Source organism: Bradyrhizobium sp. JYMT SZCCT0428 (assembly GCF_018131075.1).
In the GTDB taxonomy this organism is placed as follows: Bacteria; Pseudomonadota; Alphaproteobacteria; order Rhizobiales; family Xanthobacteraceae; genus Bradyrhizobium.
This window is the reverse complement of the sequence record NZ_JAFCLS010000026.1, coordinates 1-56,314: the sequence shown is the minus strand read 5'-3', so window position 1 is coordinate 56,314 and position 56,314 is coordinate 1. Positions and strand designations below refer to the sequence as shown.

The following is a 56,314-nucleotide window of genomic DNA, read 5'->3' as shown; positions in this document are numbered from 1 at the left end:
AGCCGCAGCGAGCCCGGCAGCAAGAAGAACGCGGCGATACCGACTGCGATCGCGAAGAAGGTGCGTGGCCGCCCATAGACCACACGGAGCAGAACCGGCTTTTTCCTGAACCGGTCGACGAACTCGTCGAGCTCCTTCTTCTGCGATGGCACGTCAGCTCTTGCGATCGGCGACGAAGCGCGACGCGGCCTTCAGCACGTCACCCTTGGCGCCGAAGATCGACAGCGCGGAATCCGCGCGCGCCAGCAAGTCGCGCACGCGCTGCTTGGCACCGTCGATACCGAGCTGGGTGACGAAGGTGGTCTTGCCGAGCGCGGCATCGGCGCCGGCGGGTTTGCCGAGGGCTGCGGCGTCGCCTTCGACGTCGAGCAGATCGTCGGCGATCTGGAACGCCTCGCCGAGCGCGCGGCCGTAATCGTCGAGCGCCTGATATTCCTGTTGCGTGGACTGGCCGAGGATCGCGCCTGCGATGCAGCCATAGCGGAGCAGCGCGCCGGTCTTCATCTGCTGCAGCCGCGCCACGTCGACCGGTTCGCGGTCGCCGAACCGGCCTTCGCCGGCGAGGTCGAGTATTTGTCCACCGACCATGCCGCCGATCCCCGAGGCGCGGGCGAGCGCGCGCGTCAGCAGCAGGCGCACGGTGGGATCCGGATGAATCTCGTCGCGGGTCACGATGTCGAACGCCAGCGTCAGCAGGCCGTCGCCGGCGAGGATCGCGGTGGCGTCGTCGGTCTTCTTGTGCAGCGTCGGCCGGCCGCGGCGGAGGTCGCTGTTGTCCATCGCCGGCAGATCGTCATGGATCAGCGAGTAGCAGTGAATGCATTCGAGCGCGGCGCCGGCCAGCAGCGCGGCGTCGCGCGGAACGCCGAACACGGCCGAGCTCTCGACCACCAGGAACGGCCGCAGGCGCTTGCCCCCGCCGAGGCTTGAATAGCGCATCGCGTCCATCAGCCGCTTCGGCCGCGCGATCTCGTCTGATAACAGCGTATCCGACAGCAGCTTCGCCAGCAGGGCCTCGGTATCTTCGGCGGTCTGATCCAATCGTTTGGTGAAATCGGCAGTGGCGGTCGTCATTTAAGAATGGCTCCAGATCAATTTTGCCGGACAATCGTTGATGGCACGGCGTCAGTCAATTCCGCTTCCCGGCTTGAGTCGCCTTAAAAGTGCTGGAAAACCCGCGAAAAATCATGGTGATGTCACCTATTAAGGGGTCTGTTGACCGATCCTTGAGCCGGCTGGGCTGAACCGGAAGCATCCGAATTTGCGCTTTGTCCGAATCTTATTGCTGATTTTGCTGGCGCTGCTGCTGTTGCCGTATCTGGTGACGCCGTTCTATCGCACCGGCCATCCGGTCTCGACGCTGATGGCCTGGCGCTGGCTCAAGGGCGCGCCGGTGTCGCGGCAATGGATCGATTTCAAGGCGATTTCGCCGTCGCTGCCGCGCTCGGTCGTCGGGTCCGAGGACGCCAAATTCTGCGCCCATCGCGGGGTCGATTGGAGCGCCCTGCAGGATGCGATCGAGGATCACGAAGAAGGCGAGGTGTCGGGCGGCGGCTCCACCATCACCCAGCAGGTGGCCAAGAACCTGTTCCTGTGGCCGGGCCGCAGCGTGGTCCGCAAGGCGCTGGAGCTGCCGCTGGCGATGTGGATCGACCTGGTGCTGTCCAAGCAGCGGATTCTCGAGATCTACCTCAACATCGCCGAACTCGGCCCCTCCGGGCAGTTCGGCGCCGAGGCCGGGTCCCAATACGCGTTCGGCCGTTCGGCTGCGACCCTGTCGCCGCGCGAGGCGGCCCTGCTGGCGGCGATCCTGCCCAATCCGGTCAGGCGCAGCGCCCGTAATCCCGGCCCGGGGGTGCGGCGTCTGGCCGGCACCTACATGGCCCGGGCCAATGCATCCGCGCTGCAGCGGTGCTGGAGCGAAAATCGTGCATTTTGAGCCAATTTTCGGCCGATTTAACCGTGGCAAACCCTAGCCATACGTCATCCCTTCCTCTATAAGCGCGGCCTTATCGGCATCGCAGCCCGTGCTTTGAAGCGCTGGGCGGTCCGCTACCCGGGACGATGCCCTCCGACAACACCCCTAGAGGACCGTTATGGCCGTTCCCAGAAGAAAAACATCGCCCTCGCGGCGTGGCATGCGCCGCTCGGCGGACGCCCTGAAGAAGCCGACCTATGCCGAAGACAAGGATTCGGGCGAATTGCGCCGTCCGCACCACCTCGACCTGAAGACCGGCATGTACAAGGGCCGGCAGGTTCTGAAGGCCAAGAAGGAATCCTGATCGGGCCCAGGCTTGGCGCGGCGGTTCAGCCGTGCCTGCCTGAATTCGGCCAACGGATGGGGTAAGACGGTTCCCGGTGGCGAAGCGCGATGCTTCGCCTTAGGAGCGTTCAAGTTTCCTTTAGTTAAGGCCTCGCCGATGTCCATGGTCGGATTTCCGCTGCTTCTGATTCCGCTCGCGATCTACAACATCATCGCCTTCCTGATGCCGGAAGTCGCTTTCAGCACGCCGCTGCTGAAGCTGATGCTGATGTCGGGCGTGGAATGGCAGGTGACGCTGAGCGACGTTCTGGTCGCGGTCGGCATCTTCCTGTTGATGTTCGAAGTCATCAAGGGCGCGCGTCCCGGCGCGAAATATCTCACCGACCATCTGCTGTCGCTGATCGTGTTCGGCGCGGCCGCTGCCGAATTCGTGCTGTGGCCGAAGTTCGGCACCTCGACCTATTTCCTGCTGACGTCGCTTGCGCTGGTCGATTTCCTGTCCGGCCTTGCCTTGCGTACGCGGCGGCGCGCGATCGTGGCGCCTGCGGTGTCCGCCAAGGGCGCAAGAAAACCTGAACCGAGACCTGAGCCGCAGGCCGAGCCGCCGGTGGCCGAGCCGAAACCCGAGCCTGCGCCGGCACAAGCGACAGTGCCGCCCGCGGCATCGGTCGCTGAATCAGTGTTGCTCGATCACCCGGAACCGGCGCCCGCACCTGCTGTCGCGCCCCATGCGGCTTCGCCGGAGGTCCCCTCGCCGGGGATACAGCCGGGTAGCGGTGCGACGCCGTCCCCGGACAAGCCGCCGCGCTGACCGGTCGTCGGATCAGATTTCTCGCTCAGATGACCTGTCGGGTCCGCCGTGCCACGCTGCGGCGTTCCTGGGGGTGTGCGCCATAGGCCGCCTGCGCATCCTCGATCGAGGCACGTCGCAAGCAGCGCGTTTGTGGGGCCTGGTCGGCGGTCGCGATCAGTTGAGTCAGAAAGGTCGGGTCGGGTCGCGCCATGGTCGCTTTCCGCGACCAGTGCACCGTTTGGGTCACCGGCACGAGCGCGACACAGGCCGGCGCGTCGGCGTCGGAGACGTCTACGTCCAGGATATCTTCTGATCGTTCGGTATCGAGCATCGCACTGAACCGGCTAAAACTGTCACGTTTTGGGACGTGACACCCTACTGCGATCAGCTCCTCGCAAGGCCTATGCCGATGCGTCCCGGTTGGTTCCCTCAAGGTTTGCGATAGCCGTAAAACGTGGTTTCCAGATTATTTATGAACTTTGCCTAGCCTCTGATTCGATAGAACCACTATCCTGAAGGTGCCAGAATCACCTTTGTCTGTCTTTGGGCTGTCCCGAATCGAGGCGACTTTGATGTCCGCTGTCCCGCAAGCCTCCAGCATCCTCGCTTCGCTCGGGCAGGCGACGTTCGTCTGGGATCTCGCCGCCGACAGCATCGCCTGGAGCGACAACGCCGCCTCGGTCTTTACCGACATCGCCCCGGAAGCGCTGGCCAGCGGCGCCGGGTTCGCCAAGCTGATCGAGCCGAAAGGGTCGATCCGGTCAGACGCGCTGGGTCACACGGCCCCGGCGCACGGCGGCGAGGGTGTCGCCTACCGGGTCGAATATGGCGTGCGGGCCTCGACCTCCGCGCCCGTGATCTGGATCGAGGAAACCGGCTGCTGGTTCGCCGGCGCCGACGGCAAGCCGGCGCGCGCGCAAGGCGTCGTCCGCGTCGACAATGAGCGCCGCGCCCGCGATGAGCAGCTCGTGCGGCTCTCGCGGCACGACCCGCTGACCGGCGAACTCAATCGCACCCATTTGGTCGCCGCGCTCGCCGAGGCGATCGAGGAAGCCGCGCGCTTCCGTTCGTCCTGCGCCTTCATGCTGATCGGCATCGACCATCTGGCGCGGATCAACGACGCTTTCGGCTTCGATGTCGCCGATGGCGTGATCGCGGAAGTCGGAAAACGGATTCGTGCGCGGCTCCGCGGCGGCGATGTGCTCGGGCGATTCTCCGGCAACAAATTCGGGCTGATCCTGCGCAACTGCACCGTCGACGACACCAATGTCGCGGCCGAGCGCTTTCTGGCCGGCATTCGTGACGAGGTGGTACCGACCGTATCAGGCCCAGTGTCGGTAACGGCGTCGATCGGCGCGATCAGCATCCCGCGTTACGCCCGCAGCGCCGATGAGGCCGTCACCCGCGCCCAGGAAACGCTGGATGGCGCCAAGAGCCGCCGCGCCGGATCATTTGCGCTGTGGAAGCCGAATGTCGAGCGCGACGCCCAGCGCCGCGTCAACATCCGCGTCACCGATGAAATCGTCACCGCGCTGAACGAGCGCCGGATCGTGACCGCGTTCGAGCCGGTGGTGGAAGCGCGTTCGCGCCAGCCGGCGTTCTACGAATGCCTGGTGCGGATGGAGCAGGACAACGGCCAGGCGTTGCTGGCACCGGATATCGTCCCCGTCGCAGAACGACTTGGCCTGATCCGGATGGTCGATCACCGCGTCCTGGAACTCGCGGTCGCCGAACTCGCGACGTCACCGAACGTGCAGCTCAGCCTCAACATCTCACCCGACACCACGATGGATCCGGACTGGTCGGCCTCGATCGAATCCCTGATGCGTGCGCATCCGGGCGTGGCCGAACGGCTGATCGTGGAAATCACCGAGACCGTGGCGATCCAGGATATCGACGACATCAGAGGCTTCGTCACCCGCTTAAAGAATTTCGGCAGCCGGATCGCGATCGACGATTTCGGCGCCGGCTACACGTCGTTCCGGAATCTGCGCAAGCTCGGCGTCGACATCGTGAAGATCGACGGCGCCTTCGTGCAGAACATCGCGCGCTCGGCCGACGATCGCGCCTTCGTGCAGACGCTGATCGATCTGGCGCGGCGGCTGCAGATCAAGACGGTGGCGGAATGGGTGCAGGACGAAGAGTCCGCGGTCATGCTGCGCGAATGGGGCTGCGACTACATCCAGGGCCGCCTGATCGGCCTCGCGTCACCGCAGCGGCCGTGGGCTGTGCCCGCCGAGACGGTGTTGCCGGCGGCGAGTTGAGCGGGATTGCTGCAGTTCATCGTCATGCCCGGCCTTGTGCCGGGCATCCACGTCTTAACGCGCTCTCAACGTGGATGGCCGGGACAAGCCCGGCCATGACGAATTAAGCTAGCAATCGCGCGAGCGCCGAAGCGCCTCACTCTTCCTTCTTCGGCTCTTTCGACATGCGCTCGAGGCGGTCCTGCATGTCTTTCATCTGACGGCGAAGGTCGTCGATATTGTCTTCGCTGGCCGCAGGCTCCGGCGCTTTCTCGGGTTCGACTGACGTCACGCCGCCGCGCGGCGGCACGAACGGCTTGAACATCGAGAAGGTCTGCTGAAACAGTTCCATGTTGCGGCGGACGTGTTCTTCGAGCGGCGCAAATGGCGTTCCCGAGAACGTGTTGGTGAGCTGCTTGCGGAACTTTTCCTGCTCGCGCGTCAGCGTGTCGATCGATTGTTCCAGATATTTCGGAACCACCATCTGCATGCTGTCGCCGTAGAAGCGGATCAGCTGGCGCAGGAACGTGGTCGGCAGCAGATTTTGCCCCGCCTTGTTTTCCTGTTCGAAGATGATCTGCGCCAGCACCGAGCGGGTGATGTCGTCACCGGTCTTGGCGTCATAGACGAGAAAATCCTCGCCATCCTTCACCATCGCTGCGAGATCCTCGAGCGTCACATAGGTGCTGGTGCCGGTATTATAGAGCCGCCGGTTAGCGTATTTCTTGATCGTGGTGGGTTGTTCTGACTTGGCCATGGCCATGGGGCTCACACATCCATACCGAGAGCGGGGAACCCGACGGCATCGCCGGCGGGCAGACGAGCAACGCAACGCAGCAAAGTAAGCATTTTCAATGCGGCTCGGCTACCGTTTTGTGCGGCACGGTTAATTCCAAGGCATGGGTACTGCTATGGAAACTGCCAAGGACGCTATTTTGAATGCGCCGCGGCGTGATTTTCCCCTCTGGCCGATTGACACACGATGCCTAGGTTAACAGGATGGTCCCAAGAGACAGGCCCGCCATCCGGCCGCCCGCCGTCGAGAAACCTCAAGCCCACAGGAGATGTCCATGTCAGACGATGTCGTCATCGTCAGCGCCGCCCGCACCCCGGTCGGCAGCTTCAACGGCGCGTTCGCCACCACCCCGGCCCATGATCTTGGCGCCATCGCCATCAAGGCCGCGCTGGAGCGGGCTGGCATCGAGCCGGGCCGCGTGTCCGAAGTCATCATGGGTCAGATCCTGACCGCGGCGCAGGGCCAGAATCCCGCCCGCCAGGCCTCGATCGCGGCCGGCATCCCGGTGGAAAGCCCGGCCTGGGGCGTCAACCAGCTTTGCGGCTCGGGCCTGCGCACCGTCGCGCTCGGCTATCAGGCGCTGCTCAACGGCGATTCGGAAATCGTCGTCGCCGGCGGCCAGGAATCCATGAGCATGGCCCCGCACGCGCAATATCTGCGCGGCGGCGTCAAGATGGGCGGCCTCGAGCTGGTCGACACCATGATCAAGGACGGCCTGTGGGATGCCTTCAACGGCTACCACATGGGCAACACCGCCGAGAACGTCGCGCGGCAGTACCAGATCACCCGCGCGCAGCAGGACGAGTTCGCGGTTCATTCGCAGAACAAGGCCGAGGCGGCGCAGAAGGCCGGCAAGTTCAACGACGAGATCGTCCCCGTCACCATCAAGTCCCGCAAGGGCGACATCATCGTCAGCGCCGATGAATATCCGCGCCATGGCGCCACCGTCGACGCGATGGCCAAGCTGAAACCCGCCTTTGAGAAGGACGGCACCGTCACCGCAGGCAGCGCCTCCGGCATCAATGACGGCGCCGGCGTGGTGGTGCTGATGACCGCCAAGCAGGCCGCCAAGGAAGGCAAGAAGATCCTCGGCCGCATCGCGTCCTGGGGCCAGGCTGGCGTCGATCCCAAGATTATGGGCACCGGACCGATCCCGGCTTCGCGCGCCGCGCTGAAGAAGGCCGGCTGGAACATCGCCGATCTGGACCTGATCGAGGCCAACGAGGCGTTCGCGGCGCAGGCTTGCGCGGTCAACAAGGACCTCGGCTGGGATACCTCCAAGGTTAACGTCAATGGCGGTGCGATCGCGATCGGCCATCCCGTCGGCGCTTCCGGCGCCCGCGTGCTGGTGACGCTGCTGCACGAAATGCAGAAGCGCGATGCCAAGAAAGGCCTCGCCACGCTGTGCATCGGTGGCGGCATGGGCATCGCGATGTGCATTGCACGCGACTGAACTCGCGACTGAACTAAAGGCAGACAGGATGCGTTGTTGATGAAAAGTTCATCTGTCAACCACGGCTCAAATCGATAAAACTGAAATGCCCGGTCTTGCGCCGGGCATTTTCATCTCTGGTGCGTTATCGAGTGAGAAAACGCGCCGCACTTTGAAGAGCAGGCTTCGTCAAAGACCGGGACAATTCCGGCTCGTAAAAAGACCACCAAGGAGGACTACGCATGGCACGTGTTGCATTGGTTACGGGGGGCACGAGGGGCATTGGTGCTGCGATCAGCAAATCGCTGAAGGCAGCGGGCTACAAGGTTGCGGCGAGCTATGCCGGCAATGACGCCGCGGCGGAGAAATTCAAATCGGAGACCGGCATTCCCGTTTACAAATGGGACGTCAGCTCGTTCGACGCTTGCGCTGACGGCGTCAAGAAAGTCGAGGCCGATCTCGGCCCGGTCGACGTGCTGATCAACAATGCCGGCATCACCAAGGACGGCGCCTTCCACAAGATGACGCTCGATCAGTGGAACGCGGTCATCAACACCAATCTCGGCTCGCTGTTCAACATGACCCGTCAGGTGATCGAGGGCATGCGCGCCCGCAAATTCGGCCGCGTCATCAACATCTCCTCGATCAACGGCCAGAAGGGACAGTTCGGCCAGGTCAATTACTCGGCGGCCAAGGCCGGCGACATCGGCTTCACCAAGGCGCTGGCGCTGGAGAACGCCAAGGGCGGCATCACCGTGAACGCGATCTGCCCCGGCTACATCAACACCGAAATGGTGCAGGCGGTGCCCAAGGACGTGCTGGAGAAGAGCATCCTGCCGCTGATCCCGGTCAATCGCCTCGGCGAGCCTGAAGAAATCGCCCGCGCGGTGGTCTTCCTCGCCGCCGACGAGGCCGGCGCCATCACCGGCTCGACGCTGACGATCAACGGCGGGCAATACATGGTGTGATGTGACGTAGTCATTCCGGGACACGCGGTAACGCGTGGACCCGGAATCTCGCGATTCCGGGCTCGGTCGCCCGCAGCCACAACATATCAAGAAGTCGTCATGCCCGGCCTTGTGCCGGGCATCCACGTCTTTACAACGACGTTAGAAAAACGTGGATGGCCGGGACAAGCCCGGCCATGACGGAAAAATCTCGCACCGGCCAAGATGACTCCCCGTACCGCCACACTTATCGGACTGACCGCGATCATGATGTGGTCGCTGCTGTCGGTCCTGACGGTTGCGACCGGAAAAATTCCGGCGTTTCAGCTCGCGGCGATGACGTTCGCGATCGGGGCGGCGGTCGCTTTCATCAGCTTCATCTGGCGGCCCGCGGCCTTCGCCGCGTTACGGCAATCGCCGACCGCGTGGGTGGTCGGCGTCGGCGGGCTGTTCGGCTATCACGCGCTGTATTTCCTGGCGCTGCGCTTTGCGCCACCGGCCGAAGCCGGGCTCATCAATTATCTCTGGCCGCTTTTGATCGTGCTGTTCTCCTCGCTGCTGCCGGGCGAGCGGCTGGCGGCGCATCACATCATCGGCGCGCTGCTCGGTCTTGCCGGCACGGTGTTGCTGTTGTCAGGCAATAGCGGCGGCGGTTTTGCGCCGGCCCAGATTCCGGGACTGGCGGCGGCCTTCGTCGCGGCCTTCGTGTGGGCGGCCTATTCGGTGATGTCGCGCAAGCTCAAGGCGGTGCCGACCGACGCGGTGGCAGGCTTTTGCCTCGCCACCGCGCTGCTCGCGGCCCTCGTCCATGGCCTGGTCGAGACCACGGTCTGGCCTGCAACGTCAGGGCAATGGCTTGCCATTATCGCACTCGGCGTCGGTCCGGTCGGCGCTGCGTTCTTTACCTGGGACATCGGCATGAAGCGCGGCGACATCCGTGTGCTCGGCGCGGCGTCTTACGCGACGCCATTGCTCTCGACCGCGTTCCTGATCCTCGCAGGCTATGCCACGGCGAGCGCCACGATCGCGATTGCCGCAATCCTGATCGCCGGCGGCGGCCTGATCGCGGCCAAGGATATGGTGTGGAGAAAAAGACCGTAGGATGGGTGGAGCGCAGCGATACCCATCATCTCACCGCACGGATGCAATTGATGGGTATCGCGGAGCCTGTCATCGGGCGCGCATTCGCGCGACCCGTTGGCTCCACCCATCCTACGAAGGCTCCCAATCCTTCGGCGCCATCTCGAATGTCGCAAAATCGAATCCCGGCGCCACGGTGCAGCCGACCAATGTCCAGTCGCCGGTGCTCTCGGCGGCCTGCCAGGTGTCGGGAGGCACGGTCGCCTGCGGCTGCTCGCCGGCGGCGAGGTTCGGGCCGAGCCTGAAACTCCATTGCCCGTCATCGTCGGCGATTTTCAACGTCAGCGCGCTGCCGGCGTAGTAATGCCAGACCTCGACGGCATCGATGCGATGCCAGTGCGAGCGCTCGCCGCGCGCCAGCAGGAAATAGATCGCGGTGGACCGCGAGCGGCCGTTCGCATCGGTGCGGGAATCACGAAACGTCTCGCGATAATGCCCACCCTCCGGATGCGGCTTCAGCTCGAGCCGCGCGATGATCTCGGCGGCACTTGTCTCGGCAGTAATTGCCGGGAGCGTCATCAGGACTTGTTCTTGCGTTCGCGCAATTCGCCGAACACGTCGGCGGCGTTGGCGCCCTTCATGTGCAGCTTGGCGGCGACCGACGGCTCGTCGGCGCGCAGGAATACGTTGGCCTTCTTCTCCTCGCCGAGCAGTACCGGAATGGTCGGCTTATTCTCCGCGCGCAACTTCGTGACTTCCGCGGCACGCGCGACCAGCGCGGCATTGTCGGGCTCGACCGTGAGCGCGAATTTGACGTTGGAGGCGGTATATTCGTGGCCGCAATACAGTTTGAAATCATCCGGCAGCGCGCGCAGCTTCAGCAGCGAATCCCACATCATGGGATAGTCGCCTTCGAACACCCGGCCGCATCCGATCGAGAACAGCGTGTCGGCGGCGAACAGCGCTTTTTCGCTGTCGAACACATAGGAGATGTGGTCGAGCGTGTGGCCGGGCGTTTCCAGCACGCGCACCAGGAGGCTGCCGACCTTGATGACGTCGCCATGGGCGGCGCGCAGATCGACATTGGCGATCGCGGCGGATTTGTCGTGCGGGGCGACGACGCGGCAATTGTACTTATGCTTCAGCTCGGCGACGCCGCCGACATGGTCGTGGTGGTGATGGGTGATCAGAATATCCGTCAGCGTCCAGCCTTCGCGCTCCAGCGCCTTGAGGATGGGGCCGGCTTCCGGCGCGTCGATCGAGGCGGTCGCTTTGGTCGCGGGATCGTGGATCAGATAGCCGAAATTGTCGTTGAGGCAGGTAAAGGTGCGAATTTCCGAAGCCATGGTATCTCCACGAACAGTATGAGTGATTTCTTGCCTGAGCATGATTTCTTCGGAAAACCGGGGCCCGCCCCGCCATCGAAGTACGGGGCGCGCCTTTCCCGATCAAGCTCTAACACGCCACATATGGGCAGGAAATATGGCGTTAACGCTCCTGCGGCAATGCAAATTTCCGCACCCCGCGGGGAACAGCGGCGTGATAGATTGAACTCATGACCATCGACGTGATCGATCTCCGCGATTTCTATTCGCGCCGCCTCGGCATCGTGGCGCGGCAGCTGATCAATCGCGGCATCCGGGCGCGATGGCCTGATGCGGACGGGCTTCGCGTGCTTGGGTTGGGTTATCCCACGCCCTATCTCGGCCTGTTTCGCGAAGATTCCGAACGCTGCATCGCGTTCATGCCGGCGCAGCAGGGCGTATTGAAATGGCCGACGGCGCGGCCGGCGCTGGCGACCCTGATCGATGAATTCTCGATGCCGCTACCGGACGCTGCCGTTGATCGCATCCTGCTGGTGCATGCGCTGGAAATGTCCGACGATCCGGAACGTTTGCTGCGTGAGGTGTGGCGTGTGCTGGCGCCGTCGGGGCGCCTGATTGCGGTGATTCCCAATCGCCGCGGCGTGTGGACCCGCACGGATAACACGCCGTTCGGTCATGGCCGGCCCTATTCGCGCGCGCAGATCACGCAATTGCTGCGGCAGACCTGGTTCACGCCGACGGCGTGGGGCGAGGCGCTGTTCCTTCCGCCGGTCGGCAAAGGCTGGTTCCTGCGTTCGGCGATGGCGTGGGAGCGCGTCGGTGCGGCGCTGTCGCTGCCGTTCGCCGGCGTGCACATCGTGGAGGCGACCAAGCAGGTCTACCGTGCGATTCCCGCGCATCGCGAACGCACGCGGCTGATTCCGTCGCTGCAGCCGGTGCTGGTGCCATCGTCGACGACGGCGACGCGGGCATGAAAAAGGGCGGGCATGCTTGCGCGATGCCCACCCTTTGAAACTGCCTGTGCGCAGCTCACGCGTGCGCTAGTTACTCATTCCCCGGATTGAAATCTTCGCTCGGGACCGGCGCGGCGGCTGCGTTGTCGGGACGCGGGCCGTGCGGCCGGCGGCGCCGGCGCGGGAAACGTTCACCGCCGCCATTGCCTTCGAAGGCGCCCGGCGCGGCGTTCACCTGCGGCTGCGGCCCGGTGATGAAAGACGGCAGACGGTCGACGCCGCCGGTATCGGCAATCACCGGCTGCGGCTGGGGCTGCGGCTGATATTGCGGTTGCGGACGATGTTCGCGCTGTTCGCGATGATGCTCGCGCGGCTGCTGGTCGCGGTCGCGCGGGAAGGGTTGCCCCTCACGCGGCTGGAAATCGCGCTGCTGATTGTTCTCGCGGGGCACAAACGGCTGTTGCTGCTGCGGCACGAAGCCCGGCTCCTGGCCGAAATGGTTGAAGTTCTCGCCCTCTTCGTCGTGCTCCTCGGCCGGCATTTCGTTTTCGGTGCGCGGCTGCGGCTGGTTCTGCCGGAATTGCTCCTGGGCGGCAGCGATCAGGCGGAAATAATGCTCGGCGTGCTGGTAGTAATTCTCGGCCGCAACCGGGTCGCCGGATGAGCGCGCGTCACGCGCCAGCTGGACGTATTTCTCCGCTACGTGGGAGGCGGTGCCGCGAATCTTGATGTCGGGTCCGTTCGATTCGAACACCCGGGTCATCGGGTTTTGACCGCGCCGGTTATTATTATTGTTGTTATTATTGTTGTTATTATTCCGGTTACGCATCCGCTTGTTGTTCTGACCGTTTCTCATGTCTCGCCTTTATTCCAGCCCTGAAGTTATGCCGTTGCCGTCGTAGCCTCACCGGACCGGGCACACGACTGTGCGCACCGATTCACGGTGTCGTTCAAATTCATGACGTCGATTTCGCCAACCCTCGCGTTCAACAAGGACGCGTTCCCCAACCGCCGGCGTTCACAGCCAGCCGGACCAAATTACTTAGCCTGCCAAAACCAGCCCAACAGAAACACGCCCGACCGAAACAAGCTCAACAGCCGCTGGAGCACAGGCTCTACGTAACTGTTTTGCGTGACTGTTTCTTGCGTAGGTATTCAAGCGCAATATCAGGCTTTCGTTCGCTTTGCGGTCGAGAGCAGCACAGCTCAGGCTATTGCGCTCGATTGGACCTGCGTTTTGGAACCTTTCACTCGGCGGGCTCTCGTTTCGAGAACTCAGGCCCCCACCCGTTATTACGGGGGCGGCAACCCTGGACCGATGTTGTGACCGGAACGTAGTCGCTCCCGGGCAATATTCCAAGCGGTTTTTTTGCGTTCCAATAGGGCCTTATCGGGGCATTTTGCCGCCCGCGACCGCCCTCGGAATGCCCGCCAGATCGGCTTTGGGGGCGCCTGCCGGGATCAGCCCCGCCGCCGCCATCAAGGCCTGGATTTGCCCGCTTTGGCCCTCCCCGGCCTCCACAACCAGGGCCGCACCCGGCGCCAGAAGGGGGGCGGCCTGGGGGATCAGCGCGCGGTAGGCATCCAGTCCGTCGGCGCCGCCATCGAGCGCCGCCAGCGGGTCATATTCCCGGACATCGATGGCGAGACCGGCGATGTCAGCCGAGCGGATATAGGGCGGGTTGGACACGATCAGGTCGAACGACCCGGTCAATCCGGAGGCGTAATCGCAGCCGATGAACGTCGTCCGATCAGAGAGCCCTGCCGACGCGGCATTGGTATCGGCGGTCTGCAGGGCGGCTGGCGAAATGTCGGTGCCGAACCCGTGCGCGTTCGGCAGCTCCGACAACAACGCCAGCAGGATCGCCCCGGAGCCGGTGCCGAGGTCGGCGATACGCAATTTGCGGCCGAGCGCGCCGCCGGCACGCAATAATTCCAGCGCCAGCTCGACCACCGTCTCGGTGTCAGGCCGCGGCACCAGCGTCGCAGCCGAGAGCTCTAGCGGCAGGCCCCAGAATTCCTTGTGGCCGACAATACGCGCGACCGGCTCGCCTCGCAGGCGACGCTCCGCGAAATCTTCCAGCCGCAGTGATTGGTCTGCCGTAAGTTGCCGCTGCGCGGCCGTGATCAGGCCGGTGAGATCAAGGCCAAGCACCGCGCCGACCAGCAACCGCGCATCGAGTTCGCTGGATTCGATCGCATCGGATTTGAAACGTGCGGTGAGTATGCGCCGCGCGGCCTCGACGGTTTGTCCGGCGAAGGAATCCGTCATGCGGTATCCTCGCGCCATCCGTCGTCCCCGCGAAAGCGGGGACCCCCAGCGTGAGCGCAATTGCGCTCATCGCGGCGCCGCGGCCTCTCGATGTGGGCGGTGGGTGTTGATATCTCGCGCAATAACGAACGCCGGTGGTTATGGGTCCCTGCGTTCGCAGGGACGACAAGGAGATTGTAGGAACGCCTCAGCAAGAGCCGGAGCAGGGCACTCACGCCGCCGCGCCCTGGGCGGCGAGTTGGGCGGCCTGATGCTCGGTCGTCAGCGCGTCGATCAGTTCACCCAGCGCTTCGCCCGCGATCACCTGCGGCAGTTTATAGAGCGTCAGGTTGATGCGGTGATCGGTGACGCGGCCTTGCGGGAAATTATAGGTGCGGATGCGCTCGGAGCGGTCACCGGAGCCGACTTTCTCGCGACGGTCGGCCGCGCGGGTCGCATTGATGCGCTGCTGTTCGGCGTCGTAGATGCGCGAGCGCAGGATGTTCATCGCCGAGGCGCGGTTCTTGTGCTGCGAGCGGCTGTCCTGCATCATGACAACGATGCCGGTCGGGATGTGGGTGATGCGGATCGCGGATTCGGTCTTGTTGACGTGCTGGCCGCCGGCGCCCTGTGCGCGCATGGTCTCGATCCGCAAGTCCTCGTTCTTGATGTCGACATCGACATCCTCGACCTCGGGCAAGACCGCAACGGTTGCCGCCGAGGTGTGGATGCGGCCCTGCGTTTCGGTGTCGGGCACGCGCTGCACGCGGTGCGCGCCGGACTCGAATTTCAGTTTGGCGAACGCGCCGCGGCCCTGCACTTCGGCGATGATTTCCTTGTAGCCGCCCATGGTGCCCTCGCTGGCGGAGATCACTTCGACCTTCCAGCCCTGCAGCGCGGCAAAACGCTCATACATCCGGAACAGGTCGCCGGCGAACAGTGACGCCTCGTCGCCGCCGGTGCCGGCGCGGATTTCCAGCATCACGTTGCGGTCGTCCATCGCGTCCTTCGGCAACAGCGCGACGCGGATCTTCTGCTCGAGTTCGCCAACACGCGTCTGCAGCGTCTCGAGCTCGGCTTCCGCCATGCCGCGCATGTCAGGATCGGCGGCGGAATCCGCCAGCAACGTTTCGGTGTCGGTTATTTCGGCGCGCGCCGCGCGATAGGCCTTGACGGCATCGATCAGCGGATTGAGCTCGGCGAGCTCGCGCGTGATCTGGACGTATTTCTCCGAGCTCAATTGGGCGAGCAGCTCCGCCTCGAGCGAAGCGTGATGGGCGAGCAGGATATCGAGTTTGGCTTCGGGTAACATGTCGGAGTTCTCAATGGCGAAAAGGGAAGGGGGCGTTGCGGGGGCAGAGCCTCGCTACAACGACAACCCTTCGGCTTCCGCGAATTCCGTCAGCTTCTGCCGGATCGAGACGCTGCCGGCCGGCGCTTCAAGCAGCGGCATCATGACGGCCTCGGCCTTCCTGGCATCGAGATCGAGGATCAGCGCTTTCACCGGGCCATGCGCGGTCGCCGACAGCGACAGCGAGCGGTAACCGAGCGCGATCAGCGCCAGCGCGCCGAGCGGTTTTGACGCCATCTCGCCGCACAGCGAGGCGCTTTTCTTGGCCGCATCGGCCTTGCGCACGATGTCGCGCAAGGCCCTCAAGATCGGCGCCGACATGGTGTCGAACCGTTCGGAGACCTTGGCATTGCCGCGGTCGACCGCGAACATGAACTGGAACAGGTCGTTCGATCCGATCGAGATGAAATCGACCTTCTTCAGGAGTTCGTCCATCTGGTAAAGCAGCGCCGGCACTTCGACCATGGTGCCGACGTCGATGCGTTCCGGCAGCGCGTGGCCGTGTTGACGCAGATAGGTCAGCTCGCGCTCGACGATGGCCTTGGCCTGATCGAACTCGGCGACTTCCGAAATCATCGGAAACATGATCTTCAGCGCGCGGCCGCCGCCGGCGCGCAGCAGCGCGCGAATCTGGCCGCGCAACAGGCCGGGACGGTCGAGCCCGAGCCGGATCGCGCGCCAGCCGAGCGCGGGATTTTCCTCGATCACGGTTTCCATATAGGGCAGCGCCTTGTCGCCGCCGATGTCGAGCGTGCGGAACGTGACCGGCTTCGATCCCGCGGCGTCCAGCACGGTGCGATACAGCGCGAGCTGGTCAGAGGTGCGCGGCAGGCTCTGGCCGACCATGAATTGCAGTTCGGTGCGGAACAGCCCGATGCCGGCGCTGCCGGTGTCGTCGATATGCGGCAGGTCGATGACGAGGCCGGCATTGATCATCAGCTCGATCTTCTGGCCGTCTTTGGTCACGCAGGGCTTGTCGCGCAGCGCCGAATATTGCGCCTGCCGCCGCGCGCGGAATCTTACCCGCTCGGCATAGGCCGATTCGATCTCGGCCGAAGGGCGCACATAGATCGAGCCCGAGGTGCCATCGACGATGATGGCGTCGCCGGGATCGGCGAGCCCCGGCGCGTTGGGGATTTCGCCGACCGCGGGAATGCCGAGCGCGCGCGCCACGATCGAGACGTGGGAATTGGCGGTGCCTTCCTCCAGCACGAGGCCGCGCAGGCGCTTGCGGTCATAGTCGAGCAGGGCGGCCGGGCCCATCGCGCGCGCGATCAGGATCGCATTGTCCGGCAGCTGTTCGCGGGACGGCGCATGGTCCTGGCCGACCAGTTGCCGCATCAGGCGGTGGCCGAGGTCCTCGAGGTCGTGCAGGCGGTCGCGCAAGTAGGGATCGGTCGAACGCAGCATGCGCGCGCGGGTGTCGGACTGCACGCGCTCGACGGCGGCCTCCGCCGTGAGGCCGGTGGCGACCGCCTCGTGCAGCTTGTGCGACCAGCCATGGTCGTTGGCGAACATGCGGTAGGCTTCCAGCACCTCGCGGTGCTCGCCGCCCTCGGCGACGTCGCCGCGCTCCAGCATGCGGTCGAGATCGGCGCGCAGCTTGGTCAGCGCCGCGTCCAGCTTCTTGATTTCCTTCGGCAGGTCTTCGGCAATGTAATTGGTGATGACGACGCGCGGCTCGTGCAGCACGACGTGGCCGAGCGCGATGCCGTCGGACAGGATCGCGCCGGCCTTGTGCAGGGAATGCCGCGCCGCAGGTTCCGCGCCGGGCTGCGCCAGCGCCGCCAACTCGCCGGAGGCGATCATCTCGGCGACTACCATCGCGGTGGTCTGCAGCGCCTCGACCTCTTCCTCGACGTAAGTGCGCTTGGCGCGGTTCTGCACCACCAGCACGCCGAGCGTGTTGCCGGCGCGCAGGATCGGCACGCCGAGGAAGGAATGATAGATTTCCTCGCCGGTTTCCGGGCGGAACGAGAACGCCGGGTGGGTTTGCGCGTCGGAGAGGTTGAGCGGGGTGGCCTCGCTGGCGACGAGGCCGACCAGGCCCTCATGCGCGCTCAGAACCGTTCTATGGACGGCGTCGCGGTTCAGACCCTCGGTGGCGTAGAGTTCGAGCGTGTTATCGACGCGCAGCACGTAGGTCGAGCACACCTCGGCCACCATGTTGGCCGCGATCAGGACCACGATCTTGTCCAGCCGCTCCTGGGCGGAGACCTGCTCCGCCATGGTTTCGCGGAGCCGTCTCAACAAGACGCGGGGGCCTCCCGACGTGCTCCGCATCTGCCAAAATCCTCCCCCGCGAGGCCAGCGTGCCGGGTGGCCGGGCGCTGGCGTGAAACTCAACAATAGCAACAATTTTATTCATTCGGCGCCGCCGCAAGCCGCCACCAAAACCATCGTTCCCGGCCGAATCGGGATCGCCAAACTGTGGCACAGTTTGCGGCTGCGCACCTGTCAGGCCGTATAGCCAATCGAGGCTTGCTTTGCCAAGCAAAACGCCTGCCAGTAGCAATAACGTCTGTGTCAGGCCAATGCTGCGGGCGCTAAGAGAAAGTAATTCTAGAGCAAACCGATGCTCTACGCCTGGTCGAGCCCATAGAGCGTGTGCAGCGTGCGCACCGCAAGCTCGGTATAGGCGGCGTCGATCAGCACCGAGAACTTGATCTCGGAGGTGGTGATGGCGCGGATATTGATATTTCGCGCCGCAAGTGCGGTGAACGCCTGTGCGGCGACGCCGGCATGGCTGCGCATGCCGCTGCCGATCACCGACACCTTGGCGACGTCGGTGGCGCTGTCCAGCCGCTTATAGCCGATCTTGTCCTTGGCCGCGGCGATGGTGTCCCTGGCGCGGGTATAGTCGGAGGCCGGCACCGTGAAGGTCAGGTCGGTGGTCTTGCCGTCCTCGGAGACGTTCTGCACGATCATGTCGACATTGATGTTGGCGTCCGCGAGCGGTCCGAAGATCGCGGCGGCAACGCCCGGCTTGTCCTCGATCTGGCGCACGGAAATCTGGGCTTCGTCCTTGGAGAAGGCGATGCCGGTGACGACGTGGTTTTCCATGATTTCCTCCTCGCTGCAGATCAGCGTGCCCGGCGGCGTGGCGTGCGGGTCGATATCCTCGGGCTTGTCGAAGCTGGAGCGGACGAACACCGGCATACTATGCACCATGCCGAGTTCCACCGAGCGCACCTGCAGGACCTTGGCGCCCTGGGAGGCCAGTTCCAGCATGTCCTCGAAGGCGATCTTGTCGAGCCGCCGCGCCTTGGGAACCACGCGCGGGTCGGTGGTATAGACGCCGTCGACGTCGGTGTAGATGTCGCAGCGGTCGGCATGGATGGCGGCCGCGATCGCCACCGCCGAGGTGTCCGAACCGCCGCGCCCCAGCGTGGTGATTCGGTTTGTCTGCGGATTGATGCCCTGGAAGCCGGCGATGACGGCGACTTCCTTGCGGTCCTTGAAACGGTTGATGATCTCGGTGCCGTCGATTTCGAGTATCCGCGCCGAGGCGTGCGCGTCCGAGGTCCGGATCGGGATTTGCCAGCCCTGCCAGGAGCGGGCCTGAATGCCGATCGCCTGCAGCGCGATCGCCAGCAATCCGGACGTGACCTGTTCGCCGGAGGCGACCACCGCGTCATATTCGCGGGCGTCGTGCATCGGCGAGGCGTCGCGACACCAGTCCACCAGCTCGTTGGTCTTGCCGGACATCGCCGACACCACCACGGCGACGTCGTGCCCCGCATCGACTTCGCGCTTGACGTGACGCGCGACGTTGCGGATTCGGTCGATATTGGCGACGGATGTACCGCCGAATTTCATCACGAGGCGGCCCATGACGACGCGTGCATTCCCTGTGAGGATAAGTATGGTGGCCCGCACGAAAATGGAGCGTCCGGGCCGAAAGCGGCGTATACATAGCGGCGCGTCCCGGGGCAAGCATCCGGCTGCATTTTCGGTCTAAAATGGCGCAAAATGCTGTGGTAGCGGGTTAATTCAGGTCGGGCGCATTTAGGTCAGGTGCAAGGTTTAGGTGCAAGGTTAGGTGAATGGGGCGTTATATCGACGATATCCTGCAGCCCGGCGAGAAGGTGCTGTATTCCACCAATGCACACTGGATCTTCTTCCTGCCGGCGATCGTGCTCTGGGCCGCGGCGCTGGCGCTCTTCGTGGGCTCGGGAATGATCCCGGCGGGGCCCATGGTTTTGGTCCTCTGGTCGCTGGCGGCGATCGTTGCCATTGCCGCGTTGTACAAGACGGCTACCGCCTGGTTCCATCGCTGGACCACCGAGACCGACGTCACCAATTTCCGTGTCATCCACAAGACGGGCTTTGTTCAGCGGCAAACGTTTGAGATGAGCGTGGACAAGGTCGAGAGCGTCGACGTCAACCAGAGCATCCTCGGCCGCATCCTCAACTACGGCGACGTGACGGTGCTGGGGGTCGGCGAGGGTGGCAAGACCCTCGACACCATTTCTTCGCCGTTGGCATTTCGCAATGCCATCACGGCACGACCGGCCGGTGCGTAAATCATGGCCATGCAAACAAATCACGCCGGCGCATCGGGCAGCACGGTCGACCCGGCCGAAGTCGCGAAATTCTCAAAACTGTCGGACGAGTGGTGGGACCCCAAGGGCAAGATGGCCCCGCTGCACAAGATCAACCCGCTGCGGCTGACCTATATTCGCGACGCCGCCTGCCGCAAGTTCGAACGCAACGTCAAAAGCCTGAATTGCCTGGGCGGCCTGCGCATCCTCGACATCGGCTGCGGCGCCGGTCTCTTGTGCGAGCCGTTCACGCGGCTGGGCGCGCAGGTGATCGGGATCGATCCCTCCGCGACCAACATCGCCGCCGCCAAGCTGCACGCCGACAAGGGCCATCTGTCGATCGATTACCGCTGCACCACGGCCGAGGAGATGGACGTGCGCGAGCGCTTCGATATCGTGCTGGCGATGGAAGTGGTCGAGCACGTCACTGACGTGGGCGTCTTCCTCAACCGCTGCGCGGCGATGCTCAAGCCGGGCGGGATGATGGTGCTCTCGACGCTGAACCGCAACTGGAAGAGCTTTGCGCTGGCGATCGTCGGCGCCGAATATGTGCTGCGCTGGCTGCCGCGCGGCACCCATGAGTGGAACAAGTTCGTCACCCCCGACGAGCTCGCTCAGCATCTCGCCAACAACCGGCTTGCCATCACCGAACAGGCCGGCGTGGTCTACAACCCGCTCGCCGACAAATGGAGCATCTCGTCCGACATGGACGTGAACTACATGGTGGTCGCGGAGGAGATGTAGGAAAGATCTTAATTGCTGTCGTCCCTGCGAACGCAGGGACCCATAGCCACCGGCCCACGTAATCGAGCAAGATCAGCGTTCCGAGCATGTATTACGTCTACATCCTCGCAAGCCGACGCCACGGGACCCTCTACATCGGGGTAACGAACTCCATTCAGAAGCGACTTGAGCAGCATCGCAACGGAGAGGGCTCCTCGTTCGTCAAGGCATACGGCGTGTTTCGGCTCGTATACGTCGAATCATACGACCGGGCGGACGAAGCGATTGCCCGAGAGAAACAGCTAAAACGCTGGAAGCGCGACTGGAAGATCGAACTGATCGAGCGATAAAACCTGGAGTGGCGCGATCTCATTGATTTGCTGGTTTAGTCCGAGACCTCTCCCCTCGTCGTCCCTACGAACGCAGGGACCCATAACCACTGATGGTGCGATTGGAAAAAGGCCGTTGCCAGCGCGCCTTTGCTACTGGGGCCGCGGCGTATGGGTCCCTGCGTTCGCAGGGACGACGATGGATTTGTGTTTGTGACGAGAGGTTTCCGCTTAATCGGAGTCGTGTCACGCTTCGCTCTGCGGCCCGCGTTAGCCGAGACCTCTCCGCGCGTCGTCCCTGCGAACGCAGGGACCCATACCGCGTGATCTATCGATAGTGCGAAATGGTTGATGCCTCCCGCAAAACGACCGCCGGTGGCTATGGGTCCCTGCGTTCGCAGGGACGACGATGGAGTTGGGCTTTTCGGCGTAATCGCAATCCTGTCATGCGCCGTTTCGGTTGACCGCGTGCGCCGCGACCGGCACGGTGCGGCACCCTTCCGCCGGTATCCCCATGTTCACGGTCGCCTCGCTCTGGATTCCCTTCACCATTGTTGCTGCGCTCGGCCAGGTCGCGCGCAATGCGATGCAGCGGTCGTTGACCGGGCCGCTCGGGACCTGGGGCGCCACCAATATCCGTTTCCTGTTCGGCTTTCCGTTCTCGATCATCTTCTTTGCGGTCGTCGTGACAGTCACCGGCGACCGCGTGCCGTGGCCGACCACGGCGTTTTGGCCGTGGTTGTTGCTCGGTGCGCTGAGCCAGATCGTCGGCACCGGCATGATGCTGCTCGCGATGAACGACCGCTCGTTCGTGGTGACGACGGCCTATCTGAAGACCGAGGCGATCCAGACCGCGATCTTCGGCTTCATCTTTCTGGCCGATCATCTGACGGTGCTGAAGGTGGTCGCGATCCTGATTGCGACAGCCGGTGTCGTCATCGCGGCGCTGCGGCCGGCTGGGGGCAAGGGTTTTGCAGATCTGAAGCCGACGCTGCTGGGCCTTGGCGCCGCCGCGGCGTTCGCGCTATCGGCGGTCGGCTTTCGCGGTGCCGTCATCGTGGTGCCCGGCGTCTCCTTCGTGACGGCGGCGTCCTATACGCTGGTATTCGGCCTGTTCGTGCAGACGCTGGTGCTGTCGGTCTATCTGCTGGTTCGCGCGCCCGACGTGCTCCGGAAAATCTTGGGACTATGGAAGCCCTCGATGCTGGCGGGCTTCATGGGCGCGTTCGCCTCGCAGTTCTGGTTTCTCGCGTTTGCGCTGACGGCGGCCGCCAATGTCCGCACGCTGGCGCTGGTCGAGGTACTGTTCGCGCAAGCCGTGGCGTATTATTCGTTCAAGCAGCCGATGTCGGCGCGGGAGCTGTCAGGGATTGTCCTGATTGTGGCGGGGGTGGCGCTGCTGGTGGCGGCTTAATCATTCCCGCCGTCATTCCGGGGCGATGCGAAGCATCGAACCTCAGATGCGCAATTGCGCATCGGGGAATCTCGAGATTCCGGGTCTGGTCCTTCGGACCATCCCGGAATGACGCTTCGCGTCAATTCCGATCGTCCGGCAGCACCGGCAGCGGTGAGACTTCGACGCCTTCGTCGATCAGGGCGCGGGCTTCGTCGGGCGACGCCTCGCCATAGATCGGGCGGTGCTCGATATCGCCGTAATGCATCTTGCGCGCTTCGCTCGGAAAGCGCTCGCCGACATTGTCGGCGTTCTTGGTGATGTGATCGCGCAATTCCTTGATCTTGGCGCGCAGCTCGAGCTCCTGCGCCATCAGCAGCGGCGTGGCCTCGGTTGCCGCACCTTCGGTGCTTGCGACTTCCGCAGCCGGCATGCGACGCGAATCTTCACGGCCCTTCTTGCTGACGATCTGCGGGGCCATGATGGCGCGCTCGACCTTGACCGAGCCGCACGATGGGCAGCTGACCAGCCTGCGCTTCTCCTGGCTCTCATAGGCCGTCGAGCTCTGAAACCAGCTTTCGAAAGCATGGCCCCGCTCGCAGCGCAGGTTGTAGCGGATCATGCCGAGCCCCGGACCAGATGCAGATGTTCCGGGCCGGCCTTGGGATCGGCGATGCCGAAGCGACGTCCGTGCTGCAGCGACGGCACGGTTTTTCGCGCGGTCTCGACTTTGGACGTGTCGATCTCGGCCAGGAACACGCCGGGCTCGACGCCGCCCTCACTGAGGATCTCGCCCCAGGGCGCGACGATCAGCGAATGCCCAAAGGTCTCGCGCTTGTTCTCATGCAGGCCGCATTGCGCGGCGGCGAACACGAAACAACCGGTCTCGATGGCGCGGGAACGCAGCAGGATGTGCCAATGCGCTTCGCCGGTCTTCTTGGTGAAGGCCGACGGCACTGACAGGAACGACGCGCCGCTTTCGGCGAGCGCACGGTAGAGCGCCGGAAAGCGCACATCGTAGCAGATCGTGAGCCCGATCCGGCCCCACGGCAGGTCCGAGATCACGGCGGTCTCGCCCGGCTGGTAATTGGCGGACTCGCGATAGCTCTCGCCGCCGGGCAGGTCGATGTCGAACATGTGGATCTTGTCATAGCTGGCGAGCAGATTGCCGTCGGGTCCGATCAGGAACGAACGGTTGACCGCGCGCTCCGGCGAGAAGCGCAGCGCCAATGAGCCGACATGCAGATGGATCTTCAGCTCCGCCGCCAGCGCGCGATACGCCTTCAGCGACTTGTCGTCTTCCTCAGCCGCCAGATGCTCGAACAGCGCCTTGCGGTTCAGCTGCATCATGTTGCTCACCTCGGGGGTTTGCACATAATCGGCGCCCTGCGCCACAGCTTCGCGGATCAGCTTCATGCCCTGCTCGAGGCTCGGCTCCGGCAGCAGCGAGGTGCGCATCTGCACCATCGCGGCGGTGAAGGTCGTGGCAGCGCTCATGACGAGGCCTTTTCTCCCGCCAGCAACGCATCGAGCCTGCCCGCGCGGTCCAGCGCGTAAAGCTCGTCGCAGCCACCGACATGGGTTGCGCCGATGAAGATTTGCGGAAACGTCGAGCCGGCGCCGGCCCGATCGTACATCTGTTCGCGATAGGAAGGGTCGTTGGATACGCTGAGTTCGGTAAACGCGGCATTCTTGCGCGTCAGCAGCGATTTGGCCGCGGTGCAGTAACCGCAGCCCGGGCGGGTGTAGATTTCAACGGCAGCGGTCATGGAGCGCTCTGGTTCGCAAGTTCCGGGAATGACAAGTCTTTGAATTATATGGGAGCCCGGTGGGTGTCCACAACCCGCGCGAATACCAGCACGTCGACCTGCGCGGCCTTGGCGCGCAACAAGGCACGGCAGGCGTCGGTGGTGGCGCCGGAGGTCAGGACGTCGTCGATCAGGACCACGCGGCGGCCCTGGATGTCAGCGCTGCGGTCAGGGGCGACCTTGAAGGCGCCCTGCACATTGCTGGCGCGCTGCGTCCGCGACAGCCCGATCTGCTGTTCGGTCGCCCGGACCCGCCGGAGCGCCTCGGAGGCCAGTTTCACCCCGGTTTGACGCGAAATCACCCGCGCCAGCGCGCCGGACTGGTTGTAGCGGCGGCTCCAGCCACGCCGCCAATGCAGGGGAACCGGGACCAGCACGTCGGCTTCTTCGAGCAATTGCTGGCCCGCGCGGGCCATCCAGCGGCCCATCGCGGGCGCCAGATCGGTGCGGTCCTGGTATTTCAGCGAATGAACCAGCGTGCGCGCGACATCGTCGTAGCGCACTGCGGCGCGGGCGCGCTGGTAGGCCGGCGGATTGGCAATCGCCTCCATCGACAGCAAATCGGGTCCGGGGTCGTAGACAAAGGGAATGCCGAGCCGCGGGCAGTAGGGCGGTTCGATGAACGACAGCTTTGCCCAGCATTCGGCGCAGACGCCCTCTCCATCGACCGGCTCGCGGCAGGAAACACACAGCGTCGGCAGCGCGATGTCGAGCGCCAGCCTTGGAATATGCGCGAACACCTCGCGGCAGGCGCTCAACGCGCCGCGCAAATGGGTGGAGATGGAGCGTGGTGGTGATGCCTCGGCGTCCATGGGCAGAGGCTAGCGCTGGGGCGCGTGGTGCTCAAGCACCGGATTGCCAAAGACGGGATCGCCGGCGTACCAACCGCCATGGCTCCGAACCCGACCGCCGCCCCCCTCCTGTTCAACCGTGCGCTGTTGCGCGCGCGGCAGGACCGTGCGCGCCGTGCTGGGCCGGCCACCTTCCTGCTCGATCGCGTCACCGAAGACCTCGAAGAGCGCTTGCAGGCGGTGAAGCGGAATTTCTCCGACGCCGCCGAAATCTGGACGCCGGTCGAATTGCTGCGCAAGCTGGTGGCGGATCGTTTCAAATCCATCATCCGGGTCGATCCGGATGAAACGGAAACGCTGCCGTTGCCACCGGAATCGCTCGATCTTGCGGTCTCCGCGCTCGCCTTTCAATTCGTCAACGATCTGCCCGGTGTGCTGGCGCAGATCAGGCGCGCGCTGCGGCCGGATGGATTGCTGCTGGCGGCGATGATCGGCGGCGATACGCTGACCGAACTCCGGCAATCCTTTGCGGCGGCGGAGGCCGAATGCGAGGGCGGGGTGTCGCCGCGCGTCGCGCCCTTTGCCGATCTGCGCGATGTCGGCGCGCTGCTGCAGCGCGCGGGCTTTGCGCTGCCGGTCACCGACGTCGATCGCCTCATAGTGCGTTACGACAGCGCGTTGGCGCTGATGGCCGATCTGAGAAGGATGGGCGCGACCAATATTCTGGTCGAGCGCCGGCGGGTGCCCACCCGCCGCGCCACGCTGCTGCGGATGGCAGAGATTTACGGCGAACGCTTTGCCGATTCGGACGGCCGCATCCGCGCCACCTTCGACGTGATCTGGCTGTCCGGCTGGGCGCCGCATGAGAGCCAGCCGAAACCGCTGCGGCCGGGTTCGGCGAAAGCGAGCCTGGAAGCGGCGGTGAAGGGGAAGACGAAGTAGAATTGTGATTCGTGATCCGTCTGCTCAGGCTGCGATGGAGGACAGGATCAGCGTCGAAATCACCCCCGCAAGCAGACCGGCGCCCGCCGCAAACCACACACGGTATCCGGCAAGCCACATCAGCGCGAGTTGCCTTGCCGGAAATGCCCCGATCTGGGTCAGGATCGTGAGCATGTCAGCGCAGATCCACTCCTCGGCAATCTTGCCATCAGCAATGCGGTACAGTTCGTAGCTTTGGTAATCGACGCGCTTTCCGGTCGGCTGATTTCAGGAACTCGCCGGTGTGCGTTCCGGTGAAGCGAAAACGCACCGCCACCCTGTCATCGGCCGCAAACATGTCCTGCGCTTCGAGCTGAATGTCGGGAAAAGCCTTGAAGAAGGCTTCCGAATTCCTTCGCCATATGCGCCGGCCGCGCATTTGATGCGGTACCCCGGCCAAGTTAATGATGAAGTCCGGCGACAGGAACTCGGCAGCAGCCGCAATGTCCCTGCGGGTCAAGGCGGCGAAGGCGTCACGCATCAATGCGATATTTCCCTGGGAAGCGGTATTGGTGGCGAGCACGACAGGACTCCAATTGACAATCGAATTGGTATAAAGCACATCGTGAATATGATACACAATGTAGATAATACATCACTTTGCCGCGACGTGCTGTCGCAGCTATTCCTGGTCACCACGCTCATGTCGGCGGATATGCAGCGTGGCTTGGCCGAACGCGGCTTGACGCAAACAAGGGCGCAAGTGTTGTGGGTGCTGGGTGGGGCCGAGCGCATGACGCAGGCGGAATTGGCTGCGGAATTGAAGGTCACGCCGCGTAACGTCACCACGCTCATCGATGCGCTTGAGGAGACCGGTTTTGTCCGTCGCACGGCACACCCGACGGATCGGCGTGCGGCCGTCATTGTTCTGACGGCGAAAGGCCAAAAATCCTTCGCAAGACTGCAATCGGAGACGACCGAGTTTGCCAAACTGCTCTTCGGCAACCTGTCCGAACGCGATCTGAAGACATTGCAGGGGATACTTCACGACGTCGCTACGAAGCTGACCGAACTGGCGAAGGAAACTGGCGGCCGGTAGCGCCACCAATCGCTGCGCCCAAGTTCTGCGAAAGTGAGTCTGGAGGCGGCGGTGAAGCGGACGCCGAAGTAGGCCGCGCTCCGCTTCACGCCGCGCGAGCCCCGGACTACGCCGCCTTCAAACTCTCGAGCGCGGCCTGCGGCGTGTTGCGAAAGCTGATGGCCAGGCGGTTGTAGGCGTTCATCAGGCCGATCGCGATCGTGAGGTCGACGAGCTCGCGCTCCTCGAACACGGCGCGGGCGGTTTGATACGCGTCATCCGGCACCCCGGTATCGGCGACACGGGTTACGGTCTCGGCCCATGCCAGCGCGGCGCGTTCGCGCTCATCGAACAAATTGCCGGCTTCCGCCCAGGCCTGCAGCAGCGCGAGCTTCTCGATCTTCTGCCCCTTCTTGAGCAGGTCGCGCGTGTGCATATCGAGGCAGTAGGCGCAGTTGTTGATCTGGGAAATCCGCAAGTAGACCAGATCGACCAGCACGGACGAAAGGCCGCTCTGCAGGACGTAGCCGTAGACGCCGCCCAGCGCTTTCACGCCTGCCGGTGCAATCTGGTTGTAGTCGAGTCGCTTGCTCATTTTCGTGGCTCCTTGATGATCAGTTTTGCTTGTTCACTTGCGAATGATGGTTTTCAGCGAGTCGACGAACACCCAGAAGGAGGCGGCGAACAGGCCGACATCTTTCAGGAGGAACTGACCCGGCGCGACCGAGATCGCGGGGAAGCCGAGCTCCGGCACGACGACATCAGGCGTCGAGATCATGAAGCTGAGCGTCGTGACGAAGAGTCCGGCCGAGAGAACGCCGCCGGCCGCGGAAAAGATCGGGCTCGCCAGTCTGAGGGCGATCAGCAGGCCGATGCTGAGTTCGACCAAGCCGAGGAAGGTGGAGAAGCCGCGGACCGAAAGCAGCGCATAGAACCAGCCGACGAGCGGACTGTTCTCCACCAGCGGCACCAGCCCGTTGGCCTCGTATTGCGTAAACTTCATCCCGGCGAACCAGGCGTAGATGACCGCGAGCGAGACGTAGAGGCCGGCGCGGCTGACCGGTTCGGCGTAGGCGAGCAGGTCTTCGGCCTGATCGCGCCAGCTGGAGACAGCGCGTGGTGCCGGGAGCTGAGTTGCAATGTATGACATGGTGAACTCCGTTTTCAGGGTTGTGGTTTCAATTCGATGTTCGGCTGAACTTGTTGCGCGTCGCCTAGGCGCTGATGCGTTCGTGGTTGCGCACGTTGTAGCGGGGGGCCGGGATGGCGCTGGAAATCTTGTCCGACATCGCGCGGCGCGCCGCCTCATAACGATCCCATTCCGCCTGGTTGGGCAGCGACGGGATGGTCACGGTCTCGCCAAGGTCGAGGCCCGCGAGGGCAGCGTCGACCAGGTCGTTGGCCGACATCACCATCTGCTGCGGCAAATGATGAACCGGCATGCCGGCGACGTCCCAGAATTCGGTGGCCGTGGCGCCCGGCAGCACCGCCTGCACGCGGACGCCCTTGCCCGCGAGTTCGTGAACCAGCGAGTGGTTGAACGCGAGCACGAATGCTTTCGTGCCGCCATAGACACCGTTCAGCACCTCCGGCGCGATCGCGACGATCGATGAAATGTTGATGATCGTGCCGTTGCCGCGGGCAACAAATCCCGGCGCCGCCGCATAGGTCAGCCGCGTCAGCGCGGTGACGTTCAGGCTGATCATGTCGTCCATCTTGTCGACGTCGGAGGAGACCAGCGGCCCGGTGGCGCCGACGCCCGCATTGTTGACCAGCATGGAGATGCCGGCGTTGGTCCGCAGGATGTCCCCGACGCGCCGCAGATCCGCAGCGACGGTGAGATCGGCTTCGACCGTCTCGACCTTGCGGCCGGTGTCGTTCGCGATCCGGCGCGCCAGGGAGGCGAGCCGATCCTTGTTGCGGGCAACCAGAATGAGGTCATGGCCGCGCTTGGCCAGCCGGTCGGCGTAGATTGCGCCGATGCCGGTTGATGCGCCGGTGATGAGGGCGATGCCTTTGGTTTGGATCGAGGTCATGTCGGTCTCCAGAAATTCGGGGTTGGGGGCCAGTCCGTTGCTGTGCGCTCGTAACTAGACCCTTCCGAAAATGGTGGGTATCCGGTAAAATCGAGAAAGACCCTTCCATCAGATGGAAACATTCAATGGACCGCTTCGAAGCCATGTCGCTGGTGCTGGCGGTTGCCGAGGCCGGCAGTTTGTCGGCTGCGGCGCGCCGGCAGAAAACGCCGCTCGCAACGGTCAGCCGGAAAGTCTCCGAGCTCGAAGCGCACCTGCAGACCAAGCTGTTCAATCGCTCGAGCCGTGCGCTCGTGCCGACGGATGCGGGACGCTCCTACATCGCCGCAGCGAAACGGATTCTCGCCGATGTGGCGGAAGCCGAACGCACGGCGTCCGGCGAGTACACGACGCCGCGCGGTGATTTGATTGTGTCGTCGCCGTTTGCGTTTGGCCGGCTACATCTGGTGCCGGTGATGGCGGAGTTCGTGGCTGTCTTTCCGGAGGTGGACATTCAGCTCGATTTGCAGGACCGGCCGGTCAATCTTGTCGAGGACCATGTCGATGTCGCGCTTCGGATCGGGACGCTCACCGACAGCAGTCTGATCGCCATCCGGATTGGAGAAATCCGCCGCGTGTTGTGCGCCAGTCCGGCCTATCTGAAATCGCGGGGGACGCCCAAATCCCCTGAAGACCTCTCCACCCACGACTGCGTCAGCTTCCTGCCGTTCCACTCGTCAACCACATGGACGTTCAAACGGGAGCAGACCGAATATGTGGTGCCGGTGCGGTCGCGCCTCGTCTTGAACAACCTTGAAGCAACCTGCGATGCCGCGCGCGCGGGTATGGGGATCGCCGCGGCGTTCTCCTACCAACTTGCCGAATCGATCAAATCCGGAGAACTCGTGCTGCTGCTGCAGGATTTTGAGCCGCCGCCGCTGCCCGTCAGCCTTGTGTACCCGCCCAACCGTTTCATGCCGGTCAAGTTGCGAGCCTTCCTGGACTTCGCGCTGCCGCGGCTCAGAGCGCGCATTGGCGAACTGCCGAAACGCGCCGCGCCGCGAGCTGGGCCAGGCTCGGCGGAAGTCTCAAGGCAGCGGTAAAGCGGACGTCGAAGCAGGCCTCCGGTACGAACAGCTTCTTCGCACCATCAGGACATTGCTCGCAGCAGGGCTGCGATCTTGATGGTCGCAAAGTTGGAGTAGGTGTCGGATATGGCGTAGGGCAAAATGATCTGGTCATTGTGGCGCATCGCGCCGCAGGTATAGACCACGTTGGGAACATAGCCTTCGCGTTCTGACTGTTCGGGATGCAGCAACGGCTCGACCGAACGCGCCAGCACCTTGGACGGGTCTTTCTTGTCGAGCAGCGCCGCGCCGATCGAATATTTCCGGACCGGACCGACGCCGTGCGTGAGCAGCAGCCAGCCTTCATCCAGCTCGATCGGTGACCCGCAGTTTCCGATCTGCACGAACTCCCAGGGGAATTGTGGTTTCAGGATCGCCTGACCGCCGTCCCACTGATGCAGGTCATCCGAATAGATCAGATAGAGGTTCTCATTGTCCTGACGCGCGATCATGGCGTACTTGCCGTCGATCTTGCGCGGGAATAGGGCCATGCCCTTGTTGTGGGCCGCGGTCCCCTGCAGCGGCGACATTCGAAATGACAGGAAGTCGCTGGTCTCGATCAACTCCGATCGTATCGCTCTGCCGGTATAGGCCGTGAAGGTAGCGTAGTAAGTCTTTTGGCCGCCATCGCTGAACTCGACGAAACGGGCGTCTTCGATGCCCTGGGATTGAGATGCGGTAACCGGAAATATCACGCGTTCGCTGATATCCTGTTCCTCCTTGAAGGTGATCTCAACCTCTTCGCCTGATGGCCCGGATACGCGACGTCCGACCCGAGGACTGGAGGCCAGCCGCGCGGTCGGATCGACGGCCAGGCTGCCGTCGGCGGCAATGGTGCCGGTGCGAAATGTCAGTGAAGATACGTGGCCTTCGCCAACGGCCCGGAGGCTGAGCACGAAGCGGAGGCCGCCTTTCGGCGCTCCAGACTGGTCGGGATGCGGTACGATGCTGGGATTGAACAGCGCAGAGGCCTCGAACGAGTATTCGTTCAGGAAATAAGCGCCGATCAACTGGCGCTGGACGCTGGAAAAAGCGCCGTGAGCTGCCAGCGCCTCTTCCATCTCGTCGGCGCGGAACTCGAATTCCTGCAGCAGGTTGCGATGCCGCCCCTGGAAGTTCTCCAGTACGTCGGCCAACAGGCTGGCTGTGACTTGCGGATCGAGTGCGAGCACGCGCTCGACGATATGGTTGGCGCGGGTCTTGTCGGTCGGGTTGAGATCGCGCGGTTCAGTCGTCGGCTTGAACGGGCGTACGATCACACGCGTGGGGTCGGGGCGCAGATAGAGCGCTTGCCGATGCAGGAAAGTGGCTTGCAACAAGATGTCCTCGGTTCGCTGGAGGGAAGATGTACTCAGGCACCGATGGCGCGAAGCGCCGCGGGCGGTGTCACGCTGACATTGACGCGCGCAAGCTGACGAATATCGGCAAGACCGAGCAGGTAGGACACGACCGATTCGCCGCCGCGGTTTTCGTTGGCGCGGTCGGGATGCAGTCCATCCCGGCAACTGCCGGTCTCGGGATCGACCAGGGCGATCGACAAATCATTGCGGCCGAGAAACCAGGCGAAAACGTTGCTTGCGATCGCCTTCCATTCCGCGTCGCCCTCCGCGCGCCAGGCGGTCAGGCAGGCCGCGATCGTCGCCGCTGCCTCCACCGGCTGCTGGTCGAACGCGCGCGGCGGCTGGCGCAGTTCACCAAAGCCGGCGGTGCCGACGGGACGGAAATGTCCCATCGAGGTCGTTTGTTGTGTCATCAGCCAACGCAGGGATCGCAATCCGGCAGCGAGATAGACGGGGTTTTGCGTCGCCATGCCTGTCAGCATCAAGGCTTGCGGCAGGCGCGCGTTGTCATACGCCAGGCCTTCCTCGAACCAGGTCCAGTCCGGCGTCTCGACCGACGCGAGCCCCGCCATCAACCTGTCGGCGAGAAAATGTCGGATTTCCCGGGCGCGCGCATCATCGCGAACAACAGCGCAATAGCCGTCCAGACCCAGCAGGGTGAAGGCCAATGCGCGGGGCGAACTGAAAGCCTCGACGGCCGGCAATGCCTCGGCAAACAAGGCGGCGGCCCATCGGCGTCGCGACGGGCTTGCGTCCCGGCGCGCGCACTCACCCAGCGCCCATAATGTTCGCCCATGACTGTCTTCGGAGCCGCGATCTTCGAGCCAGGTTCGATTGAAGCCCATGAAATTGCGAAAGCGTTTGGTGTCCGGATTCCACGCATGCTGCACGAAGGCGGCAAAACGGGCCGTCAAGACTTCGGACAAGCGCGTTTCGCCCGGATTGTTGAGCGCGCACGCCAGCAGCAAGGCGCGGGCATTGTCATCCACGCAATAGCCGTGGGCGCGATCGGGCACCGAATGCACCGCATGCTGGAACAGGCCGGTATCGTCGCACATGGAAAGAAAGTGATCCAATTGCATGTCCGACGCCGCAGGGCTGTGCGCGATCGCGACCGGCCCGGTACGCGCCACCACCTTGAGCCAGTCCCCATGGCGCGCATGTTCGAAAGTGGCCATGTAACATTCGGCCGTACGTTCCCATGTCATCGATCGGCTGATCGAGTAGGCGCGCTCGCGCATTGCCTGCCGACGCGGGGCATTGGTGAGCAATTGCGCAATTTCCTTGCCGATCGCGACCGCGTTGCCGAAGGGAACGATGACGCCGCGGCCGTCATCCAGCAGCTCCAGCGCGTGCCAATACGGCGTCGACACCACCGGCTTGCCCAATCCGAAGCTGTAGGCCAGCGTCCCCGACGTCATCTGCGCTTCATTGAGATAGGGCGTGACGTAGACATCGCACATCGAAATGAACTCTAGCAATGTCGCCTGGTCGACGAACTGGTCGAGGAAGACGACATGGTTCTCGACGCCAAGTTCGCGCACGCGCGTTATCAGGCTCTGGCGATAGGCTTCGCCCTGGTCGCGCACCAGGTTCGGATGCGTCGCGCCGAGCACGACATAGACTGCGTCCGCGCGGCGTTCCAGGATCAAGGGCATGGCGTCGATCATGACCTCGATGCCCTTGCTGGGGGAAAGCAGGCCGAACGTCAGAATGACGGAGCGGTCGCTGAATCCGAGTTTGGCCTTTGCCGCGTCGGGCTCGACAAACGGAAAGTCGGGAATGCCGTGCGCGATCACCTCGATCTTGTTGTCCGGTACGCGATAAACGCTGCGCAGCATCTCGCGGCCCTTGTTGGCCATCACGATGATCTTCGAAGAAGCATCGACGATGCGCTCCATGACCGCACGCTGGGCGGCGGTCGGCTTGGCCAGCACCGTGTGCAGCGTGGTGATCACAGGCATGCTGAGGCGTGAAAGCAGTTCGAGGATGTGCCCGCCGGCTTCGCCACCGAAGATTCCGAATTCATGTTGCAGGCAGACGACGTCGAACCGGCCGGCATTCAGGAAGGCGGCGGCACGCACATAGTCTTCGATGGTGTCATCCTTGATCTGCAAGGCAACCGAAGCGGGATAGTCGTAGGCTTGTCCGTGGTCGTTCATTGCGACAATGCTGACCTCCAGATCCGGCCGTGAGCTGGAAAGCGCGCGTTCCAGGTCGGTCGTGAAGGTGGCGATACCGCAGCGGCGGGGCAGCGAATTGCCGATGACGGCGATGCGGCGAAGCGGCGTCATGTTCGCGCCTCCTGAGAGCCTTCAAATTGCGGAACGGCAGGAGCAGCCGGACTGGCAGCGTTGCCCGCTGTTTCACCAAGCCTCTGCAACAGGGAATCGATCGGCCGGCTCGCCGGATACGCGATCAAGGCATTCAATCCATCGCTGCCGACCTCGATGCTGGTGCGGCCGCCGGCAACGAAGATGGCTTCCCCGATCGAGGCCGCGGCCAATCCAATGGCGGCGTGACCGCCGAGAACGAGAATCCAGGTCTCCGGTTCGGCAAGTAGCGCCCAGCTTGAACCCTCGGGCAGCTCAACGCGCTCGAGAACGAAATGCCGGCTGGCGACGAGAACCGTTCGTTCCGCGGTAAGGCGCGTAGGATTGCAGGGCGTTCGAAGCGGCCATGGGTGAGCGACCGCGACGCCGTCGTTTTCGTGCAATTCGCGCTGCCGGCCATAATCGAACAGGCGGAATGTCGCGTCACTGCGCTGCTGAATTTCTGCGAGCACAATACCGGTGCCGATGGCGTGGATGGTGCCGGCCGGGATGTAGATGACGTCGTCTTTCGCAACCGGTCGCCAGTGCAGCAGTTCGGTGATCGAACCGTCCTGGATGGCCGCACGCAATTGCTGTGGCGTTACCTGGTGCTTTAATCCAGCACCGATCTGTGAGTCGGGTTCCGCGGAGAGGATATACCACGCTTCGCTCTTGCCGTTCGGCATCCCGATCGCGCGCGCGTAGGTGTCGTCCGGATGAACCTGGATCGACAACGGTTCGCTGGTGAACAGCAGCTTGAGAAGCAAGGCCGGGACAGGCGCATCCTTGTCGGCCCGCTCGAACCAAAGTTCGCCGATCGCGTCACCAAAGCCGTCAATATTGCTCCAGGGGTGCAGATCACGGGCCCCCCAGGGCTTGTGGACGACTCGCACGGCGGCATGTTCGGTAGGCATAGGATGTCCTGACCCATGACGCGCACGTCAGGGCGACGTGCCGTTGGCCGCTATCGTCGTTAGGATTTGGCATGGCTAAGGCGTCGCGTATCCGGACTTAATGCGGATCGGACGCTGAGTGTTCCTTAGGTGGCTACTCCACCAGGCGATTACAACCTGCCGCGGCCTGTTTACGCTTCTCAACCAGCGGCGGTCGCCATTTTGCGTCCCAAGAAGCCCAGCATCGAAGCCGAAAGACGCTGCCAGTGCGTCTAACAAGGGAACCGGGTCCGTTATGGTTGGTCGGGTGTTGATGGGGCGCCAGACTTTGGTCCCCAGGAGGGACGGGGCCCGGTCCATGCCGGGAGCGAATCCCATTCGGCCCATCGCATGCGGCGCTCCTCATTTCCGACCCTGACAAAAACGAAGGCAGCGTCATCACTGCCCGTTTTTGATCCGGCGAACATGGCCGGCACGCCATACGCGTTCCTGACAGTTGCTTTGTTGGCCATTGCGATCTCCCGATGGGATTTGTTCTGCGATCTTGCGTAGACGGATCAACTCTGAAGAATGACCGCGGCGGCGATCAGCATGACGAAAAAGATCGGCAGCAGCACCGGAGCCCCAGCCACTCACGGAAGTCGAATGTTGGGGGATTTGACAACGGACCGCCTGCTCGGTTGAGGCGGGAGCGCAACGCTCTCAGTCATCGATAACTGCCAGGGGCGCGCGATGATGTTCCACATATACTCTCATTTGCCCAAATAGCGAGACGGCAACCGGCTTATTCAGCATTTGTTTGGACGATGCCTGCGGCACTGCCGGATATTCGTTAACTGCATGTGCTTACAGTTTCTGCACATGGTCACGATTTGTGTCTCATGAACGGATTGGCGGGATACGTGCAGCAGATCGAACCAATGACCCCACCGAGGCCCGACGCAGCCGCTATGCCCAATATCGGGGACAAGTGGCCACGCTGACCTTTGGCTCGGCGACCGTGAGGGGCATGGTCCGCTCGGTCAAGGAAGACAGTTCCAGTATTCCGGTCCGATGGCTGGTTACCGTCGTTTCGCCATAGCGGCGAGCAAAATTGCAATCGATCAATGATGCCGCGCCTTACGTTGGTGAGACATGAACTCACGGATTTGGGTGCCGCTATCCGACCCGTCGAACGAAGCCCCGGCTGCCCGACGGGCAAATCACTTCTGATTTACGGAATCCATGTGTCAAGTCGAAAATTTCTGTAAATCAAAAACAATTTTGTTGTCGTCCGACCCAAATCAGTGCGCATCTATCGCCATCCCGTCCCGCTCAGAGGGGCGTTGGCCATCGTCACAACGAGGGGCGGGTCGCGGTGGACGCAGATGTTGCGATTGACGGTCGCGGCTGAAGCGTACGGCGAAAGCGTGTGGTCCTGGCGCCCGTAACGGCGTCAAGCCTTAAGGGAGCCAACGCTTCCGAGGGGCGACGGTGGCAATAGAGGCCGTCTCACCGGGGAGAGCGCGTCATAAGCCGTAAAGCCACTGCGCAGGGAATGTCGGATGCTCTCCGCTGCCCTGTATGCTCGTGTGCAGCTTTGTTAGCACAATCGCACGCGAGACCGCGGGTGCAGCGCGCATCCGGCATTCCCTGCGCCCTCTGATTTCGAGGGCGAGGAAGTTTCTGGCAAAGCTCGGGCGCTAAGCGTCGCGAGAATGCTAACGCACATCTGCTCTTTGAAAACCGAATCGGAAATGCGACGACGGCCTCACTTACCCTCCCCTGGAGGGGGCGGCGGGGTGGGGTGATAGTCTCTCCACACAAACAGTGCCCGAGTTGAGAGATCACCCCACCCCGTCTCACATTTCGCTACGCTTCATGTGAGCCGACCCTCCCCCTCCAGGGGAGGGTGAAAGCTTCGCTCACCTCACAACAGCAAATCCAGCAGATGCGGGATCAGCGGTATGTCCGCGGGTGGCATCGGGTAGTCGCGCAGTTTGCCCGCGCGCACCCAGGCCAGTTGCTGGCCTTCGCGTGCGATCACCTGGCCTTCCCAGCGCCGGCAGATGTAGAGCGGCATCAACAGATGGAAGGTCTCGTAGGCGTGGCTGGCAAACGTCAGCGGCGCCAGGCATGGCTCGCTGACGTCGATGCCGATCTCCTCATGCAGTTCGCGGATCAAAGTCTGTTCGGGGCGTTCGCCGGGCTCGACCTTGCCGCCGGGAAATTCCCACAGGCCCGCGAGCGCCTTGCCTTCCGGACGCTGCGCCAGCAGCACCCGTTTGTCGGCGTCGACCAGCGCGCAGGCGACCACGAGGGTTAGTTTGATGTCGGCCATGAGGGGCTGTTTGCAAGATTTTTGGGCAGGCGTGGAAGATTTCATTAACGAGCCAACCTCATGTCGCCAAACGATTTGTTCGCGGCTCGGGAACCCAAACTTAATCTGATGTTGGCATGGTGCGTCGAGTTTCGGCCCAGAACAGGCATCCTATGCGCGCTTTCACTTCTCTGCTCAACCGCTTTCGCAGCGACACATCCGGCAATATCGCCGTGATATTTGCGATCGCGTCGCTGCCCATCATATCGGCGGTCGGATGTGCCGTCGACTATTCGCGGGCCACCCAGCTGCGCAGCAAATTGCAGGCGGCGGTCGACGCGGCCAGCGTGGGCTCCGTCGCCAAGAGCTCGCCCGGCTTCATCGCCGCGGGATCGATGACCTCGGATGGGCCGATCCCGGCCGGCGTCACCGATGCCACCAATATCTTCAACGCCAACATGAACGGCGTGGTCGGCTACACACTCACCAGCATGACGCCGGCAATGACCAAGGCCGGAAACATCATCACCTCGACGGTTCAGTTCTCCGCCACGGTTCCGATGATGTTCCTCGGCGTGATCGGCAAGACCAGTGTCACCGTGACCGGCACGTCGACCGCCACCACCAGCATGCCGCTCTATATCGATTTCTATCTGCTGATGGACAATTCGCCGTCGATGGGCGTCGGCGCGACGCCGGCCGATGTAAGCAAGATGGTCAACAATACGTCGGACAAGTGTGCGTTTGCCTGTCACGATCTCAATAACAACAATAACTACTACAAGCTGGCAAAAACCCTCGGCGTGACCACGCGGATCGACGTGCTGCGCAGCGCGACCGAGCAGCTGATGGACACCGCGGCCGCGACCCAGACCTATTCGAGCCAGTTCCGGATGGCGATCTACGATTTCGGCGCCTCTGCGGGCTCGGCCGGGCTACGAGCCCTGTTTTCGCTGTCGTCCAGCCTGTCGAGCGCCAAGAGCGCGGCCGGCAACATCGACCTGATGACCGTCAAGGGCCAGAATGAGAACAACGACCAGGACACCCAGTTCACCAGCATCATGCCCGCGATCAACAGCGCGATCAGCGCGCCCGGCGCCGGCACGTCCTCGGCGCCGCTGAAGTATCTGTTCTTCGTGTCTGATGGCGTCGCCGACGAATACAATCCGGGAGGATGCATCAAGCCGACCACCAGCAGCGGACGCTGCCAGTCGCCGCTCAACGCGGCGCTCTGCACGGCGATCAAGGCTCGCGGCATCAAGATCGCCGTGCTCTACACCACCTATCTCGCGCTGCCGACCAACGCCTGGTACAACTCTTGGATCGCGCCGTTCAATACCGGGCCCTACGGGCCGTCGCCGAACAGCCAGATCGCGCAGAACATGCAGAGCTGCGCCTCGACCGGATTGTATTTCGAGGTCAGCCCGACCCAGGGCATTGCGGAAGCGATGAACGCGCTGTTCAAGAAGGCCATCGCCGACGCTCGGATCAGCGGCTAGGACACGCTCAACTAGTTAATCCCGTCATTGCGAGCGAAGCGAAGCAATCCATGGCGCGGCATAGCGACTGTGGATTGCTTCGCTTCGCTCGCAATGACGAAACGTGCCTACGACCGGTAATCGCCGTTGATGGCGACGTATTCCTTGGTGAGGTCGCAGGTCAGCACGCGGTCGCGGCCCTTGCCGAGGCCGAGCGAGACCTTGATCTGAATCTTCGGAGCCTTCATCGCCTCGGAAACCTCCGCCTCGTTGTAGGACGGATCGCGCGCGCCGCTCTTGGCGACGCGGATGCCGTTGAACGAGATCGACAGCTTGTCGCGGTTGGCGGGCTCGCCGGCCTTGCCGACCGCCATCACCACGCGGCCCCAATTGGCGTCCTCGCCGGCGATCGCCGTCTTGACCAGCGGCGAATTCGCGATCGACATCGCGATCCTGCGCGCCGAGATGCTGGTGGTCGCGCCCTCGACGATGACCTCGACCAGTTTTCGCGCGCCTTCGCCGTCGCGGGCGACCTGCTCGGCAAGATCGGCGAGCACCGCGCGGAACGCCTTGGTGAAGGCTTTCAGCCTCGGATCGCCGGCGCGGGTGATTTTGGGCGCGCCGTCGGCGGCGGCCGTTCCGGTGGCGAACGCCAGCAGCGTGTCCGATGTCGAGGTGTCGCTGTCGATGGTCAGCGCGTTGAAGGTATCCTGGACGCCGGCCTTGAGCAGCGCTTGCAGCACGGCCGACGACAGCGGCGCGTCGGTGAACACGAAGGACAGCATGGTTGCCATGTCGGGCGCGATCATGCCGGCGCCCTTGGCCATGCCGTTGATGGTGACCTTGGCCTTGCCGAGTTTCACGGTCGCGGTCGCGACCTTCGGAAAGGTGTCGGTGGTCATGATCGCCCGGGCCGCGCTCATCCAGTCGGCAGGGGCGGCGCTTTCGGCCAGCGTGCCCAGCACGCCGTCGAATTTGGTGGCGTCAAGCGGCTCGCCGATCACGCCGGTGGAGGCGAGAAACACCTCATTTGGCTTGCATCCGACCGCCTTGGCGGCAATCGACGCCGTCAACGCCGTGGCCTGCCGCCCGGTCTTGCCGGTGAAGGCGTTGGCATTGCCGGAATTCACCACCAGCGCGCGCGCAAGCCCCTTGGAAGAGCCTGCGCCTTTGAGTTGGGCGCGGCACCATTCCACCGGGGCGCTGGGGCATTTCGATTGGGTGAAGACACCGGCCGCATTCGTTCCCTTGTCCATGATCGCGAGCAGCACGTCGGTGCGTCCCTTGTAGCGGATGCCGGCGGCAGCCGTGGCAAGCCGCACGCCCGCGATCACGGGCATGTCGGGGACTTCGGTTGGTGCGAGGGGGGAAACGGCTGATGACATGGGGGCGCCTTATCGACAGGGAGACTGGAAGCGATCTGGCCGGGTCCGCAGCGCGAGGCGCTTAAGGATTCGCGGCCATCCACGTCTTCAGCATCCGTTGATGAAGGCCCTAAGACATGGATGCCCGGCACACCTGAGTGGGCCGGGCATGATGCCTAAATACTGAAGTCGGACGGCGAAGTCGATTTTATTTCTTCGCCGGCGCCATCTTGGAGGCGTCGGGCTTGGCAGCCTCAGCCGGCTTCGCCGCCGGCGCTTCGGCCGGCTTGTCCATGCGCTCGACCTTGGCGGCCTCGCGCAGCTTGGCCACGTAATCGGCCTGCGCCTTGCGCGTCACATAGGTTTCGATCTGGAGCTTGACCTGCTCGAAGTCGGGCGCCTTGCGGTTGCGCTTTTCCTCGACCTTGATGATGTGCCAGCCGAACTGCGATTTGACGGGATCTGAAATCTTGCCGGGCTCGAGCACGAACGCCACGGCCGAGAATTCCGGCACCATCTGCTCCTTGGTGAAGAAGCCGAGGTCGCCGCCATCGGAGGCGCCGGGGTCCTTGGACTTTTTCTTGGCAAGGTCAGCGAAATCGGCGCCCTTTTTCAGCTCTTCCGCGATCGCCTTGGCCTCGTCCTCGGTCTCGACCAGGATGTGCCGGGCGTGGACTTCGGCTTCGCCGGTGATCTGCTTGGAGGCCTCCTCGTAGACCTTTTTCATGGCCTCGTCGGTGGTAGCCAGCTTGCCTTCGGTGGCCAGCAGGCTGTCCATCAAAAGACGGCTGCGCGTGAACGCCATGCGCCGCTTGAAGTCCTCGGAATTCTCGACCTTTTTGTCCTCGGCGGCCTTGGCGACGATCTTGAGGTCGATCAGGAACGCCAGCACGTTGTCCTTCTTGGTCGCCGGGTCCATCTGGGCGAGGCTGGGGCCAAGTTCCTCTTCGGCCAGCGCGACGTCGCTCTGACGGATCTCCACGCCGTTAACCTTCGCCAGAACGGGGTTGTCCTGGGCACGGGCCGGCAGGCCGGCGGCCAGAACCGCAACCAGGCAGGTCGTCAGGGCCAAGGAAACCTTCAAGGAGGCCAAGCCGAAGCGCAGGCCGGTCTTCGTTTCCGGGAACGGGGAGGTCATGCAAAATCCTTGTCTTAAAGATGGGTATGTGTGAGGCGGCGGGACACTCGCCCAATCATGGCACCTTGGCAACGCGAAAAGTCTGTCAAAATGATGAATTCCTTGACATCTTGGCGACGTTGACAAGGCTCAAGCCCAGCCATATCTCTGCCGGAACCAATCGATGGCGATAGCGCTTATTTTACTGGGCTTTTTGCCGTTGAACCTTAGCTTGCCTGAATCCCACTCACTTGGCGGATGACCCCCGGATCGGGGCGTTTGCCGCGACGCGTCACGGTGAGTTGATAGGCAATTTGGTGGATCACGTCACGGCCGCAACGCAAGACACGGCATAGCAAGACACGGCACAGACAGGAACTCGGCATGATCGGCGCGCTCGCCCGCAAGTTTTTCGGCTCCGCAAACGACCGGCGGGTGAAGGGATACCAGTCCCGCGTCAGCGCCATCAACGCGCTAGAGCCCACGCTCGCTGCGCTGTCGGACGAGGCGCTGAAGGCCCGCACCGCCGAATTCCGCGAGCAGCTCGCCAACGGCAAGACGCTCGACGACCTCCTGGTTCCGGCCTTTGCCACCGTGCGCGAGGCGGCCAAACGCACCCTCGGCCAGCGCCATTTCGACGTCCAGCTGATCGGCGGCATGGTGCTGCACGAGGGCGACATCGCCGAGATGAAGACCGGCGAAGGCAAGACGCTAGTCGCGACGCTTGCGGTCTATCTCAACGCGCTCGCGGCTAAGGGCGTCCACGTCGTCACCGTCAACGACTACCTCGCCCGCCGCGACTCCGAATGGATGGGGCAGATCTATAATTTCCTCGGCCTTTCCGTCGGCGTGATCGTCCACGGCCTCGACGATGCCGAGCGCAAGGAAGCCTATTCGCGCGACATCACCTACGGCACCAACAACGAATACGGTTTCGACTATCTGCGCGACAACATGAAGTACCGGCTGGAGGACATGGTCCAGCGCAGCCACTTCTACGCCATCGTCGACGAAGTCGACTCAATCCTGATCGACGAGGCACGTACGCCCCTGATCATCTCCGGCCCGCTCGACGACCGCTCGGAGTTCTACAACACCATCGACACCTTCCTGCCCAAGCTCGACAAGACCGATTACGACGTCGACGAGAAGCAGCGCACGGTGACGCTGACCGAAGCCGGCATGGAGAAGATCGAAACCCTGCTGCGTGATGCCGGCCAGCTCAAGGGCGAGTCGCTCTACGACGTCGAGAACGTCTCGGTGGTCCACCACATCAATCAGGCGCTGCGCGCCCATTCGCTGTTCAACCGTGACAAGGACTACATCGTCCGCGACGGCGAGGTCATCATCATCGACGAATTCACCGGCCGCATGATGCAGGGCCGGCGCTATTCCGAAGGCCTGCACCAGGCGCTGGAAGCCAAGGAGCATGTCCAGGTCCAGCCGGAAAACCAGACGCTGGCCTCGATCACCTTCCAGAACTATTTCCGGATGTACGCCAAGCTCGCCGGCATGACCGGCACCGCGCTGACCGAAGCCGACGAACTGTTCGACATCTACAAGCTCGAGGTCGTCGAAATCCCGACCAACGTGCCGGTGGCGCGCCTCGACGAGGACGACGAGGTCTATCGCACCCAGACCGAGAAATATGCCGCGATCATGGCCGAGATCGAACGCGCCAATGCGCGGCTGCAGCCGGTGCTGGTCGGCACCGCCTCGATCGAGAAGTCGGAAGTCTTGGCCGACTACCTGAAGAGCCATGGCTACAAGCAGATCGATTTCGGTTCGGAATCCGGCATGCAGAAGCTCTATGCCGCCGCGCGCGCGGGCAAGCCTGCGAAACTGTTTGCGGTGCTGAACGCGCGCTTCCACGAACAGGAAGCCTATATCGTCGCGGAAGCCGGCGTCCCCGGGGCGATCACGATCGCGACCAACATGGCCGGCCGCGGTACCGACATCAAGCTCGGCGGTTCGCTCGAGATGCGGATCCTGCAGGAGACCGCGCACATCACCGATGAGGCCGAGAAGGCCGCCAAGATCGAACTCATCAAGGCCGACATCGAGCGTTTCCGAGAGATCGTGCTGAAGGCCGTAGACGTCGTTGAAATCGAACCCGCCAAGGGTTCGAAGCCGGCCAAGACCATCACCAAGCCCGGCGGGCTCTACATCATGGGTTCGGAGCGCCATGAATCGCGGCGCATCGACAACCAGCTGCGCGGCCGCTCCGGCCGTCAGGGCGACCCTGGACGCTCGAAATTCTTCCTGTCGCTGGAAGACGACCTGATGCGGATCTTCGGGTCCGACCGGCTCGATACCATGCTGACGCGGCTCGGCCTCAAGGAGGGCGAGGCGATCATTCATCCCTGGATCAACAAGGCGCTGGAGAAGGCGCAGCAGAAGGTCGAGGCGCGCAACTTCGACATCCGCAAGAATTTGCTCAAATTCGACAACGTCCAGAACGACCAGCGCAAGGTGATCTTCGACCAGCGCGTCGACCTGATGAAGGACGACAGCGTCGCCGAGACCGTCGCCGACATGCGCCACGCCTTCGTCGAGGACGTCGTGACCAAGCACGTGCCCGAGCATGCCTATGCCGAGCAATGGGACGTCACCGGCCTCAAGGACGAATTGAAGCGCGTGCTCGACGTCGAGCTGCCGGTCGATGAATGGGCCAAGGAAGAGGGCATCGCCGACGAGGAATTGCTGGCGCGCATCGAGAAGCATGTCGACGAGCGCATGGCGGCCAAGGTCGCGCAATGGGGCCCCGACGTGATGCGCTACGTCGAAAAGACCATTCTGCTGCAGACGCTGGATCATCTCTGGCGCGAGCATCTCGTGATGCTCGACCATCTGCGCCAGGTGATCGGCCTGCGCGGCTACGGCCAGCGCGATCCGTTGCAGGAATACAAGTCGGAAGCCTTCAGCCTGTTCGAGGCGATGATCGCGCATCTGCGCGAGGCGGTGACGGCGCAGTTGATGCGCGTCGAGATCGTTCCGCCGGAAGAGCAGCAGCCGGCGTTGCCGGTGATGGAAGCGCACAAGCTCAATCCGGATACCGGCGAAGACGAGATGGCGTTCGCAGGCGCCTCGCTGGTGCCCGCGGTGGCCGCCGCGGACCGCGATCCCAAGAATCCCGCCACCTGGGGCAAGGTCGGCCGCAACGAGGATTGTCCCTGCGGAAGCGGCAAGAAGTTCAAGCACTGCCACGGTCGTCACGCTTAGGCGCAAGAAGCGCAAATGACCTCAATGGGTTAGAGGCAACGAATCGGCCCCTAGCCAATTGAAAGCATTCCATGTGGTGCTTGCCGAACTTCAGGGGCACCACGGATGGAAGGCGCTCGCTATCTTGAGGATGGCAAGCTTACGATCTTCAGGCGATCTGGGATCTACTACGCACGGCTTCGCACTGCGGCGTCGAACAGTTACATCACCCGGTCGCTGAAGACTTCTAACGAGCAGACCGCCATCGACCTGGGCCGCAGACTGCTGTTCCAAATAGAACACAGAGCCGATCAGGGTCTTCCGGCAAGATCCAAATTATTCTCGTCGGTCATCGACGACTACATCCGCTTTCGTGAGCGGGATCATGCGCACGGTAAGACCTCGGCGGGAATGCTAAGGCAGATCATTCGTGTTTCGAAGTTCTGGCAGGAATATGCTGGTGAGTTGGCCGTCGAGGCAATCGACGACAAGGTGATGCGGGAGTTTATTCCGTGGCGCCGGGATTACTACGCTAAGTTCGAGAGGCTACCGAAGAACGCCAAGCGGCATCCCGCCGACCGAACCATTCAATTCGACATGATGATCGGGAAGGCCATTGTCAGATGGGGAGCTGACCAGGGGCTCCGTGGCAATAGGCCTGCCATTACAGCAACCTTCACTCCGAAAAAGAAACGGGTGCGACCGGCATTTGAATTATCTGAGTTTAGGCTGCTTTGGCGGGTACTTTGCAGGCGCATAAACACAGCCAGGGACAAGCGGACCAAACGAAGCCGAGAGCTCTTGCGACACTACGTCCTCATTATTGCAAATTCAGGCCTTCGACCGGGGGAGATCAACGATCTGAGAGTCCGAGACGTCCACCCGTTCAAGGACGAAAAGGGCCGAAGCAACTATCGCTTTGTCGTGCGAGGAAAAACGGGCGAACGAGACGTCATAATCAGGTCCGCCACGGCCAAGCGCCTAGACAAATTATTGACAAAACGGCGAGCAGAAAATACGACGGGATATTTGCTGGCGATGCCCGATGAATCCCGGATCATTACACTGATCGATCAATTAGGTGCGGCACTCAGGGAGGCGGGTCTGCAGCGGAGTAGCTTCGGCGAAAAATACTCGATCTACAGCTTCCGGCACTTCTATGCAGTGAATGCGCTTCGGAACGGGGTCGGCGTGTTCGAGGTCGCCCGAAACATGGGAACCTCAGTGCAGATAATTCAGGAATATTATGGCAAGCAGGCCACGGCGGCTGTGTTTGCGACCCGTTTGGGCGACTAAAGAGTTCGCAGAAATGTGGCAAGGCTTTCTGTGATTTTGCTCACGCTAGCATCAGCTCAGCCCGGTAGTCGGTAAAGGAAAAGGTCCCTTGGTTGTAATTCGGCTCAAGGATTAAGAGGTTGGTCGGAAGCTGTCCGTTCACAAACCGAAGGCGGCTTACTTTGGCTTCGGCTCGCTGCAGCCGATCGGACTTGTTCGATCGCAAGGGCCAACGCAGTAAGTGCTCCTTCCTCAATAACTCCTTCGTCATATTTGCGGAGCGTTTCCCGCACGATGTTCTCAATCTCAATTTCAATCTGCATCAAATCTTCAGCTGAAGAAGTACGGATCTTTGTTGCCAACTCCAGCGCTCTATCCCTGAAAGACGAAACGTTCTCTTGCTCGCGTGGATAAAGAAAAGCACGAAGACCTGTACCAAACGACCCCAAGGCAGACAGTACGAGCACGCCGCCCCAGAAGTAGTCCCCGTATCGCTCAAGAAAGGTCCGTTCTGTTCCATCAATATACGCAGCTACGCCAGGGTGCGCAGGGATACCCGCATCCTTTTCTGTGTTGGGCTTCTCGATGGTGGCAATATCACGAATTTCCCGCAATATTGTTTGCCGATGAGCGAATAACGCCCGAGCAAAAGCCGCCGCGTTTTGCTCCGACAGACTCTTATTGGCGACGACGAGTTCGCTGACCGCGATCACATTTACAGCTTCGGGCGGCAACGTAGGGGTGGAGCCGAAAGCCGACTTTGGAATTTCCAGAGCCTCAATCGCCGGCCGCTGGAGAACAATTGCTTCGGCCGTCTCGAGGCCAAGGAAGTTTGGAGTTTCCCGTAGTTTCGAGAAACTCCGGAAGTTCTCCGCGATAGCTTTGCTCTTGATTGCCCCCATCGTTGCGAAAACATTTATACTTCTGTCGCCTACTGCGGCCTCCAAACTATTGACCGATACAATTTCAACCCTCTCGGGCGGTACCCCTTCTGAGGAAAGATTGATGTTGAGTAGGGCCAGGTCGGCGGTAGTCCCGTTCAGGAAAGCTATTTTTGAGCCCGCCAGTTTTTTCCACTCAGTAGACCGCAAAGGCTTTTGATTTGACGAATGCACGGTCCAAACAAGAAGTGCGCTTTTTCGTAATACCGCGACAGCAAAAAGATCGTCCGCTACAACGTCGCTCCGGGCGGTCGCTAGGTCTGCACCACCTACCTTTAATAGCGCTTCCGCTTTTCCTTGCTCTACTAACGTCACGGCGAGGCGCACAGGGCTACGTTCCCGAGTCAAAACTCGCGATATTGTTTCGACGGTCCTTGCGTCGTCTCCGCCCGATGCCACTACTATTCGCAGAGTCGTAGGTCGAAAAGTGACAAGAAGGATGCCACTGGCGATCGACGCAACGAATAAGCCGGCGGCCAAAGCGTACAGAACCTTGCGTCGATACTCGCTTCTTCGGCGTCTCTTACGCGAGGCTGCCTTCATGAAGACTTGCCCTTTGGTGAATCCGTGTTGCTAGGCATGCAAGATCGCACGTCAGCGCCTCTAAAGCATCGACCAAGCTGAGATTGTCGTAACCATTCAGCGAGTTTGCCACTTCAGTTTTAGCAATTCCCACTTTTTCTCTATCCACGCCAGGCAACTAACGAGAGGCTTCTGCAAGAAGGGGATATCCTGAGCAATCAACAGGAGGCCAAGGGGCAGCATCCAGATACCCAACACAGGTAAGAAGCTAAAGACGCCCCCGAGAATGAAGAGTAAAGCCACCGCTAGCCGAGCGGCGAATGAGGACGGTTTGCGCAACCAGCGAATGAACTGAGAGACCCTGGCCGGCACTCGCCGATGGATCATCTCGAAATATCTATTCATCTCTTTAAGAGAGGCGGTCATTTATCTCGTTCAAAGTACGCAAGGAAGTATCGGAGATAACCGTAGCGGTTATGAAAGTTCCTCCGGGTGCCCCAGATCGCAGAACTTCGCATCCCGTTACCGAGTGACGCGGGCCATCACAACACTCGAAGAAGGCCGCCAAACCCAATTGCGGTCTGATCAGCGTAACTACCAGCTAGCCGGGCATTTCCCGGGCGAACAGATGTGCTTGCCTCGCGTTTGGCCCGCTCGAGCGAACGGTCCTTTGGAACGGTGGCGTAGGCCGGTGGAACTTTGCCTACTTTGCCATGTTTCTTGTACTCGCCGCTGCACCTCGTTCGCTTTAGGAGTCATCATGACCTCAGCTGAGCATCCCGATAACCCGACTGGTTTGGACGGCAAGGAAACGACAGAAAACACTGAACCGAAAGCGATGGAATCTACTTCGAGTTTAGACGAGCCCAGTTTGACTACGTCAGTACCTCCCGCAAAGGCGAAGACAAAAGGGGTAGCTGATATCGTGTTTATGGTTGATATCAGCGGCAGTATGGCTCCTTGCATTGATGCGCTGCGAACAAACATCGAAGCTTTCATCGATTCTTTGAGCAAAGGCGAGGCGAATAACGCTCCACCCATCCGAGACTGGCGAGGGAAGGTAGTGGGTTATCGTGATGTTGAGGCGGCTGAATCGGAAGGAATTCAATGGATCGTGGACGCACCTTTTGTGCGAGATACAAGCCAACTGAAGGCGCAATTAGCTGCTTTGAAAGCAGAGGGAGGGGGCGACGAGCCTGAATCGCTTCTTGATGCGCTGTACAAGGCTGCTTCGATGGAAGCCACTCCAAAAGGTTCGCAGACTGAAGATCCGAACAAGTGGCGGTATCGAAGCGATGCGGCACGTGTAATTATCGTCTTCACGGACGCATCATTCAAGGAGACCATGAGCATCCAGGAGGCAAAGGGCGGCTCCTTGCAAGATGTCGCAAACGTCATAATGGCCAATCGGATCATTCTGAGTTTGTTCGCTCCCAATTTTGAAGGGTACGACCGCCTTAGTCAGATCGATAAGTCGGAATGGGAGGTGGTGGAGTACGAGGGATTAAGTCCGCAGGAGGCCTTGAAAAAATTCACATCCGATCCCGTAAGTTTTCGAACGACCTTGAAACAGCTTGCAGCAAGCGTGTCTCGATCAGCGGAGACCGTGGCCCTCTGAGGAGAGAGCTACCCTGTTATGGCAAAAAAGCTGAAAGTCGGCGACGTTATCCGCGATTACCGCATCACGAAGGTCTTCGGACCTGGGATGATGGCGATTTCGTACGGCGCTGTTTCACCTTCCGGGGAGTTAGTCTTCTTCAAGCAGTACAAATCTCCCGCGCCGACCGTCGTTTGGTATAATTCGTTTGTTGCCTATCAGCGCGAGCTCTCATCACGTGTGAAGAAGGGCAAGGCGGCTCGCTTCGCAGTTGCCCAGTTGGATGCCTTCGAGGAAACCTGGGGCGGTCCTTGCTATTTTCAGGCTTTTGAGTTCGTGAAGAATGGAGACGATCTCCAAAAAATATTCGATGCCGAAGCCGATGAACACCGAAGATCAAAGGTAGCTCCGACCCAAAATCCAGCAGTGTGGTCTCGGCATGTTACCTGGGCCAAAGTCTTGATGGCCGGAATTGAAGCGCTGCACCAATCTAACATTGCGCATGCTGATCTTAAGCCAGCTAATATTTACTTGATCCGTGATCCAACTATCAAAGCGGGCTATCAGCTCAAGCTTATTGACATGGATTTCTCATTACTGACCGACCATCGAGCGCCGTGGCACGGTCATCAAGGATACATCGGAAGCGATAACTACCGCTCCCCCGAGCACCTCACCCGTCGTCAAGTGCCCGATGCCCGATCGGATATTTTCACCTGCGGACTAATTCTTTCAGAACTGCTGGCGGGTAGGCATCCTTACTGGAGCGAAGATCAGGGGGAATATGCAAAAATGGTACTCGGAGATCAGGCTAAGCCTCTACCGCTAGTTGGGATCATGCCGCTGCCAGCCCAAAACTCGTCGGTAAGTTTGGCGATCCACCGCTGTCTTTCTTCTGATCCTACCCTTCGCCCCACAGCTTCCGAATTGCGTGCCGTTCTCAGCGGAAGCGATTCGAGTCGGGAACGGAGCGAGACATCAATGGATACCGTGTCCTCACCGACAGCCAGCGATCGAAGAAAACGAAGAGAGCCTATCACCGCCGATTTGTTGCAGCTCCAAAATGCCGAGGGGGGATCCCTGAAATTTGGGGTTCGAACAGAGCTAACTCGCTCTCTTATGCAACAGCTTGGTCCAGAGGCCCAATTTTGGGATGCGAAGCAATGTATCCTCGACCGCAACTCTCAAGGTCAATGGGTCCTGACTCCACTTGAAAGAACGGTCAACGAAACCTTGCTTAATGGGGCAGCGGTTACCGGACCGGTGGTGCTCCGCGAAGGCGATTCGATCGCTGTTGGTCGAGAGGCAAAGGGCGTTGTCAAAATGCTACTCGCAGTGCGAGGCGGCTGATGCCAGTGATTGGCCGCCCCGACTCGGAGGACGAACCCCAAACAGTGGCTGACCATGCATCACAATCTGACGGGGTGACAGGTCCAGTTGTCGATCGAAACCTCGAAAAATTGAATGCACCTTCAACTGCGGAGCACGCAACGGGGGACCCACCGGAATCGACGGCTATTACCCCTGATTTGCAGGACGGCGGCCATTGTGCATCCCCGTCATTCCTTCCCGTCGTTGATATTGAGGATTTAGATTGGCACGCAATAAGTCAGCTCATGATTGGTACTGGCATCCGCGGCCGGATCGCCGATACCGTTAGCAAAGTAGAGGCCTTTCTCAGCGCTTCTGAAAAAACGATGTTATTTGATACTCATCGTGCTTTTCCGGACGATAAAGTCATTAATGTAATAGAGTCGGGCCAGTCCCCACTGTGGTTTATAGGGGACCTTCATGGCGATCTGCTCGCGCTTGAATCCGCTTTATCCCTGATTCTTACGCATCCGAAATATGGGTCCCCCGATTCCCGGATTATTTTTCTCGGCGATCTATTCGACGACGAAGGTTTTGGTTTGGAGGTGCTGCTTCGTGTTTTTGAGCTTATCCTGGCCCACGCTGCAACTATTTGTGTGATTGCTGGAAATCATGATGAGGCGCTTGGACACGACGGTAACCGTTTTACGTCCACGGTATCTCCATCGGACTTCTCTGAGTTCCTTAATAACAATCTGTCCGACGATGCGATCGTTGGCGCTGGAAAGTTAGCTATACGCCTTTTTGCGAATGCGCCCCGTGCCCTCTTTTTTCCTGACGGGCTTTTAGTTGCGCATGGAGGTTTTCCTTTGGCCGACCTACATTGCATGCTCAGAGAGACCGGAGACTGGAACGCTCCATCCTGCTTATCAGACTTCGTGTGGGCCCGAGCCCACCCGACTGCCCGGAAAAAACTACCAAACCGCTTTACCCGGGGCAGTCAATTCGGTCATGAAGATTTTTCAGCGTTCTGTTCGGTCGCGGCCTCTTTGGGGCGTCCCGTGACACATATGGTGAGGGGTCACGACCATGTTGATGAGCGCTATCAGCTTTACGCCGCATACAAAGCGAACCCCGTTCTGACTACTGTGGCCTTATCCAGGCGCCTTTCTAGAGAGTTTCTGGGCTCCCATGAACGGCTTCCGACCGTAGCACTTTATACCGAGAATTCGTTACCTCAGGTGTTTCGCCTCCATATCCCACCCCATCTGATTCGAGAGTTTTACCCAGAGGTTTCCGAACCTCAAGCTTGTGACGCATCATGAGTGCCGTAGTCTTGCGATGCGACAACTGCGGTACTTCGCATTCCGTTCGCGGGGTGTGCGAGGCCTGTCATGAGGGCCAGGTTCGGTACTTCTGTAAGAACCACGATCCGGGCCGCTGGTTAGACGGCCCGAAGTGCGCACAATGTGGGGCTGAATACGGCGTAACTATAAGTCCGCCGCCAACCCGGCCTACCGTAGGGACCGTCCGAAGCGGTGGTGCTAGAAGAAGCGCCAGGACTAGCGATGCTCCATCTCGAAGCCCGGCAACTCCGAAAAGACGGGGGCCTTGGGGCTCAAGACCCACTCATTCCGATGAAATCCTTGTAAGTGATGAATTGGTAGCGCGGGCAAGGGCCCTAGATAGGTTGCGTCGTATACTTGGTGGGGCCGTAACCGGCCCCCGAGTGCCGGATTCATCTGATTACACTTATAGCCCCACCACCCCGAGAATAGCAGGTGGCTGCTTTAGGGTCATTTTGCTTTTCATGTTCTTCTTTTTCTTGCTCTCATTGCTTGGTTCAAATTTTGGAGCGCTGCTGCTTGGCTATTGAAACCCGGCCGAAGCGTTGACAGCGGTGCGCTTGTTCAATTGCCGGGCCTGCGGTCCTTGTACAGGATGACCGCCTACCCGAAGGGTTTGTGCCATCGGGCCCGATTTGGAACCTCTTCGTTTACTGGAACGTTTCAGGAAATATATCTATGGGAGAACGCCTATGAACAGACACTTATCATTCCTTGGGACAGTAACCCTCCTGCTGGCAATCTCGATTGCCAATGCATCTGCGAAAGACAAGCCGAGCCAGACATTCCTCAAGAAGGCAATCGAGGGCAATTTCGCAGAAGTCAGCATGGGAGACCTTGCACAAAAGAATGGTCAAAGCGATGACGTCAAGTCGTATGGAAAAATGCTTTCCGCAGACCACGCCGCCGCCAATCAGAAGGCTTTGGATGCTGCCAAGGGCCTGGGGGTGAATCCACCAACCGGACCAAATGCGAAGCAAAAGGCCGACTATGATAAGATGGCAAAAATGTCCGGTTCGGCTTTTGACAAAATGTTCGCCACTCACATGGTTGCCGACCACCAGAAAGATATCGCCGAATACATGAAGGCGTCCAAGCTTAAGGATCCAGCCGGTGAATATGCTTCGGGCCAGATCGATACGTTGCGGAAACATTTTGACACCGCAAAATCCTTGAAGCCCGGTAAGTAATTCTGCCAGGTCCTTATGTCATCAAGGAACGGGCACCACCCGCTCGTAAAGTTGTTTTGCTTGGGCGGGAGCTGATACTCAACCCAGCAAAGGTTGATTGAAAACCAATTCGAGGCAGGTGCCTTGCAGGTCAACGAGAAGCAGCTCGCAGCCGCCCTTCAGTGACGTTCGTCATTACCGACGTTGACGAACGCATTAAGCAGCTCGAATGAGCGGGCATTGCGCCAAATCGGTCATGGGGCGAACGGGTGAGCGTAACGATCACAACGAATTCCCGATGGCTACCGAGGGGTCGGCGCCCGAGGGCGATAAGCACCGAGCCTTAACGGGAAACTATTGCCGAGCGCGACAAATCTCTGCTGAACTTTGGAACTAAATTGGCGAAATTGCCGGCTCGGATCGGCTCGGACAGTCAAGCGGGCCGCTGCCTAGCTACAGGTACAGGGTTATGTCAGTCGATTGGTTCAAACAGTTGGCGGCTTACAACAAGTGGGCCAACGCACGTCTTTACGCCGCAGTGCTCGATCTATCAGAAACATCTTACCGGCTTCACATCGGCGTATTCTTCGGTAGCCTTCACGGCACACTCAATCATCTGTTGCTCATGGACCGCCTCTGGTTGAAGCGGTTAACAGGTGAAGGGGATCAACCAAACCGCCTGGATGACATCGTGTATGAAGACCGCATGGAATTGACCCGTGCACGTATTGCAGAGGATGAACGGCTCATAACACTAATCGAAAAATACGACGAAGCGGCGCTGAGAGGTTTGCACAGCTATAAAACGACCTCAGGAATGCCCCAGTCGCAGGTTCTCGGAGATATCTTGATGCATCTGTTCAATCATCAGACGCATCACCGTGGACAGGCACATGCATGCCTATCAATTCTAACGGGAGCAGAACCGCCTTCCCTTGATCTTCTTGTTTTTCAGCGGGGTGGCACAGCACCGGGCCTTCAAAAACTTACTTTGACCTGACCATTTAGCGAGCTGAGTAGCCGACAGACGAATGGCCAAGCTAGGGCTCTCTCTCTTTTTTCTCCTGCAACCAGCAGCCTCGGTCGTCACATTTGGCGTGTGAACGTCGGGTCCGTGCGGTGGTCATCGAATTGATGCACCGCAATACGCCTGCGCTATCACGCCGCCTCTAAATTCCCGCAAGATAGTGTATGCTCGTCCTTCGGTAAGGTGCCAATGACGTTCACCATTCACGCATCGAAAAACGAACAGAGCGTCGTCACTGTTCGCATCGGCCCAGATGCTACAGTCGATAAAGCTCGCCTGTTGGAGCGATTTGGTTGGCAAGTTTATAGCCGGGCAACAGTTCGACGTGTCTGAATTCGAAGATCAGAGACTGCGTTTCGGAGATCACTTTCCGACGTAGCCAGTAGGGTAGAGAATTTCAGCTAAGCTTATTGGGTCTTCATCCTGAAGGAGCGTTGATAGCGCTATCTCGACGACAATGATGATCAACCTCACCACAGCGAAAAGCGCCAAGCTCAGGCAAATTCTAGACGTAAAATTAGAATCGGTAGGGAGGCAGGCATGGCGTCCATCACAGATGTTGCTAACCGTTTCTTTGCAGCATGCGAAACTGGAAAGGGGTGGGAAGCCTGCAAGGCTTACTGCGCTCCGAATGCGACCTTCGCCGCACAAGCCGAACCGCTTGTAGGCATCAAATCACTCGCGGAATACACGGATTGGATGAAAGGACTAATGACGATTATGCCGGACGGCAGTTATGAGGTGAAATCCTTTGCCACTGATACCGAGCGAAACAACGTCGCTGCATACGGTGTCTTTTCGGGGACTCACACCGGTCCCGGTGGTCCGTGCGAACCGACGGGCAAAAAGACGACCTCGGATTACGTCTATGTGATGCAGTTCACCGGCGACAAGATCAGCCACATGACGAAGATTTGGCATTCTGGAATGGCACTAAAGGAACTAGGCTGGGCCTGAGCGGACGGTGCCGCCCGAAGTTCTCAAGAAATGATGCCCATTTATTGAAACAGTTGCCACGCTGGGGCCTCGCGTAGTCGGTGTACAGCTTGCGTCGCTTCTATGTGGTGAACGCATGACGAAGGGGCGTTGGAATGGGGCTGCCCACGACCAAGCGGGCCTTCGAGAAATACTTTCAGCCTAATCGAGACCCTGTACGCTCAAATCACAAGCACGATTGATAGGGGGCAACTTTGGAAATCACGCACAGGTTTGTCACGACCAATGGGATCAAGATGCATGTCGCGATGGCAGGCGAAGGCCCCCTCGTGCTCCTATGTCATGGATTTCCCGAATCTTGGTATTCGTGGCGGCATCAAATCAAAGCATTGGCAAGCGCTGGCTACTGCGCTGTCGCACCTGACATGCGCGGCTATGGCCAAACCGACAAACCAGAAGCAATTGACCAATACACCATGCTTCACCTGACCGGTGACGTGGTAGGTCTTGTCGAGGGGCTTGGTTTTACGGATGCGGTCATCGTCGGACACGATTGGGGCGCACCGGTGGCTTGGCATTCAGCTCTATTTCGACCCGATAAGTTCAGAGGTGTTGTTGGTCTTAGCGTTCCATTCCGTCCACGCGGCGATGTAGCTCCCACCACCGTCATGCCCCAAACCGACGACGCCATTTTCTACCAGTTGTACTTCCAAGAACCGGGCATAGCGGAAGCTGAATTCGAACGTGATCCGAAACGTACGCTAAGCGTAGCGCTTCTCGGCTTGAGTGGAAATTCCACCCCCGGGAAGGGCGCGGTGGGAATGGTTCCAAGGAACGGCGGATGGATAGACGCAATAGCGCCGTTGGTAGGCGATCTCCCGGCTGAGATTACCGAGGACGATATTGATTTCTATGCGAACGAATACAAGCGAACCGGGTTCAGGGGTGGCTTGAACTGGTATCGAAACGCGGACCGTAACTGGTCGCTGCTCGCGCCTTGGGCAGGCGCAAAGGTGACCGTTCCAGCACTCTACGTTGTGGGCGACCGCGACCTGGTAGTTCGATTCCCGGGCGCAGATAAACTGATTCCGAACTTGCGCCAATTCGTCCCGCAACTCCGAGAAACAATTATGCTCCCCGGCTGTGGGCATTGGACCCAGCAAGAGCGACCAGAAGAGATAAACGCAGCGCTGGTCAGGTTTCTAAAAGAACTCAACTGAAAAGGCCTCTTTTTTCGCATCATGCCATGAGGAGTAGAAGGACAAACAATTGATGTCCGTAGGCTGCTGACCGGATTGCGAAGGTGTTGTTAAATGGCTGAATCGAAATCGAGTATACAAATCCCAGAACAGGTGAAAGAGATGGTCGAGAAGGCCATCGAGCAAGCGGAACAAGGTGTGTACCGCCTAATTGAAGCCGCCGACAAATTGGCTTCAGTCGTTCCCAATCCGACAACAGACTTTTCGAAGAAACTGCTCTCAATGGGAGCGCAGAATATGAATGCAGCATTTGATCATGCCCGAAATTTGCTTCGATGCAGTGACTTGCAGGAAGCTGCAAATCTTCAGGCGCAGTTCCTGAATGCGCAGTTCGAGACAGCAAGTCGCCAACTGAAAGAACTTTATGACACACCCGGTTCTGATGTTGAGACTTCAAAAAAATCGATTGAGATCAAGTAGATCCCGCTCACGAAAGCGGATGTAATCGTCGATGACGGCAGCGAATGACTTGGATTTTGCCGGCAGACCCTGATCGGCTCTCCGTTCCAGTTGGAACAGCAGTCTGCGACCCAGGACGATGGCAACCTGCTCATTAGTGGTCTTCAGCGATCGGGTGATGTACTTTGCAGACGCCGATGTGCGCAGCCGTGCGTAATAGATGCCAGATCGCCTGAAAATGGTGAGTCGGCCAAGCGCCTAGACAAATTACTGACAAAACGGCGAGCAGAAAATACGACGGGATATTTGCTGGCGATGCCCGATGAATCCCGGATCATTACACTGATCGATCAATTAGGTGCGGC

The 56,314-nt window shown here is 61.1% G+C and carries 54 protein-coding genes and 1 pseudogene (1 of these 55 cut by a window edge); 27 read left to right on the top strand and 28 right to left on the bottom strand.

The window, feature by feature from the left end; all coding sequences use genetic code 11:
* Both JQ575_RS25165 and JQ575_RS25160 read right to left on the bottom strand, forming a co-directional pair.
* Positions 1-152, bottom strand: partial view of a DUF1345 domain-containing protein gene (locus tag JQ575_RS25165; RefSeq protein WP_212035831.1) — the start only. It extends 538 nt beyond the left edge of the window; 152 of the gene's 690 nt are visible here — the first part of the coding sequence; the start codon lies at positions 150-152; its stop codon lies beyond the left edge, outside the window.
* A gap of 1 nt (position 153) precedes the next feature.
* Complete coding sequence (locus JQ575_RS25160) at positions 154-1,074, bottom strand: polyprenyl synthetase family protein (RefSeq protein ID WP_212035830.1); 921 nt, start codon at positions 1,072-1,074, stop codon at positions 154-156.
* A gap of 187 nt (positions 1,075-1,261) precedes the next feature.
* Here JQ575_RS25160 and mtgA point away from each other — a divergent pair, with 187 nt between their 5' ends.
* The 3 genes from mtgA (at position 1,262) to JQ575_RS25145 (ending at position 3,074) form a co-directional block, all read left to right on the top strand.
* The gene (gene mtgA, locus JQ575_RS25155; RefSeq protein WP_212035829.1) at positions 1,262-1,939 is read left to right on the top strand and encodes a monofunctional biosynthetic peptidoglycan transglycosylase; all 678 of its coding nucleotides are present in this window, start codon (positions 1,262-1,264) and stop codon (positions 1,937-1,939) included.
* Positions 1,940-2,096: 157 nt separating this feature from the next.
* Positions 2,097-2,282, top strand: coding sequence for a 50S ribosomal protein L32 (rpmF, locus tag JQ575_RS25150; protein WP_027540899.1), 186 nt, complete (start codon positions 2,097-2,099; stop codon positions 2,280-2,282).
* A gap of 144 nt (positions 2,283-2,426) precedes the next feature.
* Positions 2,427-3,074, top strand: coding sequence for a hypothetical protein (locus JQ575_RS25145; RefSeq protein ID WP_212035885.1), 648 nt, complete (start codon positions 2,427-2,429; stop codon positions 3,072-3,074).
* 25 nt (positions 3,075-3,099) lie between these two features.
* Here JQ575_RS25145 and JQ575_RS25140 read toward each other — a convergent pair whose 3' ends face one another.
* On the bottom strand, positions 3,100-3,387 hold the full coding sequence (locus tag JQ575_RS25140) for a hypothetical protein (protein WP_249166884.1): 288 nt from the start codon (positions 3,385-3,387) through the stop codon (positions 3,100-3,102).
* Between the two features lie 241 nt (positions 3,388-3,628).
* Here JQ575_RS25140 and JQ575_RS25135 point away from each other — a divergent pair, with 241 nt between their 5' ends.
* Complete coding sequence (locus JQ575_RS25135) at positions 3,629-5,320, top strand: bifunctional diguanylate cyclase/phosphodiesterase (RefSeq protein WP_212035828.1); 1,692 nt, start codon at positions 3,629-3,631, stop codon at positions 5,318-5,320.
* 136 nt (positions 5,321-5,456) lie between these two features.
* Here JQ575_RS25135 and phaR read toward each other — a convergent pair whose 3' ends face one another.
* On the bottom strand, positions 5,457-6,056 hold the full coding sequence (phaR, locus tag JQ575_RS25130; RefSeq protein ID WP_212035827.1) for a polyhydroxyalkanoate synthesis repressor PhaR: 600 nt from the start codon (positions 6,054-6,056) through the stop codon (positions 5,457-5,459).
* 313 nt (positions 6,057-6,369) lie between these two features.
* Between phaR and JQ575_RS25125 the strand changes: the two genes are divergently transcribed.
* The 3 genes from JQ575_RS25125 to JQ575_RS25115 all read left to right on the top strand — a co-directional run bounded on the left by JQ575_RS25125 (position 6,370) and on the right by JQ575_RS25115 (position 9,575).
* Entirely contained in the window at positions 6,370-7,548 is a 1,179-nt protein-coding gene (locus tag JQ575_RS25125) for an acetyl-CoA C-acetyltransferase (protein WP_211998211.1), read from the top strand.
* 221 nt (positions 7,549-7,769) lie between these two features.
* Positions 7,770-8,495: an acetoacetyl-CoA reductase gene (gene phbB / locus JQ575_RS25120; RefSeq protein WP_212035826.1), complete on the top strand. Its 726-nt coding sequence runs from the start codon at positions 7,770-7,772 to the stop codon at positions 8,493-8,495.
* A gap of 204 nt (positions 8,496-8,699) precedes the next feature.
* A complete protein-coding gene (locus tag JQ575_RS25115) occupies positions 8,700-9,575 on the top strand; it encodes a DMT family transporter (RefSeq protein ID WP_212035825.1) in 876 nt (291 codons plus the stop codon).
* A gap of 111 nt (positions 9,576-9,686) precedes the next feature.
* Here JQ575_RS25115 and JQ575_RS25110 read toward each other — a convergent pair whose 3' ends face one another.
* Positions 9,687-10,133: a cupin domain-containing protein gene (locus JQ575_RS25110; RefSeq protein ID WP_212035824.1), complete on the bottom strand. Its 447-nt coding sequence runs from the start codon at positions 10,131-10,133 to the stop codon at positions 9,687-9,689.
* Positions 10,133-10,900, bottom strand: coding sequence for a hydroxyacylglutathione hydrolase (gene gloB / locus JQ575_RS25105; RefSeq protein ID WP_212035823.1), 768 nt, complete (start codon positions 10,898-10,900; stop codon positions 10,133-10,135). The genes JQ575_RS25110 and gloB overlap by 1 nt, the downstream gene beginning before the upstream one ends.
* A 209-nt stretch (positions 10,901-11,109) precedes the next feature.
* Between gloB and JQ575_RS25100 the strand changes: the two genes are divergently transcribed.
* On the top strand, positions 11,110-11,853 hold the full coding sequence (locus JQ575_RS25100) for a methyltransferase domain-containing protein (RefSeq protein WP_212035822.1): 744 nt from the start codon (positions 11,110-11,112) through the stop codon (positions 11,851-11,853).
* 70 nt (positions 11,854-11,923) lie between these two features.
* Here JQ575_RS25100 and JQ575_RS25095 read toward each other — a convergent pair whose 3' ends face one another.
* The 5 genes from JQ575_RS25095 to JQ575_RS25075 all read right to left on the bottom strand — a co-directional run bounded on the left by JQ575_RS25095 (position 11,924) and on the right by JQ575_RS25075 (position 19,268).
* Complete coding sequence (locus JQ575_RS25095; protein ID WP_212035821.1) at positions 11,924-12,688, bottom strand: DUF4167 domain-containing protein; 765 nt, start codon at positions 12,686-12,688, stop codon at positions 11,924-11,926.
* A 531-nt stretch (positions 12,689-13,219) separates the two neighbouring features.
* On the bottom strand, positions 13,220-14,104 hold the full coding sequence (gene prmC / locus JQ575_RS25090; RefSeq protein WP_212035820.1) for a peptide chain release factor N(5)-glutamine methyltransferase: 885 nt from the start codon (positions 14,102-14,104) through the stop codon (positions 13,220-13,222).
* A gap of 211 nt (positions 14,105-14,315) precedes the next feature.
* Positions 14,316-15,395 (bottom strand): peptide chain release factor 1, encoded by a 1,080-nt coding sequence (gene prfA, locus JQ575_RS25085; protein ID WP_212035819.1) that lies wholly within the window; start codon positions 15,393-15,395, stop codon positions 14,316-14,318.
* Between the two features lie 54 nt (positions 15,396-15,449).
* Complete coding sequence (ptsP, locus tag JQ575_RS25080; RefSeq protein WP_212035818.1) at positions 15,450-17,717, bottom strand: phosphoenolpyruvate--protein phosphotransferase; 2,268 nt, start codon at positions 17,715-17,717, stop codon at positions 15,450-15,452.
* Between the two features lie 297 nt (positions 17,718-18,014).
* Positions 18,015-19,268 (bottom strand): aspartate kinase, encoded by a 1,254-nt coding sequence (locus JQ575_RS25075; protein WP_212035883.1) that lies wholly within the window; start codon positions 19,266-19,268, stop codon positions 18,015-18,017.
* Between the two features lie 212 nt (positions 19,269-19,480).
* On the opposite strand from JQ575_RS25075, the gene JQ575_RS25070 reads away from it, so the two are divergent.
* The 4 genes from JQ575_RS25070 to JQ575_RS25055 all read left to right on the top strand — a co-directional run bounded on the left by JQ575_RS25070 (position 19,481) and on the right by JQ575_RS25055 (position 22,444).
* Positions 19,481-19,960 (top strand): PH domain-containing protein, encoded by a 480-nt coding sequence (locus tag JQ575_RS25070; RefSeq protein WP_212035817.1) that lies wholly within the window; start codon positions 19,481-19,483, stop codon positions 19,958-19,960.
* Between the two features lie 3 nt (positions 19,961-19,963).
* Positions 19,964-20,722, top strand: coding sequence for a bifunctional 2-polyprenyl-6-hydroxyphenol methylase/3-demethylubiquinol 3-O-methyltransferase UbiG (gene ubiG, locus JQ575_RS25065; protein WP_192736458.1), 759 nt, complete (start codon positions 19,964-19,966; stop codon positions 20,720-20,722).
* An 86-nt stretch (positions 20,723-20,808) separates the two neighbouring features.
* Positions 20,809-21,051 (top strand): GIY-YIG nuclease family protein, encoded by a 243-nt coding sequence (locus tag JQ575_RS25060; RefSeq protein WP_212035816.1) that lies wholly within the window; start codon positions 20,809-20,811, stop codon positions 21,049-21,051.
* 493 nt (positions 21,052-21,544) lie between these two features.
* Positions 21,545-22,444: an EamA family transporter gene (locus JQ575_RS25055; RefSeq protein ID WP_212035815.1), complete on the top strand. Its 900-nt coding sequence runs from the start codon at positions 21,545-21,547 to the stop codon at positions 22,442-22,444.
* Positions 22,445-22,565: 121 nt separating this feature from the next.
* On the opposite strand, the gene JQ575_RS25050 is transcribed toward JQ575_RS25055, so the two are convergent.
* Genes JQ575_RS25050 through JQ575_RS25035 form a run of 4 tightly spaced genes read right to left on the bottom strand, consistent with a single transcriptional unit; the run spans position 22,566 to position 25,043 of the window.
* Positions 22,566-23,045: a DUF1178 family protein gene (locus JQ575_RS25050; protein ID WP_212035814.1), complete on the bottom strand. Its 480-nt coding sequence runs from the start codon at positions 23,043-23,045 to the stop codon at positions 22,566-22,568.
* The gene (locus tag JQ575_RS25045; protein ID WP_212035813.1) at positions 23,042-23,920 is read right to left on the bottom strand and encodes a carbon-nitrogen hydrolase family protein; all 879 of its coding nucleotides are present in this window, start codon (positions 23,918-23,920) and stop codon (positions 23,042-23,044) included. The genes JQ575_RS25050 and JQ575_RS25045 overlap by 4 nt, the downstream gene beginning before the upstream one ends.
* Entirely contained in the window at positions 23,917-24,192 is a 276-nt protein-coding gene (gene grxC / locus JQ575_RS25040; RefSeq protein ID WP_211998227.1) for a glutaredoxin 3, read from the bottom strand. Before grxC ends, JQ575_RS25045 begins: the two co-directional genes overlap by 4 nt.
* A 44-nt stretch (positions 24,193-24,236) precedes the next feature.
* A complete protein-coding gene (locus JQ575_RS25035; protein ID WP_212035812.1) occupies positions 24,237-25,043 on the bottom strand; it encodes a ComF family protein in 807 nt (268 codons plus the stop codon).
* Positions 25,044-25,121: 78 nt separating this feature from the next.
* Here JQ575_RS25035 and JQ575_RS25030 point away from each other — a divergent pair, with 78 nt between their 5' ends.
* On the top strand, positions 25,122-25,964 hold the full coding sequence (locus JQ575_RS25030) for a methyltransferase domain-containing protein (protein ID WP_212035882.1): 843 nt from the start codon (positions 25,122-25,124) through the stop codon (positions 25,962-25,964).
* A gap of 24 nt (positions 25,965-25,988) precedes the next feature.
* Here the strand turns inward: JQ575_RS25030 and JQ575_RS44870 are convergent.
* Positions 25,989-26,216: pseudogene (locus JQ575_RS44870) on the bottom strand (ester cyclase); the annotation flags it as partial.
* Entirely contained in the window at positions 26,173-26,484 is a 312-nt protein-coding gene (locus tag JQ575_RS46555) for an ester cyclase (RefSeq protein ID WP_409364819.1), read from the bottom strand. The pseudogene JQ575_RS44870 and the gene JQ575_RS46555, both read right to left, overlap by 44 nt.
* On the opposite strand from JQ575_RS46555, the gene JQ575_RS46155 reads away from it, so the two are divergent.
* Positions 26,386-27,042, top strand: a complete 657-nt coding sequence (locus JQ575_RS46155; RefSeq protein WP_409364818.1) for a MarR family winged helix-turn-helix transcriptional regulator — start codon at positions 26,386-26,388, stop codon at positions 27,040-27,042. The genes JQ575_RS46555 and JQ575_RS46155 overlap by 99 nt on opposite strands.
* Positions 27,043-27,148: 106 nt before the next feature.
* Here JQ575_RS46155 and JQ575_RS25010 read toward each other — a convergent pair whose 3' ends face one another.
* From JQ575_RS25010 to JQ575_RS25000, 3 genes are all read right to left on the bottom strand, one after another.
* Positions 27,149-27,616, bottom strand: coding sequence for a carboxymuconolactone decarboxylase family protein (locus tag JQ575_RS25010; protein ID WP_212035809.1), 468 nt, complete (start codon positions 27,614-27,616; stop codon positions 27,149-27,151).
* A gap of 33 nt (positions 27,617-27,649) precedes the next feature.
* Positions 27,650-28,171, bottom strand: coding sequence for a YkgB family protein (locus tag JQ575_RS25005; protein ID WP_212035808.1), 522 nt, complete (start codon positions 28,169-28,171; stop codon positions 27,650-27,652).
* A gap of 64 nt (positions 28,172-28,235) precedes the next feature.
* On the bottom strand, positions 28,236-29,057 hold the full coding sequence (locus JQ575_RS25000) for an SDR family oxidoreductase (protein WP_212035807.1): 822 nt from the start codon (positions 29,055-29,057) through the stop codon (positions 28,236-28,238).
* 125 nt (positions 29,058-29,182) lie between these two features.
* On the opposite strand from JQ575_RS25000, the gene JQ575_RS24995 reads away from it, so the two are divergent.
* The gene (locus tag JQ575_RS24995) at positions 29,183-30,139 is read left to right on the top strand and encodes a LysR family transcriptional regulator (RefSeq protein ID WP_212035806.1); all 957 of its coding nucleotides are present in this window, start codon (positions 29,183-29,185) and stop codon (positions 30,137-30,139) included.
* A 47-nt stretch (positions 30,140-30,186) separates the two neighbouring features.
* On the opposite strand, the gene JQ575_RS24990 is transcribed toward JQ575_RS24995, so the two are convergent.
* The 4 genes from JQ575_RS24990 to JQ575_RS24975 form a co-directional block, all read right to left on the bottom strand.
* A complete protein-coding gene (locus JQ575_RS24990; RefSeq protein ID WP_212035805.1) occupies positions 30,187-31,482 on the bottom strand; it encodes a glycoside hydrolase family 130 protein in 1,296 nt (431 codons plus the stop codon).
* 32 nt (positions 31,483-31,514) lie between these two features.
* Positions 31,515-33,797, bottom strand: coding sequence for a glycosyltransferase family 4 protein (locus JQ575_RS24985; protein WP_212035804.1), 2,283 nt, complete (start codon positions 33,795-33,797; stop codon positions 31,515-31,517).
* Positions 33,794-34,729 carry a class I mannose-6-phosphate isomerase gene (locus tag JQ575_RS24980; RefSeq protein ID WP_212035803.1) on the bottom strand — a complete coding sequence of 312 codons (936 nt, stop codon included), beginning with the start codon at positions 34,727-34,729 and terminating at the stop codon, positions 33,794-33,796. Before JQ575_RS24980 ends, JQ575_RS24985 begins: the two co-directional genes overlap by 4 nt.
* Positions 34,730-36,617: 1,888 nt before the next feature.
* Entirely contained in the window at positions 36,618-37,028 is a 411-nt protein-coding gene (locus JQ575_RS24975) for a (deoxy)nucleoside triphosphate pyrophosphohydrolase (protein ID WP_212035802.1), read from the bottom strand.
* Between the two features lie 152 nt (positions 37,029-37,180).
* On the opposite strand from JQ575_RS24975, the gene JQ575_RS24970 reads away from it, so the two are divergent.
* Complete coding sequence (locus JQ575_RS24970) at positions 37,181-38,506, top strand: TadE/TadG family type IV pilus assembly protein (protein ID WP_212035801.1); 1,326 nt, start codon at positions 37,181-37,183, stop codon at positions 38,504-38,506.
* Positions 38,507-38,613: 107 nt separating this feature from the next.
* On the opposite strand, the gene argJ is transcribed toward JQ575_RS24970, so the two are convergent.
* Both argJ and JQ575_RS24960 read right to left on the bottom strand, forming a co-directional pair.
* Positions 38,614-39,870 (bottom strand): bifunctional glutamate N-acetyltransferase/amino-acid acetyltransferase ArgJ, encoded by a 1,257-nt coding sequence (gene argJ, locus JQ575_RS24965; protein ID WP_212035800.1) that lies wholly within the window; start codon positions 39,868-39,870, stop codon positions 38,614-38,616.
* Between the two features lie 187 nt (positions 39,871-40,057).
* Complete coding sequence (locus JQ575_RS24960; protein ID WP_212035799.1) at positions 40,058-40,987, bottom strand: peptidylprolyl isomerase; 930 nt, start codon at positions 40,985-40,987, stop codon at positions 40,058-40,060.
* 363 nt (positions 40,988-41,350) lie between these two features.
* On the opposite strand from JQ575_RS24960, the gene secA reads away from it, so the two are divergent.
* Positions 41,351-44,188, top strand: coding sequence for a preprotein translocase subunit SecA (secA, locus tag JQ575_RS24955; protein WP_212035798.1), 2,838 nt, complete (start codon positions 41,351-41,353; stop codon positions 44,186-44,188).
* A gap of 105 nt (positions 44,189-44,293) precedes the next feature.
* On the top strand, positions 44,294-45,463 hold the full coding sequence (locus JQ575_RS24950; protein ID WP_212035797.1) for a site-specific integrase: 1,170 nt from the start codon (positions 44,294-44,296) through the stop codon (positions 45,461-45,463).
* A gap of 104 nt (positions 45,464-45,567) precedes the next feature.
* Here the strand turns inward: JQ575_RS24950 and JQ575_RS24945 are convergent, their stop codons facing one another.
* Entirely contained in the window at positions 45,568-46,710 is a 1,143-nt protein-coding gene (locus JQ575_RS24945; RefSeq protein WP_212035796.1) for a TRAP transporter substrate-binding protein, read from the bottom strand.
* Positions 46,711-47,022: 312 nt separating this feature from the next.
* Positions 47,023-47,331, bottom strand: a complete 309-nt coding sequence (locus JQ575_RS24940; RefSeq protein ID WP_212035795.1) for a hypothetical protein — start codon at positions 47,329-47,331, stop codon at positions 47,023-47,025.
* 334 nt (positions 47,332-47,665) lie between these two features.
* Here JQ575_RS24940 and JQ575_RS24935 point away from each other — a divergent pair, with 334 nt between their 5' ends.
* The 9 genes from JQ575_RS24935 to JQ575_RS24895 all read left to right on the top strand — a co-directional run.
* Positions 47,666-48,523, top strand: a complete 858-nt coding sequence (locus tag JQ575_RS24935) for a VWA domain-containing protein (RefSeq protein ID WP_212035794.1) — start codon at positions 47,666-47,668, stop codon at positions 48,521-48,523.
* Between the two features lie 18 nt (positions 48,524-48,541).
* Positions 48,542-49,852 carry a protein kinase domain-containing protein gene (locus JQ575_RS24930; RefSeq protein WP_212035793.1) on the top strand — a complete coding sequence of 437 codons (1,311 nt, stop codon included), beginning with the start codon at positions 48,542-48,544 and terminating at the stop codon, positions 49,850-49,852.
* The gene (locus JQ575_RS24925) at positions 49,852-51,138 is read left to right on the top strand and encodes a metallophosphoesterase (RefSeq protein ID WP_212035792.1); all 1,287 of its coding nucleotides are present in this window, start codon (positions 49,852-49,854) and stop codon (positions 51,136-51,138) included. The genes JQ575_RS24930 and JQ575_RS24925 overlap by 1 nt, the downstream gene beginning before the upstream one ends.
* A 713-nt stretch (positions 51,139-51,851) precedes the next feature.
* Positions 51,852-52,349 (top strand): DUF4142 domain-containing protein, encoded by a 498-nt coding sequence (locus JQ575_RS24920; protein ID WP_212035791.1) that lies wholly within the window; start codon positions 51,852-51,854, stop codon positions 52,347-52,349.
* A gap of 448 nt (positions 52,350-52,797) precedes the next feature.
* Positions 52,798-53,328: a DinB family protein gene (locus tag JQ575_RS24915; RefSeq protein WP_212035790.1), complete on the top strand. Its 531-nt coding sequence runs from the start codon at positions 52,798-52,800 to the stop codon at positions 53,326-53,328.
* Between the two features lie 567 nt (positions 53,329-53,895).
* Positions 53,896-54,312 (top strand): ester cyclase, encoded by a 417-nt coding sequence (locus JQ575_RS24910; protein WP_212035789.1) that lies wholly within the window; start codon positions 53,896-53,898, stop codon positions 54,310-54,312.
* A 233-nt stretch (positions 54,313-54,545) separates the two neighbouring features.
* The gene (locus JQ575_RS24905) at positions 54,546-55,511 is read left to right on the top strand and encodes an alpha/beta fold hydrolase (protein ID WP_249166882.1); all 966 of its coding nucleotides are present in this window, start codon (positions 54,546-54,548) and stop codon (positions 55,509-55,511) included.
* A 93-nt stretch (positions 55,512-55,604) separates the two neighbouring features.
* Positions 55,605-55,970, top strand: coding sequence for a phasin family protein (locus JQ575_RS24900; protein WP_212035788.1), 366 nt, complete (start codon positions 55,605-55,607; stop codon positions 55,968-55,970).
* Positions 55,971-56,060: 90 nt separating this feature from the next.
* Positions 56,061-56,314, top strand: a 254-nt coding sequence (locus tag JQ575_RS24895) for a hypothetical protein (protein WP_212035787.1), incomplete at its 3' end; no start/stop codon positions are given.

Coding starts and splice junctions, on each gene's coding strand:
- JQ575_RS25160 (WP_212035830.1), bottom strand. CDS start 1,074: ATGACGACCGCCACTGCCGATTTCACCAAACGATTGGATCAGACCGCC.
- rpmF (WP_027540899.1), top strand. CDS start 2,097: ATGGCCGTTCCCAGAAGAAAAACATCGCCCTCGCGGCGTGGCATGCGC.
- JQ575_RS25145 (WP_212035885.1), top strand. CDS start 2,427: ATGGTCGGATTTCCGCTGCTTCTGATTCCGCTCGCGATCTACAACATC.
- JQ575_RS25140 (WP_249166884.1), bottom strand. CDS start 3,387: ATGCTCGATACCGAACGATCAGAAGATATCCTGGACGTAGACGTCTCC.
- JQ575_RS25135 (WP_212035828.1), top strand. CDS start 3,629: ATGTCCGCTGTCCCGCAAGCCTCCAGCATCCTCGCTTCGCTCGGGCAG.
- phaR (WP_212035827.1), bottom strand. CDS start 6,056: ATGGCCAAGTCAGAACAACCCACCACGATCAAGAAATACGCTAACCGG.
- JQ575_RS25125 (WP_211998211.1), top strand. CDS start 6,370: ATGTCAGACGATGTCGTCATCGTCAGCGCCGCCCGCACCCCGGTCGGC.
- phbB (WP_212035826.1), top strand. CDS start 7,770: ATGGCACGTGTTGCATTGGTTACGGGGGGCACGAGGGGCATTGGTGCT.
- JQ575_RS25115 (WP_212035825.1), top strand. CDS start 8,700: ATGACTCCCCGTACCGCCACACTTATCGGACTGACCGCGATCATGATG.
- JQ575_RS25110 (WP_212035824.1), bottom strand. CDS start 10,133: ATGACGCTCCCGGCAATTACTGCCGAGACAAGTGCCGCCGAGATCATC.
- gloB (WP_212035823.1), bottom strand. CDS start 10,900: ATGGCTTCGGAAATTCGCACCTTTACCTGCCTCAACGACAATTTCGGC.
- JQ575_RS25100 (WP_212035822.1), top strand. CDS start 11,110: ATGACCATCGACGTGATCGATCTCCGCGATTTCTATTCGCGCCGCCTC.
- JQ575_RS25095 (WP_212035821.1), bottom strand. CDS start 12,688: ATGAGAAACGGTCAGAACAACAAGCGGATGCGTAACCGGAATAATAAC.
- prmC (WP_212035820.1), bottom strand. CDS start 14,104: ATGACGGATTCCTTCGCCGGACAAACCGTCGAGGCCGCGCGGCGCATA.
- prfA (WP_212035819.1), bottom strand. CDS start 15,395: ATGTTACCCGAAGCCAAACTCGATATCCTGCTCGCCCATCACGCTTCG.
- ptsP (WP_212035818.1), bottom strand. CDS start 17,717: ATGCGGAGCACGTCGGGAGGCCCCCGCGTCTTGTTGAGACGGCTCCGC.
- JQ575_RS25075 (WP_212035883.1), bottom strand. CDS start 19,268: ATGGGCCGCCTCGTGATGAAATTCGGCGGTACATCCGTCGCCAATATC.
- JQ575_RS25070 (WP_212035817.1), top strand. CDS start 19,481: ATGGGGCGTTATATCGACGATATCCTGCAGCCCGGCGAGAAGGTGCTG.
- ubiG (WP_192736458.1), top strand. CDS start 19,964: ATGGCCATGCAAACAAATCACGCCGGCGCATCGGGCAGCACGGTCGAC.
- JQ575_RS25060 (WP_212035816.1), top strand. CDS start 20,809: ATGTATTACGTCTACATCCTCGCAAGCCGACGCCACGGGACCCTCTAC.
- JQ575_RS25055 (WP_212035815.1), top strand. CDS start 21,545: ATGTTCACGGTCGCCTCGCTCTGGATTCCCTTCACCATTGTTGCTGCG.
- JQ575_RS25050 (WP_212035814.1), bottom strand. CDS start 23,045: ATGATCCGCTACAACCTGCGCTGCGAGCGGGGCCATGCTTTCGAAAGC.
- JQ575_RS25045 (WP_212035813.1), bottom strand. CDS start 23,920: ATGAGCGCTGCCACGACCTTCACCGCCGCGATGGTGCAGATGCGCACC.
- grxC (WP_211998227.1), bottom strand. CDS start 24,192: ATGACCGCTGCCGTTGAAATCTACACCCGCCCGGGCTGCGGTTACTGC.
- JQ575_RS25035 (WP_212035812.1), bottom strand. CDS start 25,043: ATGGACGCCGAGGCATCACCACCACGCTCCATCTCCACCCATTTGCGC.
- JQ575_RS25030 (WP_212035882.1), top strand. CDS start 25,122: ATGGCTCCGAACCCGACCGCCGCCCCCCTCCTGTTCAACCGTGCGCTG.
- JQ575_RS46155 (WP_409364818.1), top strand. CDS start 26,386: ATGCGGTACCCCGGCCAAGTTAATGATGAAGTCCGGCGACAGGAACTC.
- JQ575_RS46555 (WP_409364819.1), bottom strand. CDS start 26,484: ATGCGTGACGCCTTCGCCGCCTTGACCCGCAGGGACATTGCGGCTGCT.
- JQ575_RS25010 (WP_212035809.1), bottom strand. CDS start 27,616: ATGAGCAAGCGACTCGACTACAACCAGATTGCACCGGCAGGCGTGAAA.
- JQ575_RS25005 (WP_212035808.1), bottom strand. CDS start 28,171: ATGTCATACATTGCAACTCAGCTCCCGGCACCACGCGCTGTCTCCAGC.
- JQ575_RS25000 (WP_212035807.1), bottom strand. CDS start 29,057: ATGACCTCGATCCAAACCAAAGGCATCGCCCTCATCACCGGCGCATCA.
- JQ575_RS24995 (WP_212035806.1), top strand. CDS start 29,183: ATGGACCGCTTCGAAGCCATGTCGCTGGTGCTGGCGGTTGCCGAGGCC.
- JQ575_RS24985 (WP_212035804.1), bottom strand. CDS start 33,797: ATGACGCCGCTTCGCCGCATCGCCGTCATCGGCAATTCGCTGCCCCGC.
- JQ575_RS24980 (WP_212035803.1), bottom strand. CDS start 34,729: ATGCCTACCGAACATGCCGCCGTGCGAGTCGTCCACAAGCCCTGGGGG.
- JQ575_RS24975 (WP_212035802.1), bottom strand. CDS start 37,028: ATGGCCGACATCAAACTAACCCTCGTGGTCGCCTGCGCGCTGGTCGAC.
- JQ575_RS24970 (WP_212035801.1), top strand. CDS start 37,181: ATGCGCGCTTTCACTTCTCTGCTCAACCGCTTTCGCAGCGACACATCC.
- argJ (WP_212035800.1), bottom strand. CDS start 39,870: ATGTCATCAGCCGTTTCCCCCCTCGCACCAACCGAAGTCCCCGACATG.
- JQ575_RS24960 (WP_212035799.1), bottom strand. CDS start 40,987: ATGACCTCCCCGTTCCCGGAAACGAAGACCGGCCTGCGCTTCGGCTTG.
- secA (WP_212035798.1), top strand. CDS start 41,351: ATGATCGGCGCGCTCGCCCGCAAGTTTTTCGGCTCCGCAAACGACCGG.
- JQ575_RS24950 (WP_212035797.1), top strand. CDS start 44,294: ATGGAAGGCGCTCGCTATCTTGAGGATGGCAAGCTTACGATCTTCAGG.
- JQ575_RS24940 (WP_212035795.1), bottom strand. CDS start 47,331: ATGACCGCCTCTCTTAAAGAGATGAATAGATATTTCGAGATGATCCAT.
- JQ575_RS24935 (WP_212035794.1), top strand. CDS start 47,666: ATGACCTCAGCTGAGCATCCCGATAACCCGACTGGTTTGGACGGCAAG.
- JQ575_RS24930 (WP_212035793.1), top strand. CDS start 48,542: ATGGCAAAAAAGCTGAAAGTCGGCGACGTTATCCGCGATTACCGCATC.
- JQ575_RS24925 (WP_212035792.1), top strand. CDS start 49,852: ATGCCAGTGATTGGCCGCCCCGACTCGGAGGACGAACCCCAAACAGTG.
- JQ575_RS24920 (WP_212035791.1), top strand. CDS start 51,852: ATGAACAGACACTTATCATTCCTTGGGACAGTAACCCTCCTGCTGGCA.
- JQ575_RS24915 (WP_212035790.1), top strand. CDS start 52,798: ATGTCAGTCGATTGGTTCAAACAGTTGGCGGCTTACAACAAGTGGGCC.
- JQ575_RS24910 (WP_212035789.1), top strand. CDS start 53,896: ATGGCGTCCATCACAGATGTTGCTAACCGTTTCTTTGCAGCATGCGAA.
- JQ575_RS24900 (WP_212035788.1), top strand. CDS start 55,605: ATGGCTGAATCGAAATCGAGTATACAAATCCCAGAACAGGTGAAAGAG.